The sequence below is a fragment of the Erwinia sp. PPS120 genome (assembly GCF_047918655.1).
GTDB lineage: Bacteria > Pseudomonadota > Gammaproteobacteria > Enterobacterales > Enterobacteriaceae > Erwinia > Erwinia tasmaniensis_A.
Genome location: NZ_JBLREF010000034.1, coordinates 55976 through 112209 on the forward strand (window position 1 = coordinate 55976; position 56234 = coordinate 112209).

56 protein-coding genes, 1 other RNA gene and 1 other annotated feature (2 of these 58 running past the window's edge) are annotated in these 56234 nt (G+C 54.1%); of the genes, 23 read left to right on the forward strand and 34 right to left on the reverse strand.

Features of this window, described 5'->3' with window-relative positions; all coding sequences use genetic code 11:
* The 3 genes from copA to ybaK form a co-directional block, all read left to right on the forward strand.
* A protein-coding gene (gene copA, locus ACLRGG_RS16105; protein ID WP_416250727.1) for a copper-exporting P-type ATPase CopA crosses the window boundary here: on the forward strand, positions 1 to 532 show its 3' end. Its footprint begins 1979 nt before the window's first position; only the last 532 of its 2511 coding nucleotides appear in the window; its start codon lies beyond the left edge, outside the window; the stop codon is at positions 530 to 532.
* A gap of 94 nt (positions 533 to 626) precedes the next feature.
* On the forward strand, positions 627 to 1427 hold the full coding sequence (locus tag ACLRGG_RS16110) for a TraB/GumN family protein (protein ID WP_416250728.1): 801 nt from the start codon (positions 627 to 629) through the stop codon (positions 1425 to 1427).
* Positions 1428 to 1599: 172 nt separating this feature from the next.
* Entirely contained in the window at positions 1600 to 2082 is a 483-nt protein-coding gene (gene ybaK / locus ACLRGG_RS16115) for a Cys-tRNA(Pro)/Cys-tRNA(Cys) deacylase YbaK (protein ID WP_416250729.1), read from the forward strand.
* Between the two features lie 91 nt (positions 2083 to 2173).
* Here the strand turns inward: ybaK and ACLRGG_RS16120 are convergent, their stop codons facing one another.
* The gene (locus ACLRGG_RS16120) at positions 2174 to 3040 is read right to left on the reverse strand and encodes a LysR family transcriptional regulator (RefSeq protein WP_416250916.1); all 867 of its coding nucleotides are present in this window, start codon (positions 3038 to 3040) and stop codon (positions 2174 to 2176) included.
* Between the two features lie 88 nt (positions 3041 to 3128).
* Between ACLRGG_RS16120 and ACLRGG_RS16125 the strand changes: the two genes are divergently transcribed.
* The gene (locus tag ACLRGG_RS16125) at positions 3129 to 3560 is read left to right on the forward strand and encodes a multidrug/biocide efflux PACE transporter (protein WP_416250730.1); all 432 of its coding nucleotides are present in this window, start codon (positions 3129 to 3131) and stop codon (positions 3558 to 3560) included.
* Here the strand turns inward: ACLRGG_RS16125 and ushA are convergent.
* Positions 3557 to 5296: a bifunctional UDP-sugar hydrolase/5'-nucleotidase UshA gene (ushA, locus tag ACLRGG_RS16130; protein ID WP_416250917.1), complete on the reverse strand. Its 1740-nt coding sequence runs from the start codon at positions 5294 to 5296 to the stop codon at positions 3557 to 3559. The two genes, ACLRGG_RS16125 and ushA, sit on opposite strands and share 4 nt — an antisense overlap.
* Before the next feature lie 533 nt (positions 5297 to 5829).
* Here ushA and ybaL point away from each other — a divergent pair.
* The gene (gene ybaL, locus ACLRGG_RS16135; RefSeq protein WP_416250731.1) at positions 5830 to 7500 is read left to right on the forward strand and encodes a YbaL family putative K(+) efflux transporter; all 1671 of its coding nucleotides are present in this window, start codon (positions 5830 to 5832) and stop codon (positions 7498 to 7500) included.
* Positions 7501 to 7535: 35 nt separating this feature from the next.
* On the opposite strand, the gene ACLRGG_RS16140 is transcribed toward ybaL, so the two are convergent.
* The 7 genes from ACLRGG_RS16140 to ACLRGG_RS16170 all read right to left on the reverse strand — a co-directional run bounded on the left by ACLRGG_RS16140 (position 7536) and on the right by ACLRGG_RS16170 (position 13673).
* Entirely contained in the window at positions 7536 to 8840 is a 1305-nt protein-coding gene (locus ACLRGG_RS16140) for an inosine/guanosine kinase (RefSeq protein ID WP_416250732.1), read from the reverse strand.
* A gap of 84 nt (positions 8841 to 8924) precedes the next feature.
* Complete coding sequence (hemH, locus tag ACLRGG_RS16145) at positions 8925 to 9884, reverse strand: ferrochelatase (protein WP_416250733.1); 960 nt, start codon at positions 9882 to 9884, stop codon at positions 8925 to 8927.
* Between the two features lie 116 nt (positions 9885 to 10000).
* Entirely contained in the window at positions 10001 to 10645 is a 645-nt protein-coding gene (gene adk / locus ACLRGG_RS16150; protein WP_416250734.1) for an adenylate kinase, read from the reverse strand.
* 92 nt (positions 10646 to 10737) lie between these two features.
* Positions 10738 to 11640: a DMT family transporter gene (locus ACLRGG_RS16155; RefSeq protein ID WP_416250735.1), complete on the reverse strand. Its 903-nt coding sequence runs from the start codon at positions 11638 to 11640 to the stop codon at positions 10738 to 10740.
* Positions 11637 to 12512: a DUF6024 family protein gene (locus ACLRGG_RS16160; RefSeq protein WP_416250736.1), complete on the reverse strand. Its 876-nt coding sequence runs from the start codon at positions 12510 to 12512 to the stop codon at positions 11637 to 11639. The genes ACLRGG_RS16155 and ACLRGG_RS16160 overlap by 4 nt, the downstream gene beginning before the upstream one ends.
* Positions 12512 to 12910 (reverse strand): NUDIX hydrolase, encoded by a 399-nt coding sequence (locus ACLRGG_RS16165; protein WP_416250737.1) that lies wholly within the window; start codon positions 12908 to 12910, stop codon positions 12512 to 12514. The genes ACLRGG_RS16160 and ACLRGG_RS16165 overlap by 1 nt, the downstream gene beginning before the upstream one ends.
* A gap of 55 nt (positions 12911 to 12965) precedes the next feature.
* Entirely contained in the window at positions 12966 to 13673 is a 708-nt protein-coding gene (locus tag ACLRGG_RS16170; RefSeq protein WP_416250738.1) for a hypothetical protein, read from the reverse strand.
* Positions 13674 to 13876: 203 nt separating this feature from the next.
* On the opposite strand from ACLRGG_RS16170, the gene ACLRGG_RS16175 reads away from it, so the two are divergent.
* Positions 13877 to 14752 carry a LysR family transcriptional regulator gene (locus ACLRGG_RS16175; protein WP_416250739.1) on the forward strand — a complete coding sequence of 292 codons (876 nt, stop codon included), beginning with the start codon at positions 13877 to 13879 and terminating at the stop codon, positions 14750 to 14752.
* 82 nt (positions 14753 to 14834) lie between these two features.
* On the opposite strand, the gene htpG is transcribed toward ACLRGG_RS16175, so the two are convergent.
* The 5 genes from htpG to apt form a co-directional block, all read right to left on the reverse strand.
* The gene (gene htpG, locus ACLRGG_RS16180; protein ID WP_416250740.1) at positions 14835 to 16703 is read right to left on the reverse strand and encodes a molecular chaperone HtpG; all 1869 of its coding nucleotides are present in this window, start codon (positions 16701 to 16703) and stop codon (positions 14835 to 14837) included.
* A 104-nt stretch (positions 16704 to 16807) separates the two neighbouring features.
* The gene (recR, locus tag ACLRGG_RS16185) at positions 16808 to 17413 is read right to left on the reverse strand and encodes a recombination mediator RecR (RefSeq protein ID WP_416250741.1); all 606 of its coding nucleotides are present in this window, start codon (positions 17411 to 17413) and stop codon (positions 16808 to 16810) included.
* Complete coding sequence (locus ACLRGG_RS16190) at positions 17413 to 17742, reverse strand: YbaB/EbfC family nucleoid-associated protein (RefSeq protein ID WP_067705305.1); 330 nt, start codon at positions 17740 to 17742, stop codon at positions 17413 to 17415. The genes recR and ACLRGG_RS16190 overlap by 1 nt, the downstream gene beginning before the upstream one ends.
* 53 nt (positions 17743 to 17795) lie before the next feature.
* Positions 17796 to 19823 carry a DNA polymerase III subunit gamma/tau gene (gene dnaX / locus ACLRGG_RS16195; RefSeq protein WP_416250918.1) on the reverse strand — a complete coding sequence of 676 codons (2028 nt, stop codon included), beginning with the start codon at positions 19821 to 19823 and terminating at the stop codon, positions 17796 to 17798.
* Positions 18393 to 18454: a sequence feature (DnaX frameshifting element), on the reverse strand. (Overlaps the previous gene by 62 nt.)
* A gap of 82 nt (positions 19824 to 19905) precedes the next feature.
* A complete protein-coding gene (apt, locus tag ACLRGG_RS16200; protein ID WP_416250742.1) occupies positions 19906 to 20457 on the reverse strand; it encodes an adenine phosphoribosyltransferase in 552 nt (183 codons plus the stop codon).
* 331 nt (positions 20458 to 20788) lie between these two features.
* Here apt and priC point away from each other — a divergent pair, with 331 nt between their 5' ends.
* The 3 genes from priC to rsmS are packed head-to-tail and all read left to right on the forward strand — an operon-like array spanning position 20789 to position 21801.
* Positions 20789 to 21319 carry a primosomal replication protein PriC gene (priC, locus tag ACLRGG_RS16205; RefSeq protein WP_416250743.1) on the forward strand — a complete coding sequence of 177 codons (531 nt, stop codon included), beginning with the start codon at positions 20789 to 20791 and terminating at the stop codon, positions 21317 to 21319.
* 60 nt (positions 21320 to 21379) lie between these two features.
* Positions 21380 to 21625 (forward strand): GlsB/YeaQ/YmgE family stress response membrane protein, encoded by a 246-nt coding sequence (locus tag ACLRGG_RS16210; protein ID WP_416250744.1) that lies wholly within the window; start codon positions 21380 to 21382, stop codon positions 21623 to 21625.
* Between the two features lie 26 nt (positions 21626 to 21651).
* A complete protein-coding gene (rsmS, locus tag ACLRGG_RS16215; protein WP_416250745.1) occupies positions 21652 to 21801 on the forward strand; it encodes a pleiotropic regulatory protein RsmS in 150 nt (49 codons plus the stop codon).
* Here rsmS and acrR read toward each other — a convergent pair.
* Positions 21798 to 22448, reverse strand: coding sequence for a multidrug efflux transporter transcriptional repressor AcrR (gene acrR / locus ACLRGG_RS16220; protein WP_416250746.1), 651 nt, complete (start codon positions 22446 to 22448; stop codon positions 21798 to 21800). The genes rsmS and acrR overlap by 4 nt on opposite strands.
* A gap of 140 nt (positions 22449 to 22588) precedes the next feature.
* On the opposite strand from acrR, the gene ACLRGG_RS16225 reads away from it, so the two are divergent.
* The 4 genes from ACLRGG_RS16225 to ykgO all read left to right on the forward strand — a co-directional run bounded on the left by ACLRGG_RS16225 (position 22589) and on the right by ykgO (position 27633).
* The gene (locus tag ACLRGG_RS16225) at positions 22589 to 23770 is read left to right on the forward strand and encodes an efflux RND transporter periplasmic adaptor subunit (protein ID WP_416250747.1); all 1182 of its coding nucleotides are present in this window, start codon (positions 22589 to 22591) and stop codon (positions 23768 to 23770) included.
* A gap of 17 nt (positions 23771 to 23787) precedes the next feature.
* On the forward strand, positions 23788 to 26940 hold the full coding sequence (locus ACLRGG_RS16230) for an efflux RND transporter permease subunit (RefSeq protein ID WP_416250748.1): 3153 nt from the start codon (positions 23788 to 23790) through the stop codon (positions 26938 to 26940).
* A gap of 285 nt (positions 26941 to 27225) precedes the next feature.
* Positions 27226 to 27483 (forward strand): type B 50S ribosomal protein L31, encoded by a 258-nt coding sequence (locus tag ACLRGG_RS16235; protein ID WP_416250749.1) that lies wholly within the window; start codon positions 27226 to 27228, stop codon positions 27481 to 27483.
* Between the two features lie 9 nt (positions 27484 to 27492).
* Positions 27493 to 27633 carry a type B 50S ribosomal protein L36 gene (gene ykgO / locus ACLRGG_RS16240; RefSeq protein ID WP_073980990.1) on the forward strand — a complete coding sequence of 47 codons (141 nt, stop codon included), beginning with the start codon at positions 27493 to 27495 and terminating at the stop codon, positions 27631 to 27633.
* Between the two features lie 82 nt (positions 27634 to 27715).
* Here the strand turns inward: ykgO and ACLRGG_RS16245 are convergent, their stop codons facing one another.
* From ACLRGG_RS16245 to ACLRGG_RS16255, 3 genes are read right to left on the reverse strand one after another with little or no spacing between them, the layout of a single operon-like run.
* Positions 27716 to 28594 (reverse strand): metal ABC transporter substrate-binding protein, encoded by an 879-nt coding sequence (locus ACLRGG_RS16245; RefSeq protein WP_416250750.1) that lies wholly within the window; start codon positions 28592 to 28594, stop codon positions 27716 to 27718.
* The gene (locus ACLRGG_RS16250) at positions 28591 to 29466 is read right to left on the reverse strand and encodes a metal ABC transporter permease (protein WP_416250751.1); all 876 of its coding nucleotides are present in this window, start codon (positions 29464 to 29466) and stop codon (positions 28591 to 28593) included. Before ACLRGG_RS16250 ends, ACLRGG_RS16245 begins: the two co-directional genes overlap by 4 nt.
* Positions 29466 to 30149, reverse strand: a complete 684-nt coding sequence (locus tag ACLRGG_RS16255) for a metal ABC transporter ATP-binding protein (RefSeq protein ID WP_416250752.1) — start codon at positions 30147 to 30149, stop codon at positions 29466 to 29468. Before ACLRGG_RS16255 ends, ACLRGG_RS16250 begins: the two co-directional genes overlap by 1 nt.
* A 410-nt stretch (positions 30150 to 30559) precedes the next feature.
* Between ACLRGG_RS16255 and ACLRGG_RS16260 the strand changes: the two genes are divergently transcribed.
* The 3 genes from ACLRGG_RS16260 to hha all read left to right on the forward strand — a co-directional run bounded on the left by ACLRGG_RS16260 (position 30560) and on the right by hha (position 31690).
* Positions 30560 to 30913 (forward strand): hypothetical protein, encoded by a 354-nt coding sequence (locus ACLRGG_RS16260; RefSeq protein WP_416250753.1) that lies wholly within the window; start codon positions 30560 to 30562, stop codon positions 30911 to 30913.
* Between the two features lie 148 nt (positions 30914 to 31061).
* A complete protein-coding gene (tomB, locus tag ACLRGG_RS16265) occupies positions 31062 to 31442 on the forward strand; it encodes an Hha toxicity modulator TomB (protein WP_416250754.1) in 381 nt (126 codons plus the stop codon).
* Positions 31443 to 31471: 29 nt separating this feature from the next.
* The gene (gene hha, locus ACLRGG_RS16270) at positions 31472 to 31690 is read left to right on the forward strand and encodes a hemolysin expression-modulating protein Hha (RefSeq protein WP_067705285.1); all 219 of its coding nucleotides are present in this window, start codon (positions 31472 to 31474) and stop codon (positions 31688 to 31690) included.
* 63 nt (positions 31691 to 31753) lie between these two features.
* Here hha and ffs read toward each other — a convergent pair.
* Positions 31754 to 31850: signal recognition particle sRNA small type (ffs, locus tag ACLRGG_RS16275), an RNA gene on the reverse strand.
* Between the two features lie 155 nt (positions 31851 to 32005).
* On the opposite strand from ffs, the gene ACLRGG_RS16280 reads away from it, so the two are divergent.
* Entirely contained in the window at positions 32006 to 32317 is a 312-nt protein-coding gene (locus ACLRGG_RS16280; protein WP_416250755.1) for an MGMT family protein, read from the forward strand.
* 26 nt (positions 32318 to 32343) lie between these two features.
* On the opposite strand, the gene ACLRGG_RS16285 is transcribed toward ACLRGG_RS16280, so the two are convergent.
* Positions 32344 to 32901, reverse strand: coding sequence for a YbaY family lipoprotein (locus tag ACLRGG_RS16285; RefSeq protein ID WP_416250756.1), 558 nt, complete (start codon positions 32899 to 32901; stop codon positions 32344 to 32346).
* A gap of 211 nt (positions 32902 to 33112) precedes the next feature.
* Here ACLRGG_RS16285 and tesB point away from each other — a divergent pair, with 211 nt between their 5' ends.
* Positions 33113 to 33976, forward strand: a complete 864-nt coding sequence (gene tesB / locus ACLRGG_RS16290) for an acyl-CoA thioesterase II (protein WP_416250757.1) — start codon at positions 33113 to 33115, stop codon at positions 33974 to 33976.
* A 74-nt stretch (positions 33977 to 34050) separates the two neighbouring features.
* Here the strand turns inward: tesB and amtB are convergent, their stop codons facing one another.
* The 5 genes from amtB to ACLRGG_RS16315 form a co-directional block, all read right to left on the reverse strand.
* A complete protein-coding gene (amtB, locus tag ACLRGG_RS16295; protein ID WP_416250758.1) occupies positions 34051 to 35340 on the reverse strand; it encodes an ammonium transporter AmtB in 1290 nt (429 codons plus the stop codon).
* Between the two features lie 35 nt (positions 35341 to 35375).
* Positions 35376 to 35714, reverse strand: coding sequence for a P-II family nitrogen regulator (gene glnK, locus ACLRGG_RS16300; RefSeq protein WP_067705278.1), 339 nt, complete (start codon positions 35712 to 35714; stop codon positions 35376 to 35378).
* A gap of 348 nt (positions 35715 to 36062) precedes the next feature.
* On the reverse strand, positions 36063 to 37832 hold the full coding sequence (locus tag ACLRGG_RS16305; protein WP_416250759.1) for a SmdB family multidrug efflux ABC transporter permease/ATP-binding protein: 1770 nt from the start codon (positions 37830 to 37832) through the stop codon (positions 36063 to 36065).
* Positions 37825 to 39594, reverse strand: a complete 1770-nt coding sequence (locus tag ACLRGG_RS16310) for a SmdA family multidrug ABC transporter permease/ATP-binding protein (protein ID WP_416250760.1) — start codon at positions 39592 to 39594, stop codon at positions 37825 to 37827. Before ACLRGG_RS16310 ends, ACLRGG_RS16305 begins: the two co-directional genes overlap by 8 nt.
* A 48-nt stretch (positions 39595 to 39642) precedes the next feature.
* Positions 39643 to 40113, reverse strand: a complete 471-nt coding sequence (locus ACLRGG_RS16315; protein WP_416250761.1) for an Lrp/AsnC family transcriptional regulator — start codon at positions 40111 to 40113, stop codon at positions 39643 to 39645.
* Positions 40114 to 40208: 95 nt separating this feature from the next.
* Here ACLRGG_RS16315 and ACLRGG_RS16320 point away from each other — a divergent pair, with 95 nt between their 5' ends.
* Positions 40209 to 41153, forward strand: a complete 945-nt coding sequence (locus ACLRGG_RS16320) for a DMT family transporter (RefSeq protein ID WP_416250762.1) — start codon at positions 40209 to 40211, stop codon at positions 41151 to 41153.
* 109 nt (positions 41154 to 41262) lie between these two features.
* Positions 41263 to 41958, forward strand: a complete 696-nt coding sequence (gene queC, locus ACLRGG_RS16325; protein ID WP_416250763.1) for a 7-cyano-7-deazaguanine synthase QueC — start codon at positions 41263 to 41265, stop codon at positions 41956 to 41958.
* 36 nt (positions 41959 to 41994) lie between these two features.
* Here queC and ACLRGG_RS16330 read toward each other — a convergent pair whose 3' ends face one another.
* From ACLRGG_RS16330 to bolA, 9 genes are all read right to left on the reverse strand, one after another.
* Positions 41995 to 42411 carry an acyl-CoA thioesterase gene (locus tag ACLRGG_RS16330; RefSeq protein ID WP_416250764.1) on the reverse strand — a complete coding sequence of 139 codons (417 nt, stop codon included), beginning with the start codon at positions 42409 to 42411 and terminating at the stop codon, positions 41995 to 41997.
* 104 nt (positions 42412 to 42515) lie between these two features.
* Entirely contained in the window at positions 42516 to 42851 is a 336-nt protein-coding gene (locus ACLRGG_RS16335) for a helix-hairpin-helix domain-containing protein (protein ID WP_416250765.1), read from the reverse strand.
* Positions 42852 to 42990: 139 nt separating this feature from the next.
* Positions 42991 to 44862, reverse strand: a complete 1872-nt coding sequence (gene ppiD, locus ACLRGG_RS16340; RefSeq protein WP_416250766.1) for a peptidylprolyl isomerase — start codon at positions 44860 to 44862, stop codon at positions 42991 to 42993.
* Positions 44863 to 45111: 249 nt separating this feature from the next.
* Entirely contained in the window at positions 45112 to 45384 is a 273-nt protein-coding gene (gene hupB / locus ACLRGG_RS16345; protein WP_067705265.1) for a nucleoid-associated protein HU-beta, read from the reverse strand.
* A 221-nt stretch (positions 45385 to 45605) separates the two neighbouring features.
* Complete coding sequence (gene lon, locus ACLRGG_RS16350) at positions 45606 to 47960, reverse strand: endopeptidase La (RefSeq protein ID WP_416250767.1); 2355 nt, start codon at positions 47958 to 47960, stop codon at positions 45606 to 45608.
* Positions 47961 to 48151: 191 nt separating this feature from the next.
* On the reverse strand, positions 48152 to 49426 hold the full coding sequence (gene clpX / locus ACLRGG_RS16355; protein ID WP_416250768.1) for an ATP-dependent protease ATP-binding subunit ClpX: 1275 nt from the start codon (positions 49424 to 49426) through the stop codon (positions 48152 to 48154).
* A gap of 116 nt (positions 49427 to 49542) precedes the next feature.
* A complete protein-coding gene (gene clpP, locus ACLRGG_RS16360; RefSeq protein ID WP_067705260.1) occupies positions 49543 to 50166 on the reverse strand; it encodes an ATP-dependent Clp endopeptidase proteolytic subunit ClpP in 624 nt (207 codons plus the stop codon).
* 340 nt (positions 50167 to 50506) lie between these two features.
* Positions 50507 to 51811, reverse strand: a complete 1305-nt coding sequence (gene tig, locus ACLRGG_RS16365; RefSeq protein WP_416250769.1) for a trigger factor — start codon at positions 51809 to 51811, stop codon at positions 50507 to 50509.
* A gap of 321 nt (positions 51812 to 52132) precedes the next feature.
* A complete protein-coding gene (gene bolA, locus ACLRGG_RS16370; protein ID WP_416250770.1) occupies positions 52133 to 52447 on the reverse strand; it encodes a transcriptional regulator BolA in 315 nt (104 codons plus the stop codon).
* A gap of 311 nt (positions 52448 to 52758) precedes the next feature.
* On the opposite strand from bolA, the gene ACLRGG_RS16375 reads away from it, so the two are divergent.
* The 3 genes from ACLRGG_RS16375 to cyoA all read left to right on the forward strand — a co-directional run.
* Positions 52759 to 53337 carry a lipoprotein gene (locus ACLRGG_RS16375; protein ID WP_416250771.1) on the forward strand — a complete coding sequence of 193 codons (579 nt, stop codon included), beginning with the start codon at positions 52759 to 52761 and terminating at the stop codon, positions 53335 to 53337.
* 47 nt (positions 53338 to 53384) lie between these two features.
* The gene (gene ampG, locus ACLRGG_RS16380) at positions 53385 to 54866 is read left to right on the forward strand and encodes a muropeptide MFS transporter AmpG (protein WP_416250772.1); all 1482 of its coding nucleotides are present in this window, start codon (positions 53385 to 53387) and stop codon (positions 54864 to 54866) included.
* Positions 54867 to 55377: 511 nt separating this feature from the next.
* Positions 55378 to 56234 carry the 5' portion of a cytochrome o ubiquinol oxidase subunit II gene (cyoA, locus tag ACLRGG_RS16385; RefSeq protein WP_416250773.1) on the forward strand. Its footprint extends 70 nt past the window's final position, so only the first 857 of its 927 coding nucleotides appear in the window; the start codon lies at positions 55378 to 55380; the stop codon falls past the right edge of the window.

Here is a 56234-nt window from a genome sequence, read left to right on the forward strand (position 1 = left end):
GAAACGCCTGCGTCAGAAGGGTTATCAGTTAATGATGCTAACCGGCGATAATGAAATCACCGCCCAGGCGGTGGCTCGTGAAGCGGGCATTGATCGGGCGATCGCGGGCGTACTGCCGGAGGGGAAAGCGGAGGCTATTCAGCGCCTGCAGCAACTGGGGCAGCGGGTGGCGATGATTGGCGATGGTATTAATGACGCACCGGCACTGGCACAGGCTGACGTGGGCATTGCCATGGGCAGCGGCAGCGATGTGGCGATTGAAACAGCGGCCATCACGCTGATGCGTCAGGATTTGAATGCTGTAGCGGATGCGCTGGCTATCGCTAAAGCCACCCTGAGAAATATGCAGCAGAATCTGCTGGGGGCCTTTGTTTACAACGCTATTGGTATTCCTGTCGCGGCGGGTGTTCTGTACCCGCTAACCGGCACCCTGCTCAGCCCGGTGGTCGCCAGCGTAGCCATGGCGCTCTCTTCCATAACCGTCGTCAGCAATGCGAATCGCCTGATCCGCTATCGGCTACCCTCCGCATAATCTCCCTCGGTGCAGTCTGGAAGTGCCCCTTTCCTCTGTCGCCCGATACGCTAAACCGTTAGCATAGAAAGATAACGGGCAGGAGACAGAGAGCATGGGAAAATTATTGCACCTGATAAGCACATTCTGGCAGGTGCTGTCGCCGCGCCGCTATGCCTATCCGGCACAGGACATCACTCTGGGTGACAGACAGCTGCACCTGGTGGGCAGTATTCACATGGGAACGCAGGGTATGCTGCCGCTGCCTGCCATATTACAGTCGCGGCTTGCGCAGGCGGACGCATTAATCGTGGAAGCGGATATTACCGCCGGTGCCTCCCCGTTTACGGAAAGTGAGCCTTGTTCTCCCCTGTCAGAACGTCTGACCGGTGTGGAATACGTTCAGTTCTGTCGCCTGTGTGACGAAGTCGCCATTGCCCCAGAGGCTGCGGACAGGCTGCCAGCCTGGCAAATTGCCCTGATGCTGCAGGCCCAGCAGGCGCAGCTTCTTGGCCTGCGGGCCGACTACGGCATTGATTTCCAGCTGCTTAATGCGGCGAAAAAGCAGCAAAAGCGGGTGATTGAGCTGGAAGGGCCGGAAACCCAGCTGGCCCTGCTGCGTGCGCTACCCGATAATGGCCTGTCGCTGTTACAGGACACGCTAATACACTGGCAGACTAACGCCCGCCTGCTGCAAACAATGATCGGCTGGTGGCTTGAATCACCGCCGCGAACCGGCCAGCCCCAGCTTCCGGGTACCTTTAACAGCGCGTTGAATGATGTCCTGATGTTGCAACGTAATCAGCGCTGGAATGAGGCGCTGAAAGCGCTGCCTGCCGGAAAGTATGTCGTTGCGGTGGGTGCCCTGCATCTCTATGGTGAGGGAAACCTGCCCGACTTACTGAATCAGAGATAAAAAAAGGGCCAATATTGCTATCGGCCCGTCAATAAGAACGTTTTTATGATTTTAGTTATCCACGGACAATCAGGTTGCCAGTGAGGGGCGAATTGTCGCTTAAAGCCTGGTTTTTCGCCACTGTTATTATGTTTTAATTAGCCGCGACGGGCATGCCTTAAGGAGGGATTCAATGACGCCTGCAATAAAACTTCTCGAAAAACAGAAGGTCACTTTTTTTCTGCACGCTTATGAGCATGATGCGGATGAATCACACTTTGGTGATGAAGCGGTACGTAAACTTAATCTTGATGCTAACCAGGTTTATAAAACGCTGCTGGTTGCGCTGAATGGGGATAACAAAACGCTGGCGGTAGCGGTTACGCCAGTGGCGGGAAAACTGGACTTAAAGCTGGTCGCCAGGGCATTTGGCGCAAAAAAAGTGGAGATGGCCGATCCCCGGATAGCCCAGCGTACCACCGGCTATTTGCCAGGGGGCATCAGCCCGCTGGGCCAGAAGAAGCGCCTGCCTACCGTGATTGACGCACCTGCGCAGCAGTTTGCCACCATTTTTGTTTCCGGCGGCAAGCGCGGATTAGATATTGAGCTTGCCCCGGAGGATCTGGCGGGTCAGCTCGACGCCCGCTTCGCCGATATTTCCCGACGCGATGAGTAGCCGGGTGCCGGGTGCGAGGCGCGTTGTATCTGCATTGTGCCGGATGTAACCGAACTACAGCCTAAACTGGCGCGGTACTAAGCGCAGTGGTTTAGCCCGCCTGCTGGGCCATGAGCTGGTCGAGCATCCAGCGTCCTGCTGGTCCCGGCGGCGTGCGACGAGACCAGCAGGCGTCTACCGAAATCTTTCGTGGCCAGCCTTTAATCGGTAGCTCTCGCAGTAGATGATGCCCAAACTGCGCTACCATCCAGCGCGGCAAAATGCTCCACCCAAACCCCTGCTCGGCCATCTCCAGCAGCAGCAGGTAAGATGGCGCGGTCCAGACTTTACCAGGCTGATAATGCGCCTTCTCAATCCAGGTATTCAGACTGAGCTGACGCATCCCCCTCAGTTCCTCTTCACTGACCAACGACTGTTGTGCCAGCGGATTGTCCTGATGCAGAAAGATGCCCATTTCCGCCTCCACCTGCAGGCGGGAGGTGGCGATCTCCGGCGGATATTCTGGCTGCACGCGGATCACGCCAATATGAGCCCTGCCCGTTTGCAGCAGATCTATCACATCGTCATCTTCAGCGATCGTGCATTCAAATTCGATATCAGGGTAGCGAGCGGCAAAGCGCTTTAGCAGTGACTCATGATAGTCCGCCTGCCAGAAATCAGAGATAGCCATACTGAGGCAGGGCTCCACCTCCCCTGCCAGCCTGACGGCGAGCTCATCCAGCTGCGCGCTGGCAGAGAGAATTTCCCGAACCTGCGCCAGTGCCCGCTTGCCGTTATCGGTGAGAACCGGCGAACGGGCTTCGCGACTGAACAGCGCAAATCCTAAGTCGACCTCGAGATTGGCCACGGCGGTGCTAATGGTTGACTGGCTTTTGCGCAGCGCGCGCGCGGCGGCTGAAAAGGATCCGCTCTCCACGGTCTGCACAAAAGCTTCCAATGATTCCGGTGAATAACGCATTAATGTATCGCTTTTATCGATGGTTACTGACTTCATCTTACCAGACGGACAGTGGAAAATAGCGCTCATATCAAATAAGGAGCAACTTATGCGTCAATGGACGTTGAAAGAACGTATTTTTCATGCTGTAGGGTATGAAGGTCTGGCACTGATGCTGGTCGCCCCGGTGGCAGCGTGGGCACTGGACAAGCCCCTGTTTCAGATGGGGGCGCTGGCAATTGTGCTTTCGACCCTGGCGATGGCCTGGAACATGGTTTATAACGCCGTTTTCGACAGGCTGTTCCCGCGTGACAGCGTTAAAAGGGGCCTGCCGCTGCGCATCGTGCAGGCCGTGGGCTTTGAAGGCGGGTTTATCGCCATTGGCCTGCCGGTTGCCGCCTTTATGCTGGAGACAAGCCTGAAGCAGGCCTTTATGATTGAAATCGCCTTTTTCCTGTTTTATCTGCCCTATACCCTGCTCTACAACTGGCTATACGATACGCTGCGTAAGCGCTGGGTCGGGCGCAGAGCCTGCTATTAAACCCGGGCCTGCTCCAGCATCGCGGTCAGAAAGGTCGGCAGTCGCCACTTTTTCGGCTTATCTGCCGGCTGTGCAGGGGGCGAATTTTCTGCTTTGTGGACAATCTCGCCTTTTGGTTCATACGCCGCGGCGTCAAGCGGTGAATGGCTCTGGATATACTCCTTGAGTACCTCGGCGTCGATAAAACCGCTGTTCACGTAGCCGGGAAGTTTATCTATAGCCGGATAGCCATCCCCGCCCGAGGCGTTAAAACTCAGGGTCGCCATACGATAGGTTTTATCGGCTTCCAGCGGCTGGCCTTTGATTTTAATCTGGCTCACGCCCGTGCCGTCGGCGACCAGGCTCACGTTGGCAAACTGCGCGTAGCCGCCCGAATCCGGTTTGATATTCGCCACCACCGCCAGATATTTCTCAACGTCACGCCCTTTCATATCTACCCAGGTCAGCGTGTTGCCAAACGGCTGTACCTTTAGCACATCCTTATAGGTCAGGGTGCCCGACTCGATAGAGTCACGCACGCCGCCGCCGCTCATCACGGCAAAATCGGCGCCGGTGCGGGCTATCTGCGAGGCCAGCATCAGCCTGGCAAGGTTGGTTTGTACAAAGCGAACTTTGCTACGATCCCCCTCGAAATGCCCGTTTGCGCTGCCAATTTTTACTCCCAGCTGCGCTTCGCCCTTTTTCTGGAAGGGGGTAAGCAGCTTCATCATGGCAGGATTTTTTGCAATCTCCGGGGTGTAATTAATCCAGCTGATGCTGCCGTCGGCATTGGTGACCTTGTGCTTAAGGTTAATCGGCACCAGCTCATAGTGTTCGAGCGTCAGCGTGCCGTTAAGAAAGCTAAAGTCTGCGCGACCAATGTATTTTCCCCATTCGTGCGCCTGTACAATCCAGGTGCCGTTTTGCTTATCGGGCTGACAGGGGGTACCCGGCACGTAATCGACCTGCCTGACGTTGGGCTTCGCCATACACACCGGATTCTGTGAGTGACCGCCCACAATCAGGTCCAGATAGCCTGCCGGAAGCGCCCTCGCCATTTCCACATCGCCTGGCGCGTTGGAACCGTGCTGCCCGTTGTCATAATGCCCCATATGGGTGGCGGCAATAATCACGTCCGGCTTCTCTTTATTCCGCAGCGTCTCAACCACATTTTTGGCCTCGGTAGCGGGTGGGCGAAATTCCATGTCAGTGAAATACGCCGGGTTACCGATTTTGGCAGTGTCGTCGGTGGTCAGCCCAATGACGGCGATTTTCAGCCCCATGCGGTTAAACAGGGCATAGGGCTGGAAAAGGCGTGTTCCGGTACTTTTTTGATAGATATTGGCGGAAAGGAGTGGGAACTTTGCCCACTTTTGCTGCTGGCGCAGGACAGAGAGCGGGTTATCGAATTCATGATTGCCTATCGCCATCGCATCATAGCCAATCAGGTTCATGCCGCGGAAATCGGGCTCGGCATCCTGAAGATCGGATTCCGGCACCCCGGTGTTGATGTCGCCGCCGGAGAGGATCAGCACCTGCCCGCCGTGGGCCTGCACATCGTAGCGGATCTGATCCATCATGGTTTTCTGCGCAGCCAGCCCGTACTGATCGTGCTCGTCGGGCCAGAAATGTCCATGGTGATCGTTGGTGTGGAGGACGGTGAACTTATAGACGCGATCTTTCACCCAGGCCTGTGCCGGAAGCGATACGCAAAGAATCGTTAGCGTTAGCGCTAACGGCGTCAGCGTTGTTATCAATCTTGAAGGCACAGTAAGTTCTCCTTGTTAAATAACGTTAAAGGCAGTGCAGCGCCCTGCCTGTAAATAGTGCCGCTGTATTACATTCCCCTGAGCAGCGAGGGCGCTGAATGCGCCGCACTATCGGCTAAAATACAGGCTTTTTTGCCGTCAGCGAACATCATTTTGACGTTTTCAGCGCAACTCATGCATCCACAGGGTCAGCTTAAGAAATTGGACCTTGCTGATTATTGTCCATCACGCCCCATGCATACCGGCCTCTGGCCCACAAAACCTTAATGACGCGAATTTTGGGTGGCTAACTCCCCTCTCTTTCTCTTTACAGGGAGGAATGATTGCCCACCCCGGGCGAAATCCCAATGAGAAATCAGCTGGATAACCATTAAAAGAGTAAAAAAACGCTTTATGCGATTTTTCTGGCCGGTGAGCGATTTTTTCCCTAATGAAAACCGATTAAACCGGGATAAAAATGTCATTATACCTTACAATCATTAATTACAACTGGATACATTTGCATACATAAGGAGGAGAGCATGCACCACACCACCCCGCTTATCACCACCCTTGTGGGAGGCCTGGTTCTGGCCTTCATTTTCGGTATGCTGGCCAATCGGCTAAGAATCTCTCCGCTGGTCGGCTATCTGCTGGCGGGCGTGTGCGCCGGTCCCTTTACGCCTGGCTACGTAGCGGACCAAAATCTGGCCCCCGAACTGGCTGAACTGGGCGTCATACTGCTGATGTTTGGCGTCGGGCTGCACTTCTCTCTGAAAGATCTGATGGCGGTTAAAGCCATCGCCATTCCCGGCGCGGTTGCGCAGATCGCCGTTGCAACGCTGCTCGGCATGGGGCTGTCATCGGTGATGGGCTGGCCCTGGCTAACCGGACTGGTCTTTGGACTCTGCCTCTCCACGGCCAGTACGGTGGTGCTGCTGCGCGCGCTGGAAGACAGACAGATGATTGACAGTCAGCGCGGGCAAATTGCTATTGGCTGGCTGATTGTTGAAGACCTGGTGATGGTGCTGGCGCTGGTACTCCTGCCCGCTATCGCAGGAATGTTTGAAAAAGGCAGCGCCAGCCTGAGTCTGGTGCTGCTTGATCTGCTGATCGCCGTTGGCAAGGTCGCGGCCTTTATGGTGCTGATGATGGTGGTAGGCCGGCGCGTGGTGCCGTGGATCCTGGCGCGCAGCGCAGCCACCGGCTCGCGGGAGCTTTTCACCCTTTCGGTGCTGGCGCTGGCGCTGGGAATTGCCTTTGGCGCCGTTGAATTTTTCGACGTCTCATTCGCGCTGGGGGCGTTCTTCGCCGGTATGGTGCTTAATGAGTCAGAGCTCAGCCATCGCGCAGCGCACGATACCCTGCCGCTGCGGGACGCCTTTGCCGTGCTGTTCTTTGTTTCCGTCGGTATGCTGTTCGACCCAACGATTCTGCTGAAGGAGCCGCTCGCCGTTCTGGGCGTGCTGGCGATTATAGTGCTGGGTAAATCCGTAGCTGCACTGGTGCTGGTGCGGTTGTTTGGCCATTCGCTGCGCACCGCCCTGACGATCTCGGTCAGTCTGGCGCAGATCGGGGAGTTCGCCTTTATCCTTGCCGGGCTGGGGATTTCACTCAACCTGCTGCCGGAAGCGGGCCGCAATCTGGTGCTGGCCGGGGCGATCCTCTCGATCATGCTTAACCCGATCCTTTTTGCCCTGCTGCAGCGTTACCTGGATAAAGCGGACGCCAGGCCGCAGCAGGAAGCGGCGGCAGAAGAGGAGCAGCTGCCGCTGGATATCTGCCATCATGCCATCGTGGTAGGCTTTGGCCGGGTTGGCAGCCTGCTGGGTCGGCGACTGATTGAACAGGGCATCCCCATTGTGGTGGTTGAGAACAGCCGCAGCCGGGTGGAAGCGCTCAGGGAGCAGGGCATTCTGGCGGTATCAGGCAATGCCGCGCGCGCAGAAACGATGGATCTGGCGTCTCTGGGCTGCGCGCGCTGGCTACTGCTAACCATACCCAATGGCTATGAGGCGGGTGAAATTGTTACGGCGGCGCGGCAGAAACACCCCAGCATTGAGATTATCGCCCGCGCTCACTACGACGATGAGGTGGATTATATCACCGAGCGCGGGGCGAACGAGGTGGTGATGGGAGAAAGAGAAATCGCCAGCAGCATGCTCAATCTGATGCAGATCGCACCCGCCATCCCTCCATCCTGCCCGGTATAACCATTTGGGCTCCCCCTGGTGGGGCAGCCCACGTATTACCTGTCCCAGTAGGACTCTTCCAGACTGTCTTCCCGCTCAGGAAGACCCCGCGTCAGACGCGGTGAATGCTGATTCAGTACCTGATAGCTGACACGATTAGCATATTTGCAAACCTGCGCCAGCGAGGAGTAGGTCAGATATTCCCGCCCGTGCTTACTGGAGTTGGGGACGTTTGAACGGTGATAGTTATTGGCGCTGATGTCGTGCAGCAGCGCCGCAAGTGCGCCATCTCCCGCACCGTTGGTGTTCATGATTTTTTCCGGCCCGCCCATATAGGGGGCGATATGGGAAAATATTCTGGCGGGCTGCTGGCAGTCCTGATGCCGCATCGCGCGGCTGAACTCATACTGGTTAAACTCCGGGATCGCCCCCGGCAGAAGAGGATGCTGCGTTTTACGTTTCCCTTCGTCTTCGGTAAAGCCGGCCATATACAGCCCGTGCGGCCCGGCGGTGCAGAGAACCAGATCCACCCAGTCCAGCGCCATATTAGCCGCCTGAAGCGGATCGCTGAGGCCGGTCAGCGCCTCGGCTTCCTCTTCATTCATTGCGACGATGGAGACATGCTCACGCAGGAATGTCCGCCAGAACTCAGGATTATCACCAATTACGTACCTGGTGCCCAGCGTCAGCACCACCGGCACATTATGCTTTTTCGCAAAGGCAATGGCCTGCATGGTGGCATCCGGCATCGGCTCGCCCGGCTTACAGCGGATCAGATAGGAGGTCAGCACCAGCGCGGATGCTCCGGCAATCACCTCTTCGGGTATACTTTCCCGCTTTAGCTGGTTCATCATGCCCGGGCTGATCGCAAAGGTTCGCTCACCGCGATCGCCAATCAGCGTAAAGCAGCGCCCAATCGCGCCTTCCACGCCCTGTAGGTAGTTCAGGTCGGTACGGCTGGAGGTATTGCACAAATAGCGATAGGCGTAGCCACCAATCTGCACGTTGCTGCACATCACGCCCAGCAGCACCGAACGGTCGTCTGCCAGCACCGAGTAATTGTGCAGCGTGTTGCCAATGGTTCCCCCGGCAAACTGATGGGTAATCAGGTTTTCTTCTGTCAGTTCGCGATAAAGCGCTTCGGCTACGCCATCCTCAATCACCAGCGAGTGCCCGCTACTCAGCCCGAAACGGCTGATAAAGTCATCATCGACTTTGGCTTCAATATCCACCAGCGTCTGATCTATGCCGACGATCCAGCTGGTGGCAACCTCGCTTTCGGGCAGGGTTTGCTGGAGTAAAGGATCACGGGCACTGACGGGAAAATAGTGTTTGGATTTACGCTTGCCGGGAAATTTCATCGTTCTGGCTTCAGAAAGGGGTCAGGCGGGAAAGGATAACACAGGGATACCCGACAGCGCGCGCATCCCTGTTACTCAAATCGGTTACAGGTGTTCGTTAACCAGTTCAACCATCATATCAATATGGAGGGCGTCAGCGTTTAGCGCGGGAATATAGTTAAAGCTGCTGCCGCCTGCGTGTAAAAAGATTTCGCAGTTCTCCCCACTGATCTCTTCCAGCGTTTCCAGGCAGTCGGAGGAAAAGCCCGGACTCATCACCTGCACGGATTTAATGCCCTTGCCCGGCAGTGACTTCATGGTTTCATCAGTATAAGGCGTCAGCCACGGCTCCCGGCCAAAACGCGACTGAAAGGTCAGCATCGCATTTTTATCGGTCAGCCCCAGCGCGGTCTTAAGCGCCTCAAAGGTGGCGTAACAGCGCTGAGGATAGTCGTCGCCCTGATCGGCAAAGCGTTGCGGGATACCGTGGAAAGAGGCCACCAGCAGATCCGGCTGACCGTGGGTGGCAAAGGACTTCTCAACGGAGGCCTTCAGCGCGGCAATATAGGCCGGATGTTCGGCGTAATCACGGATAAAGTGTACCGATGGCAGGCTGCGGTAGCCGGCAAAAACCTCAGTGATACCGTCCCACACGGCGGCTACCGTTGAACAGGAGAATTGCGGATAGAGCGGCAGCACAATCAGCCGGGTCACGCCCTGCGCCATCAGGCTGTCGAGCGCGGTTTTCAGGCTCGGGCTGCCGTAGCTCATACCCAGTTCTACCGGCATATCCACCCGCGCGGCCAGCGCCTCGCGCTGTCGCTTGCTGTAAACCAGCAGCGGCGAGCCTTCATCCATCCACACTGAAGCGTAGAGTTTGGCGACGCGTGGCGATCTGATCGGCAAAATAGCGCCGTTGAGAATCGGCCACCACAGCCACCGTGGGGTGTCCACGACGCGTTTATCACTGAGGAACTGCTTCAGGTAGCGTTTAACGGCGGGCGTGGTGGGCGCATCGGGTGTGCCCAGGTTCACCAGCAGCACGCCGGGTTTTTCTTGCCTCATTGTTATTCCTTATCGGGGCAGCTGTGGAGAAGAAAACAAGGCTTATTCTAGCGGAAAAATGCGGGGGGAGAACCAATTGCTGTAACAGGGGCCAGGAAGACCTGGCCCTGAGGGGATTAGCCGAGGATGTCAGCCAGCTCGTCACGCACTTCAGCCACCTTACGGGTGCCATCAATTTTGTGATAAGAGGTATTACCCGCTGCGGCCTCTTTGCTGTAATAAGCAATCAGCGGAGCAGTAAGCTGATGGTATTCAACCAGACGCTTACGCACGGTCTCTTCCTGATCGTCTTTACGGGTAGTCAGCTCTTCGCCGGTCACATCATCTTTACCTTCGACCTTCGGCGGGTTGAAGTTAACGTGATAAACACGACCAGAAGGCGCATGGACCCGGCGGCCCACGATGCGTTCGACGATCAGTTCGTCCGGCACCGCGAATTCCAGCACGTAGTCTACCGCGATCCCGGCATCCTTCATCGCATCCGCCTGAGGAATGGTACGCGGGAAGCCGTCCAGCAGAAAACCATTGCGGCAGTCTTCCTGAGCGATACGCTCTTTGACCAGCGCAATAACCAGCTCATCGGTCACCAGCTTACCGGCATCCATGATCGCTTTGGCTTGTTTGCCCAGTTCACTCCCTGCTTTAACGGCAGCACGCAGCATGTCGCCCGTAGAGATCTGCGGAATACCGTATTTCTCCATAATAAACTGAGCCTGAGTTCCCTTACCTGCACCCGGTGCACCGAGCAGAATAATACGCATTGCGTAAATCCCCTTGCGAATCGCTTAAATTTTAAATTTGTCCAGCCTGAAACCATACCATTATGGCTCTTTCTCCACAAGGAACGCGGTGGTTAACCTGCGTCTGCATAGCGTGCAGGCGAGACCTGTCGCCGTGCGTACAGCGTTTGCGAGATGACCGCAACCACGATAATCACCCCGCCCGTCACCGCATGGGGGGTTGGCATTTCAGCAAGAAAGATCGCCATCCACAGCGGGGCCAGTGCCGTTTCAAGTAGCAGAAACAGCCCGGCATTGGCCGGTGATACGTAGCGGGTCGATAATGTGATGAATCCCATCGCCAGCGGCATAACCAGCATCCCTTCGGCCAGCGACCAGCCATACTGCGTCAGGCTCAGCTCTCTGAGCGTCGTGAACATATCTTCCCCTGACCAGAGCAGGATCGCGACCGATGCCATGACCCCACCCAGCGACGGCAGCGCGAGAGTTCCCCCCTCCACCCGGGCGGTAAAGATAAACGCCAGCGCCATTGATACCGCCGTGCCCAGCGCATAGAGGTTGGCCACGGCGGAGTCACCTGCCGAACGCCCTGACATGACGATGACGACCCCGACAATCCCCATCAGGGCAGCAACCATTACGCTGCGATCGCACTTAACCTTGAAGAATAAGCGGGAAATCAGCGCGGAAATAAACGGCGTGGAGGAGATAATCACCAGCACCGTCGCCACGTTCCCGCGATTCAGCCCGTTCACAAAACAGGCGGAAGCAATGGCAAAAAACAACGTTGGCAGCGCATTCTCCCGGGTCAGCCAGGGTTTACCCAGCGTGAGGCGACTCTGCCGCCACAGCGCCCACACCAGCAGACAGACTGCCCACATAAAAAAGCCGCGCAGCATGACAATCGTCCAGGAGTCATGGATGCCCATCAGCCGAATGAACACTGAGTCAAAACTCAGGATCACGCCACCCAGAATGCCAATCAGGCTGCCGTTAACCGGTTTGGTCTGTTTCATTGCTGCTCCCATAACGCAATCAGGTTCTGTTTTATCTGCCCGGTCACATCAACCCACTTTCTGCCGTCCCCCCTGGCCCAGCCGGAGATACGCAGCGTGTTAACATGGGGAAAGTAGCTCGCGCCTGCGGCCCTGGCCTGCTTTTGCAGCGCCTCACTCAGGGGTGGCACCTCAAAACAGCTGAACGGCAACCGGGTATCGCTCATTGAGGTGAAATGCCTGCCCGCGACATCCTTCAGGGTAATGCTATTTACCTTTGCCACGTTATAGGGCTGCCAGTCACTGCTGCGGATGTGATGCAATGCTTCTTCCAGGGGTTTTGCTGAGGCCGTCGTTTCTTCAAACAGCCGTAGCTCACTGCGCAGCAGGGTACTGAAGTGTTCAGGGCGCAGCGCGATAACCGCCAGCCCGATGGTCAGTGAGGCATGCTTATGCAGGGGGGCGACAAAGATAGAGCTCGACGCAATCAGTTCATCGTGCAGATTCGTTGCGAAACTGTGTGAGGCATCCACCACCCCCTTACCTTTACAGTCGTTCAGCGGTTTGACCTCACCGATATAGGGGCTGACATGGGTGATGATGGGCACGTTGCCCGGCCCGGTACAGAGCGATGCAGGACGCTGGAAAAGCTCGCTGACCGGCTGATAGTGCGCCTGCTTAGCCAGACAGAGCGTCGTCTCCTGCTTATAGAAAAGATGCGACAGGATCACCAGGCCAACCCGCACGGACTGGACGAAGTAAAGCTCATAATCCTGCAGATGGTAGACGCGGGTTAGTTCATCCCGTAATTCATCTCGCTGCATAAGCGCTCGCTTATAAAATTGATCGCCGTGGCGTTTTTGTAGATCGGGAGATAACGATGAAGCATCCATTAATTGATTAACTCTTGCTGATAAAGCAGTGGCATAACGTTGTCGCGAAAGATGGACCCTACCGCGATTTCACAGGGCGGCTGGCGATAGTTAACCCAGGCAATTTCCTCTATCTCTGCGCCCGCGCGGGGCTGACCGACGATTTCGACGTGATACACGTGATTCTCAATTGCCATGGATTCAAACTCCGCCCTGCCGTGAAAAAGACCAAAGGGCCGGAAGGCCTTGACCTGCACGCCCAGTTCTTCCTGTAGCTCCCGTTTCAGGCAGCTCAGATGGTCTTCCCCTCGTTCGGGTTTGCCGCCGGGCGAAATAAAGATCCGCGTGCCGCGTTTTCGCGTCAGCAGCAGTGAACGCTGATGAATGATCACCGCCGAGCACTTGACGATAACGTTCATAACAGGCTCCCGGGAAGAACGTAGCCCCTCGGCTACGTCGGGGGTACATGTACGATCAGGCTGCGGCACTGGCTGTTTTCTCCACGGGTGTCATCAGGGTTTCTCCGGCCAGGAAGCGCACGATATTCAGGGCCAGGGGCGTTTTATCTTTCAGGTAGGAAAGAATGGTTTCATCGCCCGGCGTTGAGAAGCTGTCCGCAAAAATACTGATACCCTCCAGCGATTTGGTTGAGATGCCCAGCTGTAGCAGGCGATATTTAACGTCATCTGCCGACTGCGCAAATTCATAGATGGGTGACTGATAGTTGATGTCAAACTGCGCCATCATCTCCATCAGGAAGGTTTTGGCGACCGGACGCTGTTCGGGGAACTCCATCTGGTAATGGGTAATGCCATCGTTAATGGTGCTAATGTCATTGCGGCGGCAGAAATCGACCAGATGCGCGTGGATAGCCAGCTTCTCGCCCAGCAAAACCAGATTTTTGCGGTATTTCAGAATGTCAGCCTCAAGGTGTTCGATGGCAATAGAGCGGAATGCACCACTGATATCTGCCACGGTATGACCGACAACCAGTTCGCCAAAGCGGGATTTCAGCTCTTCAACGCGGTGCGACAAAATGCCGCGGTGCAGCGAACAGCCGCTGTTGCCTGACCAGAGGTGAACGGGGATGCCCTGTAACATTAGATAACATGCTGCCAGCGTGCTGTCCCGGCCACCGGTAAACATGACGAGCTGTGTTTTTGCTGTATGCTGAATGGTCATTTTCCTGTCCTTTACATGGCTGATAGTCGTCATCGCTGACTGAATAAGGAGGATCCGCTCTGTAATGCGTCTTCCCTGAAGGGGCGCTTAGCGCTGATGAGCCTGTGCCGTTTCGCCTCTGAAATCAGATTATGGAAAACGCGCTGGACATTAAAATGATATAAACAGACACTAGCTGTTAGTTTTACTAACAGAGTAAACTTATGACTGGTCTCCCTTCCCTGCGCGCTTTACGCTATTTTCATTCTGCTGCACTGCATCAGAGCTTCAGCCAGGCTGCACAGTCGCTTAACGTGACCCACAGCGCGGTAAGCCATCAGATTAAGCTGCTGGAGGAGTGGCTGGGGAAACCGCTGTTTAATCGCGCTAACGGGAGGGTGCATCTCACCTCAGATGGCGAACGGCTAAAGGTTTGCTGTATGCAAACCTTCCGCGAAATTGAGACCACCTGTGAGAAAATTCGCGCCCGCAATATTAACAGCCTGACCGTCTCCTGCGCTCCCAGCTTTCTGGCCCAGTGGCTTATCCCACGCATCAGCCGTTTCTCGGCGATACATAGCGATATAGCCCTGACTTTTCAGACGCATGTCGATATTGAGCGCGTCAGAAACGAGCAGTCTGACGTGCTGATCCTGAGTCATGAACAGCCGGTGCAGGATGACATCGCCGCGACGCTGATTACCGTTGATTACATTGGCCCGGTTTGCGCGCCCGAGGTCGCCCGGCATTTAACCTACGAAACGGACTTTTCCTCCCTTACCCTGCTGCACGCCGATACCAAGCTGCACGCCTGGGCAGAGTGGGCTAAAAAAACGGGCGCAAAGGGGGATTTCTGGGCGGGAAGGCATTTTGATAATTTGACGCTGGCCATTCAGGCGGCGCGAAACGGGCTGGGGATTATTATGACGCCGCAGATTCTGGTGCGTAAAGAGATCCGGGAAGGCACGCTGATAGCGCCACTGGGGTTCGCAGAAGTCGACCGGGCGACCTGGATGATGGTCAAGGCGTCGCGTATTGAGGAGCGGGAGATAAAACTTTTTCGTAGCTGGCTGCTGGAGGAAGCGGCCAGCGCAGGATGATGATAAGGCAGCTCACAGACAACAAAGGCCCCGCCAGCGAATGCCGACGGGGCCTGTAAGCAGGATGCTGAAGCGCTAAGGTTTACGCCAGCAGCAGCTGGTTCATACGGCGGATAAACTGGTTCGGGTCGTCCAGCGTACCGCGCTCGGCAAACATCGCCTGATCCAGCAGCAGCTCAACCCATTCGCCAAAGCGGGCCTCATCCGTGGTATCGGCCGCACGCTTAACCAGGGCGTGATCCGGGTTCAGCTCAAACAGATACTTCACTTCCGGTACCGCCTGCCCTGCCGCCGCAAACAGTTTCGCCATCTGGGTACTCATGTCATTGGCTTCGGTGGTGACAATGGCTGGCGTATCGGTCAGGCGATGCGTCAGACGCACTTCCTTCACGCGGTCGCCCAGCAGCGTCTTCACGCGTTCAACGAAGGGTTCCAGCGCCTTTTCGGCTTCTTTCTGCTCTTCGCTCTCTTCGTCGGCCAGCTTGCTTAGCGCATCATCTGCCTTACTGACGGACTGGAACGCTTTACCATCAAATTCAGTCAGGTAGCTCATCATCCACTCATCAATACGGTCAGAGAGGAGCAGAACTTCGATACCTTTCTTACGGAACAGCTCAAGGTGCGGGCTGCTTTTCGCTGCGGCGTAGCTGTCAGCGGTGATGTAGTAAATTTTTTCCTGCCCTTCGACCATGCGGCTAACGTAGTCTTCCAGCGACACGGTCTGCGCCGGGCCCTCGCTGCTGGTGGAGGCGAAACGCAGCAGTTTAGCGATGGTTTCCGCGTTCGCGTTATCCTCTGCCGGCCCCTCTTTCAGGGCCAGTCCGAACTGCTGCCAGAACTGCTGGTATTTCTCTTCATCATCCTTCGCGACTTTTTCCAGCATCTGGAGCGCTCGTTTGCTCAGTGCATTCCGCAGGTTCTGAGTGATGCGGCTGTCCTGCAAAATTTCACGGGAGACGTTAAGCGGCAGATCGCTGGAATCTATCAGACCGCGCACAAAGCGCAGGTAGTTCGGCATAAACTGCTCAGCGTCGTCCATGATAAATACGCGCTGGACGTACAGCTTCAGGCCATGCTTGTGGTCACGATTCCACATATCCCACGGGGCCTGAGTCGGGATATACAGCAGGCTGGTATACTCCTGCTTGCCCTCAACGCGGTTATGGCTCCAGGTCAGCGGGTCGGCAAAGTCATGCGAGACGTGCTTATAGAACTCTTTGTACTCTTCGTCGCTGATGTCGGCCTTATTGCGCGTCCACAGCGCCTGCGCCTTGTTGATCTTTTCCCAGGCGGTGGTGTTCTCTTCCTCGTTATGAGTTTCGATCTCCACGGGCAGTGCAATATGATCGGAATACTTGCTGATGATGCTGCGTACACGCCAGGCATCCAGGAACTCATCTTCACCTTCGCGCAGATGCAGGGTGATCTCCGTACCCCGATCCGCTTTGGTGATATCCGCAAGGGTATATTCGCCCTCACCCGCGGATTCCCAGAATACGCCCTGATCGGCGCTGGCGCCGGCGGCACGCGTGCGAACCGTCACCTTATCGGCAACGATAAAGGCCGAGTAAAACCCAACGCCGAACTGACCGATTAGCTGGCTGTCTTTTGCCTGATCGGATCCCAGCGACTCGAGGAAGGATTTGGTACCGGATTTGGCAATCGTCCCCAGGTTCTCAATGACTTCGTCCCGGCTCATACCGATGCCGTTATCACTTAGCGTCAGCGTCCGGTTTTCCTTATCAACAGAAACCCGTACGCGAAGTTCACCGTCGCCTTCATAGAGATCCGGCACGGACAGCGCCCGAAAGCGCAGCTTGTCGGCGGCGTCAGAGGCGTTGGAAATCAGCTCCCGCAGGAAAATTTCTTTATTTGAATAGAGGGAATGGATCATCAGGTGCAGAAGCTGTTTTACCTCTGACTGGAAGCCACGCGTCTCTTGTCCTTTCATGGTCATGTCTACCTCAACTGATTCAGGTTGATCTATGTTGAGAAGTAAGGTGGGGGCAATGCTGGGGATTTCAAGACGGCACAAACGATCGTGCCGTTGAATGGTCAGAATCTAATCTTATGGCGTCCGGCAAGGGAGTGTGACAGCGTGGTGCCATCCACCATTTCCAGTTCGCCACCCACCGGCACACCGTGGGCGATACGGCTGGCGTCAACGCCATACTGTCCGCACAGTTCGGCGATATAGTTAGCGGTCGCCTCACCTTCTACCGTCGGATTGGTGGCCAGAATGACTTCCTGTATCGTCTCTTTTTCCAGCCGCTGTTCCAGCCGATCCAGCCCGATATCGTTCGGGCCAATGCCGTCCAGCGGAGAAAGATGGCCCATCAGCACAAAGTAGCGTCCGGCGAACTGCCCGGTTTGCTCAATGGCGTGAATGTCGGCCGGGCTTTCAACCACACAGATCAGGCCATTTTGCTGACGGCGGGTGTTTGCACAGATGGTACACACATCCTGCTCGGTAAAGGTCCGGCAGTCCGCGCAGTGCCCAATCTCGGACATGGCGCGTGTCAGGGCCTGGGCCAGGCGCATGCCGCCGCTACGGTCCCGCTGTAGCAGCTGAAACGCCATGCGTTGGGCCGACTTTGGCCCAACGCCCGGCAGGCAGCGCAGCGACTCCATCAGGCTTTCGAGGAGCGGGCTGGTCTGCATCAGAACGGCATCTTGAAGCCAGGTGGCAGCTGCATACCACTGGAAACGGCCGCCATTTTTTCCTTCTGCGCTTCGGCAACGCGGCGTGCCGCATCGTTAAAGGCGGCCGCGACCAGATCTTCCAGCATATCTTTGTCATCTTCCAGCAGGCTTGGATCAACCTCAACGCGACGACAGTTATGCGCCCCGTTGATGGTGACTTTCACCAGGCCAGCACCCGACTCACCGGTTACTTCCATGGCAGCAATCTCTTCCTGCACATGAGCCATTTTATCCTGCATTTGCTGGGCCTGTTTCATCAGGTTACCCAGTCCGGCTTTTCCAAACATAGTTTTCTCTCTCGGATCGGGCCGCAATCATGCCAGAGCAGTGATGCAGCGTTTCAAAGGGGGCGAATACTCTCTTCATCCACGTCGGCGTCAAAAAACTGACGCAGGGTCTGAATATGATTATCCGTGCTTATCGACTGACGCGCCTGCGCCAGCTTCTCTTCATAAATCGCCTGACGCCATTCCAGCGGCGTTAACACCGCAGGATTATCGTCTTCTACGAGTGTAAGTTCAACCGGCTGACCGGCAGCCTGACTTAACGCCTCACTCAGCACCTGCTGCGCTGAGGGCGAATTCAGATGGCGCTGGCTGGACCGCAGATGCAGGCAGATGCCGCTTTCGCTGACCTCTTTCCAGGCATTCAGCGCCAGCTGCTGCACCAGCTTCGGCAGGGTCAGGGTCGCCACCTCTGCCGCCCACGCATCGCGCAGCAGCGATTCAGCCGTCAGCCTGGCCATCAGTTCGGGCGTTTTCTCATGCTCCAGCGCCGTACGCAGCGCTTTTGGCGTGGCGACCGGGACGGGTTTGGCCTCGTCAGGTTTTTGCGTCTTCCAGCGATAGGCCTCTTTTTTTACCGGGGCGGACGGCGCTGCGGCGGCTGACCGCTTCTGACTCCGCTCGGTAACGGAAGCCAGTCGCTCCAGCGCTGAAGCTGCCGGCCGCGCACGTTGCGCCGCCGGCTCACTCTTTTTTAGTTTGGTCACTCCCTGCTGACGCATCAGCTGAGTGCGCGCCTGTAGCAGCTGACTGGTGCTTTCAGGCAGCGAGGCGGAAGGGGCATCCTGCTGCATCGGCGCGGGTGGGCTACCCGGCGCGGATGCCGCGTCCTGCGCCTCATTTTGCTGCGGCGTTGGCGACCCGCTGGCGGCTTTACCCGGCTGCACCGTATGCGGTGGTGCAATACCACCAGGCGCCCGTACCGGATCGGGCTGGACAGCCGCAGGCTGGGCCTGTGGCGTCATTACCGGGCGCGCGACCGGCTCGGCAATGACCTCCCGGGGGTGGAATGCCAGCGCTCTGAGCAGCGCCATCTCAACGCCCATCCGACGATCCGGCGCCAGCGGCAGCTCTTTGCGCCCAACCAGCAGCGTCTGGTAATAAAGCTGAACCTCCGCCGGGGGGATAACGCGTGCCAGCTCTCTCAAACGCTGTTCGACAGCGGCAAAATCGTCGCCCAGCGCCGAGGGCAGAAGCTGAATCATCGCAATGCGATGCAGCAGCGTCAGCATTTCCACCAGTAGCGCTTCCCACTCCACGCCACGCGATGCCGCCTGGTTGAGCAGCGACATCATCTGCTCACCCTGCGCATCCACCAGGGCTTCAATCAGCGCCAGCGGCTGCTCATCGTCCAGCGTACCCAACATGGCGCTGACGGTGGCGGTCGTCACCTGTCCCTGGCCCATAGCGATGGCCTGGTCGGTCAGACTCAGGGCATCACGCATGCTGCCGTCAGCCGCGCGGGCAATAAGCTGGAGCGAACGCGCTTCCGCGTCAATCTGCTCCTCATGCAGCACATGCGCTAACTGCCCACGGATCTGCTCCACATCCAGCGCTTTCAGATGGAACTGAAGGCAGCGGGAGAGAATGGTCACCGGCAGCTTTTGCGGATCGGTGGTCGCCAGCAAAAATTTCACGTGGCCCGGCGGCTCTTCCAGCGTCTTCAACAGCGCGTTAAAGCTGTGCCGGGAGAGCATGTGGACTTCGTCAATCAGATAGACTTTGAAACGACCGCGCGCCGGTGCGTACTGCACGTTGTCCAGCAGATCGCGCGTATCCTCGACTTTGGTACGCGAGGCGGCATCAATTTCGATCAGATCGACAAAGCGGCCCTGCTCGATTTCACGGCAGTTATCGCACTGCCCACAAGGCGTGGCAGTGATGCCGGTTTCGCAGTTAAGCCCCTTGGCGAGCAAACGGGCGATGGTGGTCTTTCCGACCCCGCGGGTGCCGGAAAAAAGATAAGCGTGGTGGATGCGGCCGAGCGACAGGCCATTCGCCAGCGCTGTCAGGACATGCTCCTGACCGACAACATCAGTAAACGCTTGTGGACGCCACTTGCGGGCCAGTACCTGATAGCTCATTAATTCGCAGAATGTGTTGGATGGACCGGAGGGTAATGCTATCACAGCCCCACCCTGACGGCGAGGCTGAACGCAGAAGGGATCAGTGTCCCGGGAACGTCACGAGGCTAAAAGATTCGATGCCCTGCGCTTTCAGGCGCTCTTCACCGCTCAGGTCAAACAGGTTGATCACAAATGCGGCCTGATTAACCGTGCCGCCCGCACGGCGGATCAGCTTAACCGTCGCCTCAATGGTGCCGCCGGTTGCCAGCAGATCGTCCACCACCAGCACGGTATCGCCGGGCTGAATCGCATCGCAGTGCAGTTCCAGCCGATCGCTGCCGTATTCCAGCTCGTAGGTTTCTGAAAAGGTTTTCCGTGGCAGCTTGCCGGGTTTACGCACCGGAACAAAGCCAACGCCCAGCCCTAAGGCCACCGGCGCGCCGAACAGGAAACCCCGGGCTTCCGTACCCACGACTTTGGTAATACCCGCTTCACGATAGCGTTCAACGAACAGTTCAATACTGAGTGCGAACGCTTTAGGATCTTCCAGCAGGCTGGTTACGTCACGAAACAGGATGCCCGGCTTAGGGTAATCCGGGATGCTTTTGATACTGTTTTTAAGAAATTCAAGCTGCTGCGCAGTCGCGGTCATAGTGTTATGCCTGGTAAATACAAATCTGACTCGCGCAGCTTCGGCTGCTCTTGCGAAGACCTTCGCAGAGCAAAACGTTAACGTCAGGGGGAAGCCGCGCACGAAAACGACCAAATCTATGCAAACTCCCGGACAAATGCAACCATGGTAAGAAAAATCACGGCATTTGTTGCGCGGACTCAACCGCCGCTGCGCGTCGCAGCAGGGAGAAAGCGATGCCATCCTGCGAAGTACCAGCCCTGGACGACAATGTTCGGTAGAATAGGAGGCTGAAGCAGGAAGCCCTTTAAATGAGGGTATCATAACGATGCGCTCACCGGAGAGAATCAAGATGAAAAGTGCCCTTCTGCTGCAACAGCTGGAAGAAAAACTCGACCTTCTGGCCCGGGCCGTGGCACCCCATGCGAATAAACGCACCCCAGGCGCCCGTTTTGACCATCAGCTTTTCTATTGCCACACCACCCGGCTGGGTGATTATCTGCTGGAAGTCCAACAGAACCTCGCCCACCTCAGGCAGAGCGTTGATGACCAGCGCACCGACAGCGTTGCCTGGATGGCCGAGCGGATTGTACTGCAAATGGGCGCGCTCCAGCGTGAGCTGGCTACCCAGCGCCTGCGCAAGGGGGAAGCGCAAAAGGAACCCGTCAGCGTAAACCTTTATGAAAAGCTGGCGGAGCACCAGGACTATGAGCGCCGCCTGCGCGCCATGGTAGCGGATCGCGAAAGCCAGCTTGCAACGCGTGAAACCCTGGCCCAGCAGCAGATCCTGCAGCGCGAGATCGCCGCGCTGGAAGGCAGATTGCAGCGCTGCCTGCAGGCACTGAAGCGGATCGAGCGGGCGATTGAGTATCGGGAACGCTAAGCGGCTACCGGTTCGTCTGTGTCGTATATACTGTGTTAAATGCCTGACTGGAGGGTAATAATGGGGTTTCTCTGCTGGTGTATTATCGGACTGCTGACCGGCCTTGCCTCACGCGTCATTTTGCATGGCCGCCCCGGAGGCCTGGTCCCCACCCTGGTGCTTGCCATCGTTGGCGCGCTGATTGGCGGCTATATTAGCGCTTTCTTAAACGATGCGACGCTGGCGGAGCTCTCGCCTGAGGGTCTGCTTGCGGCGCTGGCTGGCGCACTTGTCATGCTGCAGGTAGTGAGAAAGCTGCGTATATAACGCGAAGAGAGATTAAGGAGATAACGATGTCGCTGGAAACCGCTCCCGAAGAGGTCAGACTGGCCGTGGATTTAATTATGCTGCTGGAAGAGAACAATATTGCGCCGCAGACGGTGCTGGCCGCGCTGGCTATTGTCCAGCAGGATTTTGAAAAAAAGCTGGCCCCAGGGGACTAAACGGGTTGCATCTGCGCCACACGAAGCGTCTGGCCGTGCTGCATCATATCAATCAGGACGTCGATCAGCTGTGGCGCATCGGCCGCCATATCAAAGCTGTCAGGCATAAACAGCCAGTTCTCCATGATCCCCGTCATATACCCGCGCAGCACAATCGCGGTGCGGCGGGTATCCAGATTCTCCGGCAGCTGCCCCGCGGTCATACACTCCCGCAGGACGTCTTCGATTTTATCGTAGCATTCCAGAAACAGCGTCTGTTGCATAAATTGCAAAGTCGCCATTTCGCCGACAAATTCGCACTTGTGGAAAATTATTTCCATAAGCGAACGTCTACGCCTGTCCCGGGCTGTGGCTTCAAGGACATACGTTAGCATCGCTTTCATAACGGATAGTGGATCAGAAGGGTATTTTAACTGATACTCATGTTCTAAGTCTTTCAGGCCTGATTCGGACTGAGCCCAAATCTCATTCAGCAAATCGCTTTTGTTTTTGAAATGCCAGTAAATTGCACCACGCGTCACCCCCGCTGTATTCGCAATATCAGCCAGTGACGTTTTCGCCACACCATGCTCGGAAAATCTTTCTATAGCTGCATCAAGGATGTGATTTCGCGTTTCTAACGCCTGCTGTTTGGTTTTTCGTGCCATAGGGAGTTTTTTACAAAAAGGTGGACTTACATACATTTGCGAATGTATGTACCATAGCACGACCATAATTTAAACGCAGCAATGGGTTTATGGGTTTGTGATCCATTGAACAATCGATATCGGACACTCGAGGTTTATTTATGAACAAAAACAGAGGGTTAACGCCTCTGGCGGCCGTTCTGATGCTTTCAGGCAGCTTAGTGCTAACAGGATGTGATAATAAAGAGCAGCAGACTGGACAACAAAAACCACCTGAAGTCGGTGTGGTGACGCTGAAAAGTTCCCCGCTCACCATTACTACCGACCTTCCCGGTCGTACCTCGTCGTTCCGTGTTGCTGAAGTTCGCCCACAGGTTTCAGGCATCATTTTGAAGCGCAACTTTGCTGAAGGTACGGATATCAAGGCGGGAGAATCTCTCTACCAGATTGATCCTGCGCCTTATAAAGCCGCATGGGATAGTGCGAAAGGCGATCTGGCTCAGGCTCAGGCCAATGCGAATATTGCCGCAGTGACGGTGAAACGCTATAAGCCTTTGCTTGGCACCAAATACATCAGCCAGCAGGATTACGATCAGGCCATGGCCACCCAGGGTCAAACATCGGCAGCCGTTCAGGCGGCACAGGCGAATGTCGAAACCGCGCGGATTAACCTGGCGTATACGCGTGTTACCTCTCCTATCAGCGGGCGCATTGGTAAATCTTCCGTAACGGAAGGTGCGCTGGTGCAGAGTGGACAAACGACCGCGCTGGCAACGGTGCAGCAGCTCGATCCCATCTATGTCGATGTCACCCAGTCCAGTGAAGACTTTATGCGCCTGCGTAATGAGCTGAGATCGGGCACATTGAAGCAGGTAGACGGTAAGGCTAAAGTCAAACTGTTAACGCAGGATGGTAAAGAGTATCCACAGAGCGGAACATTAGAATTTTCTGAGGTTACCGTGGATGAAAGCACCGGTTCCATTACGCTGCGCGCGGTTTTCCCGAATCCTGATGAGACCCTACTGCCGGGTATGTTCGTTCGCGCGCGTCTGGAAGAAGGCACCAATCCTGATGCACTGTTAGTGCCGCAGCAGGCCGTAACCCGTACGCCGACTGGTGAAGCCTCTGCACTGGTCGTCGGGGCAGATAATAAAGTCGAATCCCGTACGATCACAGCCGATCAGGCGATCGGTGATAAGTGGCTGGTGACTGCCGGACTGAAACCTGGCGATAAAGTCATTACGACTGGCGTTCAGCGTGCGAAACCTGGCGCTCAGGTTACGCCTCAGGAAGTCAGTACAGATGATGCCGAGAAGGCGAAGTCTGAACAACCTAAGTCTTAAACAGGAGCCGCTGATACATGGCTAAGTTCTTTATCGATCGCCCCATTTTTGCGTGGGTCATCGCCATCATTATTATGTTGGCGGGTGTGCTGTCGATTCTAAAACTGCCGATTGAGCAATATCCCAATGTTGCGCCGCCGTCAGTTCAGATTCGAGCGACTTATCCGGGTGCGGATGCTAAAACGCTACAGGACTCAGTTACCCAGGTAATTGAACAAAATATGAACGGCATTGATGGCCTGATGTATATGTCATCAAACAGCGATTCATCCGGTACGTTGCAGCTTACGCTGACTTTCCAGTCAGGTACCGATCCCGATATCGCACAGGTTCAGGTGCAGAACAAACTGCAGCTGGCCACGCCTCTGCTCCCGCAGGAAGTACAGCAGCAGGGGATTCAGGTTCAAAAATCCTCCAGCAGCTTCCTGATGGTTGCCGGCTTCGTGAGCCAGGACGGCAGTATGACGCAGAACGATATTTCGGACTACGTTGCCTCCAACATCAAAGACCCCATCAGTCGTACGCTGGGCGTGGGTGACACCCAGATATTCGGTGCGCAGTATGCAATGCGTATCTGGATGGATCCGCACAAGCTGAACAACTATCAGCTGACGCCGGTGGACGTGATTAGCGCCATTACCGCGCAAAACGCCCAGGTGGCAGCCGGCCAGTTAGGCGGTTCACCACCGGTTCCGGGCCAGCAGCTTAACGCCTCAATCATCGCGCAAACGCGTCTGACCTCAACCGATGAATTCGGCAAAATTCTGCTGAAGGTAAATACGGATGGATCGCGCGTTCTGCTCAGGGACGTGGCGAAAATTGAGCTGGGGGGTGAAAACTACGAGATCATCGCACGCTATAACGGTAAACCGGCTTCCGGTATCGGTATCAAGCTGGCGACTGGCGCTAACGCGCTGGATACCGCCGCCGCGGTAAAAGCAGAGCTGGGCAAACTGGAGCCTTTCTTCCCGGCTGGGATGAAGGTGGTTTACCCTTACGATACAACGCCGTTTGTTAAAATTTCCATCAATGAAGTGGTGAAAACCCTGATTGAGGCGATTGTGCTGGTGTTTATCGTTATGTATCTGTTCCTGCAAAATTTCCGCGCAACGCTGATCCCGACGATCGCGGTGCCGGTCGTTCTGCTGGGAACCTTCGCTATCATCAATGCTTTTGGCTATTCCATAAACACGCTAACGATGTTTGGGATGGTGCTGGCGATAGGCCTGCTGGTCGATGATGCCATCGTGGTGGTAGAGAACGTCGAACGCGTTATGGCCGAAGAGGGTCTGCCGCCGAAGGAGGCGACCCGTAAGTCGATGGAGCAGATCCAGGGCGCGCTGGTGGGTATCGCCATGGTTCTGTCGGCGGTATTTATTCCGATGGCGTTCTTTGGCGGTTCTACCGGCGTTATCTATCGTCAGTTCTCTATCACCATCGTATCGGCAATGGTGCTGTCAGTTATTGTTGCACTGGTACTGACGCCAGCACTCTGCGCCACCATGCTTAAACCGATCAAAAAGGGCGATCACGGTATCACGACCGGCTTCTTTGGTTGGTTTAACCGCATGTTTGAAAAGAGCACCGATCACTATACCAACAGCGTGGGCCATATCATTCGCAGCACGGGCCGCTATCTGCTGATTTATCTGGCGATTGTGGCTCTGATGGCGGTGATCTTCGTGAAACTACCGACCTCCTTCCTGCCGGAAGAGGATCAGGGTCTGCTGCTGGCGCAGGCACAGCTACCTGCTGGCGCAACCCAGGAACGTACGCAAAAAGTGCTCGATCAGGTGACCGACTACTTCCTGACCAAAGAGAAGGCTAACGTTAATTCGGTCTTTACCGTTAACGGCTTCGGCTTTGCCGGTCGCGGACAGAATACCGGTATTGCCTTCGTCAGTCTCAAACCCTGGGACGATCGTAGCGGTGCGGCAAACAAAGTTGATGGTATCGCGGGCCGTGCGATGCAGGCCTTCGGCGCTATCAAAGATGCCATGGTCATTCCGTTCAACCTGCCGGCGATTATCGAACTGGGTAACGCAACAGGCTTTGACTTTGAGCTTATCGATCAGGCTAACCTTGGACACGATGCACTGACCAAGGCCCGTAATGAGCTGTTAGGCATGGTTGCCCAGCATCCGGATACGCTGGTGGGCGTTCGTCCAAACGGTCTGGAAGATACACCCCAGTACAAGCTGATGATCGATCAGGAGAAAGCCGAAGCCCTTGGCGTCTCTATTTCTGATATCAACACCACCATCGGTGCCTCCTGGGGCGGTTCCTACGTCAATGACTTTATTGACCGTGGCCGCGTGAAGAAAGTGTATGTGATGGGCCAGGCCGATTCACGTATGCTTCCGGATGATATCAATAAGTGGTACGTCCGCGGCTCTAACGGCCAGATGGTGCCGTTCTCAGCCTTCGCCAGCGCAAAATGGCAGTATGGTTCACCGCGTCTGGAACGTTATAACGGGCTGCCGTCAATGGAGATCCTCGGCCAGGCAGCAGAAGGTAAAAGTTCAGGTGAAGCGATGAACCTGATGGAACAGCTGGCCTCGAAGCTGCCGCAGGGCATTGGCTTTGACTGGACCGGTATGTCCTATCAGGAACGCCTATCTGGTAACCAGGCACCCGCACTCTACGCTATCTCGCTGATTGTGGTATTCCTCTGTCTGGCAGCGCTGTATGAGAGCTGGTCTATTCCGTTCTCCGTGATGCTGGTGGTGCCGTTAGGTGTTATCGGGGCGCTGCTTTTCACCGCGCTGCGCGGACTCAGTAACGACGTTTACTTCGTGGTCGGACTCTTGACAACCATTGGTCTGTCAGCGAAGAACGCCATACTGATCGTTGAGTTTGCTAAGGACCTGATGGAAAAAGAGGGCAAAGGGCTGGTGGAATCAACGCTTGAGGCGGTACGTATGCGTCTTCGTCCGATTCTGATGACCTCTCTGGCCTTTATTCTCGGCGTACTGCCGCTGGCTATCAGTACCGGTGCAGGCTCCGGTGCGCAGAATGCGGTAGGGACTGGCGTGATGGGCGGAATGGTGACCGCAACTATTCTCGCGATATTCTTTGTTCCGGTATTCTTTGTGGTGGTCCGCCGCCGTTTCGGTAAAAACAAAGAAGAGCTTGAGCACGGTCATCCAGACGACCAGCATCAGCACTAATCCTTCCTGAACGAAATATATAAGAGGCCGCTCGCGGCCTCTTTTTTTTTTGCAATGACTTCCCCACTACTTCTACTGCCTGCCACTTTCTCCTGCTATCTTCCCCTCGTCATCCCCCGCCGAATTTCTCCCCTGGGGCGTCCTCGCCGTATCCTCTTTGTTACAGCGCTCTGAGTGCTGACGTCCCTTCTCCCGTTCGTTTGCTCTTCCGGCTGCTCTTGCAATTACGATAAAGCGCGGGCATAATTAATGCTATGTTATAACATAACACTTAAGGTGCGCACTATGAAATCGAACATTCATCCGGCCTATCGTACTGTCGCGTTCCATGACACCAGCGCCGATGCCTGGTTTATGGTCGGCTCAACAATTAAAACTGACCGTACCGTTGAGCTTGATGGCAAAACCTGGCCTTTTGTCCCGCTGGACACCTCTTCAGCTTCTCATCCGCACTATACCGGCAAGCAGAAAGATTTTGCCAAAGAGGGCAGCGCGCATCGGTTTAATGAGCGTTTTGGCCGTTTCTTCTCTAAAACCAGGTAAGGTTGCATCATGCAGGTTCTGAGTTCACTGGCTTCAGCTAAAAAACGCCACAAGGATTGCCGCGTGGTACGTCGTAAGGGACGGATTTACGTGATCTGTAAAAGTAATCCTCGCTTTAAAGCAGTACAGGGAAGAAAAAAGAAACGCTAAATTTTGCTTCAAAAAAGGGCCATTAATTGATGGCCCTTTTTTTTTACGCTGACGCTTGCTCCGCTCAGCGCCCTTCTCTTCGTTATTTCATGCTGGCGACCATAGCCTTAACATTATGCGTAAATGCCGCGGTATAGCTTGCTGCAGCTCCCTCTTTGCGGGTTAGCGCTTCCGGGTAGAGTTCCCCGCCAGGCTGGGCATTCGAGGAGGCAGCGATCTGCTTCACCAGGCGAGGATCCGTTTGGTTTTCGATAAAATACGTATGGATATGCTCGCTTTTAAGCTGGGTAATGAGTGCGGCGACATCAGATGCGCTGGCTTCGGACTCGGTGGAGAAACCGACAGATGACATAAAGATCACACCATAGCGCTGGCCGAAATAACCAAAGGCATCGTGACTGGTAAGGACCTTGCGTTTTTCCAGCGGAATGGCCGCAAAACTGGATTGCGCCCAGCGATCCAGCTTCTTAAGCTGCGCAATATAGGCCGAGCCCTGCTGACGGAAATAATCTGCATCATCAGGGTCGGCCTTAATCAGCGCATTCATGACGTTAGTGGCATAAATCATACCATTCATCATGCTGTTCCATGCATGGGGATCGGTTATCGCTTTCCCGTCCTCCTCCATTGAACGCGTTGCGATCCCCGCAGAGCTGACTATCACCTCGCCTTTATAGCCTGATGCCTTAATAAGGCGCTCCATCCACCCTTCCAGGCCCAGGCCGCTGACGAACACAACATCGGCTTTCGCCAGCGCCAGGCTGTCCTGGGGCGTGGGTTCAAAACTATGCGGATCACCATCTGGTCCCACCAGACTTTTAACGTTGACGTGAGAGCCTCCAACCTGCTTAACGATATCAGCCAGTACCGAAAAACTGGCCACCGTGTTGACGGTTTTCGCCATAGCCACGGGCGCGGCCAGTAATGATGCCAGCGCCAGCGCGACGGGTAACTCTTTCATGCTTTCTCCTTACCACCAGAAAAACGACCGCGCGAACGGAAGAGGCCGCCGCAGGGTCCGAAAAGAATTGAGATAAAAAACAACACGGCAGCGCTGAGCACAACCGCCGGCCCGGCTGGCAGAGAGAGGTAAAATGACCCCATCAGGCCGCTAAAACTTGCCACAACGGCCAAAACCATCGCAGCAGCAAGGGTGCCCGGTAGCCTTATGCTCCAGAAACGGGCGGCGGCGGCAGGCAGCATCATTAGCCCCACGCACATCAGCGTGCCCAGCACCTGAAATCCCGCGACCAGATTGATAACGACCAGTATCAGAAAAATGCCGTGTACCAGCGGAGCGGTCCAGCGGTTCTGAGCACGCAAAAAAGTGGGATCAAAGGCGTCAATGACCAGCGGGCGGTAAATTACTGCGAGTATCAGCAATGACCCGGCGGCGATACCGCTCACCAATATAATGGAGGGATTATCTACGGCCAGCAGGGAGCCAAAGAGGACATGCAGCAGATCCACGCTGGATCCGCGCAGCGAAACGAGGGTGACGCCCAGCGCCAGCGAACCAAGGTAAAATCCGGCAAAGCTGGCATCTTCGCGCAGCGGCGTGCAGCGGCTTACCGCCCCTGACAGCAGCGCAACGGATAAACCGGCAATGACCCCGCCGGTTCCCATTGCGACCAGAGACAACCCGGAAATCAGATAGCCCGCTGCTGCACCGGGTAACACAGCGTGGGAAAGAGCGTCGCCAACCAGGCTCATCCGGCGTAACAGAAGAAATATACCCAGCGGCGTCGCACTGAGCGAGAGCGCGATGCAGGCCACCAGCGCACGACGCATAAAACCAAATTCAATAAAGGGATGCATTACGGACAGGATCATTACGCCCCCAAAGAACGCAGTGAATGCTGCCGGGACAGCACGCTATCGGAAACGGACCACTCGGCACGATGCGCCTGCAGGCGTAAACGCTGCGGGAAATAGTTCTCGACCGTTGCCATATCGTGGAGAACGACAACCAGCGTACAACCCACATCATGGCGCTCTTTGAGCAGGGTGAGTAGCAGTTGGGTGGTCTGGCTATCCACACCGGCAAAGGGTTCGTCCAGCAGCAGAAGGCTGGCCTCCTGCACTAATAAACGCGCAAAAAGCACGCGTTGCAGCTGCCCACCCGAGAGCGTTCCTGGCCGGGCAGAAGCAAAGTCGAGCATGTCGACCTTATCCAGCGCCGACATAACGCTTCGCCGCATGGCCTTATCAATGCCGCCAAACCAGCCGCTTTTTTTCCAGCACCCCATCGCCACCATATCGAACAGGCTTAGGGGAAAGGTACGGTCAATTTCAGACTGCTGCGGGAGCCAGGCGATATTAACGGATGATCGAGGCAGAATGAGAGCCCCACTGACAGGGCGCAATAAACCGGCCAGGGTTTTCAACAAGGTTGATTTTCCGGATCCGTTAGCCCCTACCAGTGCGGTCATTGAGCCTGTCAACAAAGTGCCGTCCAGTGCCGGAGTGACGGCCCTGCCCTGATAGCCTACGGTGAGCTGATTGAAAGTAATCATCAGGCCAACGCCCACCAGGTAAGCAGCAGCAGCGCTAATCCCGGCCCCGCGGCAAATAGAAGGCGCTGCCAGGCCGGGCGGCAAAACAACGACGCGTGTTGTGGCGCGGTAAAGTGTTTGCTCATTATCATGCCTATTGATATGTTATAACATAACAATGTACCGGAGTTTTTATTTTAGAAGATAGCAGCAAAGTGTATCTAATTATTTCCAAAACAGGACAACGCCTTAGGCGCTTATATAAAAAAAACTCAACTTCCGACTTTTATCTATCGCAGTAAATGGTTTTATCTACTAAGATAAATAATAACCAAATCATCAAGATACTTAACAGCACTGTTTAGGGGCTTGATTAATCGCCTCTTACGACTAATTATCTCTATAAGCATTAATTAACTCATGGGGGAAAAGTGCGCAAATCCATCTCATGTAATTTAGATAAAACTGTGGGTAACACGGCGGCTCTGGCTGAGATTATTCAGCGGATTATTCCCAAAATAGCGGATGAACTTACAGGATCACTGATTTGGTATTCACAAAATGCCCAATATGTTCCCGAGAGTATCAAAATTATTTCTATAGAATATTTAGGTGAATCACGTTATAAAATGGCCTATAGTTTCCGTTGGACCCTGTTCAACGCCTGCCTCGATATTGATGCTGAGGAAACCCTAAGCGAAACGGTCAATTTTCAACACACAGGCGATGCACTCATTTTTGATTTTATTGATACTGAGCCAGCAACTGCCGCAGATGAATTGTGATTTACACGGCTGGCATTAAAGATACCTATTATCCACGTTATATTTCAACGAGGGTTAATAACGAGATAACCCTTATCACTTCCTGGCACACCAATCGTTGAAAAGCCCGTACATGCGGCATCTTTCACTAGCTATGGAGGGGAAAAAGATGGACGAATACTCACCAAAAAGGCATGATATCGCTCAGCTTAAATTCTTGTGTGAAAACTTGTATGATGAAAGCATGGCTACATTAGGTGATAGCCATCATGGATGGATTAATGATCCTACTTCGGCAATCAATTTGCAGCTTAACGATCTGATCGAGCATATTGCCGGATTTACCATGAATTACAAAATTAAACATATTGAAGATGATGAACTCATTAGTCAGATAGATGAATACCTGGATGATACGTTCATGCTCTTTAGTAATTATGGCATCAACGTCCAGGATTTACAGCGCTGGCAAAAAACATCAAAGCGCTTGTTTAATATTTTCATAGAGGAATGTGCTCAGGTCATCTCACAGGCAAGCCATTCATTTTAGCAACCCTTTCTTTTTTCGATGGTTTAACAATGACAGACAAACTTCTGACCAAAACTGATTATTTGATGCGCCTCAGGCGCTGTCGGTCAATCGACACCCTGGAGCGTGTAATAGAAAAGAATAAATACGAATTATCCGAAAATGAGCTGGCCGTATTTTATTCCGCTGCCGATCATCGCCTTGCCGAACTGACAATGAATAAACTCTACGATAAAGTCCCGGTCGCAGTATGGAAATTCGTTCGTTAAATCAAAATTATACGATTATAAGTAAGCAGTTTAAGTAAGGCTGGAGGGGGAATTGGGTGGGGGCCCTGCCAGCTACATCCCGGCACACGCGTCACCTGCTGCGGCTGCTTCCTTCCGGATCTGACCGAGTTCACAAGTTAGCATTGCGGGAGAACCAACCGGGCCCCCATTGACAAGCTCCATGTTATGGAGCGAGGGCATTATCAATGAACCCCTCCCCAATTGCAACCTATCCCGCGGTGACCGTTGTTTTCTTGTTCGATCCCTTCATTTTTTGCCCAGTTTTTATTACAGTCCCGCTGAGAGGGCAAAAATATGCATGACCACGATTCATTCCAACAACGCATTTGGCAGATTGTTGCTGCAATCCCGACGGGTAAAGTCGCAACCTATGGTGATATCGCCCGCATGGCCGGTTCTCCGCGCGCTGCGCGTCAGGTGGGCGGCGTACTTAAACGCCTGCCGGAAGGCAGCACCCTGCCCTGGTTTCGCGTTATTAATAGCACGGGCGCGATTTCACTTACCGGTGATGATCTTGCCCGCCAGCGTGAAGCACTGCTACGAGACGGAATAGAAGTTAGTCAGGAAGGGAAAGTTTCGCTGCGGCGTTATCGCTGGACAGAATAACCCGCCCCGGAAGAGGCGGGAAAGCGTTACAGCGAGGTAGGCGCGGGAACGGAAGCAGAAGGGCTGACCTGGGTTGGTGAGGTCGACGGCAACGTTGTTGCGGCACCGCTCTGTGTTGGCAGAGCCATCGACGGAACCGGAACCAGGACCAGATCCTGTTTGTGACCACCGGTGTTAACCGCCTGCTTGACGCTATCAGTAATAAACACCATTTTGCCATCAACGGTAATGGCGGCGCTTAACAGGATACGTGCGTCAGGCTTAATATCAGACGGGTTGAAAGGCAGGATGAATTTGAACGGAGCCTGTTTTCCATCCGTGCGAACGACGCGCTGAGAAATAACCTTTGAAGGAGCATCCGCTACTGTCGCATCCGAGAGCGTTACCGTTAAAACGGCATCCGGCGGCAATGCAATGCGTTGGCGGATGTAGATGCTGCCGCTGACGTTGGGCTGGCGAAGCGTAGCCTGCTGACCTGCTACCTGTGATGCCAGCGTCGCAGTAGGTACATCGTGACCTTTTTGAGCGCATCCGGATAATGCGACAGCCAGTGCGGCGCCCGTTAATATTGGTAAAACTTTCATTGACTTATTCTCCTTATGATCAATGTTAATAGCGTGATCTCGGTGAGTCACGGGGAATAGTGGAACACTAACCCGTTGAGTTTATTCTGGCACAAGTTACTGATTTTTTCCTGTTACCGCCGTTTAACCGCTTTTTATGTTGATTGTTAACCTGCGTGCTGCGCTGATGACGCCGGATGAAAAACGAAAAAAACACCACAAAGAGGCCACAATGAGCCAGGCATTACAAAATTTATTAAATCTGCTTAATCTCGAAAAGCTCGAAGAAGGACTGTTTCGGGGACAGAGCGAAGATTTGGGGCTTCGTCAGGTATTTGGCGGACAGGTTGTGGGTCAGGCTCTCTGTGCCGCCAAGCAGACGGTTCCCGTCGAACGCGTTATCCACTCCTTCCACAGCTATTTTCTCAGACCGGGCGACAGCCAGAAAGCCATCGTCTATGAGGTCGAAACGCTGCGTGATGGGCAGAGTTTTAGCGCCCGCCGCGTCAGCGCCGTGCAAAACGGCCAGCCTATATTTTTTATGACCGCCTCTTTCCAGGCGCCTGAAACCGGATTTGAGCACCAGAAGACTATGCCTGATGTTCCGGGCCCGGAAAATTTAGTCAGTGAGAGTGAAATTGCAGTCCAGCTCGCACCTTATATTCCCGAAAAGGTGAGAGCGAAGTTTCTGGCGGAAAAACCCTTTGAATTCCGTCCGGTCAGCTTTCATAACCCTCTTAAGGGTCATGTAGAGGCCCCCCAGCGCTACGTCTGGATAAAAGCCAACGGCAGCGTACCGGAAGAGAAGCGCATCCATCAGTATCTGTTAGGGTACGCGTCCGACTTCAACTTTTTGCCGGTTGCTCTTCAGCCCCATGGGAAAGGTTTTCTTGAGCCGGGCATGCAGGTTGCCACCATCGACCATTCCATGTGGTTTCACCGCCCGTTCGATTTAAATCAGTGGCTGTTGTACAGCGTTGAAAGTACCTCGGCATCCGGAGCTCGGGGCTTTGTTCGCGGAGAGTTTTATAACCTTGACGGCTCGCTGGTAGCCTCGACCGTTCAGGAAGGGGTCATGCGACTTCGCCAGGAGTGAGTCTGATTTATTACCAAAAAAAAATGGCTCCCACTTTTGGGAGCCATTAGCCGTTGTTTTCTCGCGCTTTACGCTTACTGGTTGTAGGCGTTTTCACCATGGCTGTTAACGTCCAGCCCCTCACGCTCCTGATCTTCAGGTACGCGCAGCCCAACCGTCATATCCGCAACTTTGAAGGCGATAAAGGCGACTACGCCGGTCCAGACGATGGTCACGCCAACGCTGAATAGCTGTACGCCAATCTGATGCCCCATGGTCACGCCCTGGGCGTAACCCACCCCACCCAGTGAGGAGGAGGCAAATACGCCGGTCAGGATACAGCCCAGAATCCCGCAAACGCCATGGACGCCGAACACATCACAGGGATCATCGACGCGCAGCCATTTCTTCAGGATCGTTACGCCCCAAAGACCTGCCAGACCGCCCGCGATACCAATAATCAGAGCACCGCCGACGCCGACGTAACCACAGGCAGGCGTAATCGCGACCAGACCACCAATGGCACCGGAACAGACACCCAGTAAAGAAGGTTTGCCGCGAAGAGCCCACTCACCGAACGTCCAGCTAAGCATCGCACCCGCTGTCGCCATCACGGTGTTCAGGAATGCCAGACCTGCAATCTCGTTTGCCGCGCTGGCCGAGCCCGCATTAAAGCCGAACCAGCCCACATAAAGGATTGCCGTACCGGTGAAAACCATGGGCAGATTATGCGGTTTGAACGCCTCTTTCCCAAAACCCGCGCGTTTGCCCACCAGGTATGCACCGACCAGCCCCGCCACTGCGGCGTTAATATGCACTACGGTACCTCCCGCAAAGTCCAGTGCGCCATCCTGCGCCAGCAGACCACCGGACCAGACCATATGGGCGATAGGTAAATAAGATAAGGTCAGCCAGATAGCGACAAAAATCAGTACGGCCGAGAAGCGGATACGTTCTGCAATTGAACCGACTATGAGTCCTACGGTAATACAGGCGAACGAGGCCTGGAAAGAGACGTGGATATACTGATAGAAAGTACCCACCAGCGACGTCAGCTGAATATTTTTCAGCATCGCCATGCTGAAGCCGCCGAAAAAAGCGTTACCGTCACTAAACGCGAGCGAGTAGCCATAAATCATCCACAGTACGCAGACCATGGCGAAGGTGACAGAAACCTGTGTCAGCATGGAGAGCACATTTTTGGCGCGGATCAAACCACCGTAAAACAGCGCAATGCCGGGTAAGGTCATAAAAAGCACCAGCGCGGTGCAAATCATCATAAAGGCGTTGTCAGCTTTATCTGCGACCGGTGGCGCTGCTGCCATCGCCAGCGACGGTAACATTGCCAGGCCTGCGAGGCCCAATGTAGCAATTTTTTTATTCATTTTATCCCATCCCATCACAATTCTTAGCCCCGGGGTTACAGTGCCGCTTCGTCTGTTTCACCGGTACGGATTCGAATCACACGCTCCAGCTCAGCAACAAAAATTTTGCCGTCACCAATTTTGCCGGTGTAGGCGGCTTTACCAATGACATCAACCACTTCGTCAAGCTGATCGTCTGCAATCGCAATATCGATTTTTACTTTTGGCAGGAAATTTACGCTGTATTCAGCACCGCGATAGAGTTCTGCATGACCCTTCTGGCGACCAAACCCTTTTACTTCGGTTACGGTAAGCCCCTGAATACCAATAGAGGAGAGTGCTTCTCGCACATCTTCCAGTTTAAACGGTTTGATTACCACGGTAACCAGCTTCATACGATCCCCTCCAGGTATTGAAAATGGCTGATTCGCCCGACACCGGCTAATTAAAGCAAAGCCTGTGCCATAAATCTGAAAGTGGTGTTTTCAGACGCTGAATCAGGTTGAGATGGAGATTGTCTGCTTATCGGAATAACGGGATTTTTATACCTGCCTGTAGCGGGCAAAAAAAACGCACCGTTAAGGTGCGTGACGCTTCAGGTGAGTGCAGCCGGGGAGGATTTGCGGAATCCGACGCCAGAAAAGAGTGCAGCGAAGCGGTGAAGTGCTTCGCTGTCAGAATTTAGCACTTACCACTTACCACTTACCACTTGCCACTTAGCACTTACCACTCAGCACTATTATTCAACTGGTCAGGACATTACCGGCATCAAGGTCCTGCCCTACCTGCTGTAGCTGGTACATTTGCCAGTAGCGCCCTTTCTTCTCCTGGAGCTGTCGGTGAGTACCCTGTTCCACAATGCGACCACGGTGTAACACCAGGATTTCGTCCGCCTCGGTGATGGTGGATAACCGATGGGCAATGACCACCAGCGTGGTTTGCTGTCGCACGATCTCCAGCGCTTTCTGAACCGCCTGCTCCGTGCCTGAGTCGATATTAGCCGTGGCTTCATCGAGGATGAGAATCTGCGGAGAGGCCACCAGAACGCGCGCCATGGCCAGCAGCTGTTTCTGTCCAACCGATAAATTATTACCCTGCTCGCCAAGGCGGGTATAAATGCCATCTGAAAGGCTATGGGCGAGTTCAGCAAGCTGTACCGTTTCCAGCGCCTGCCAGACCTGCTCTTCGCTAATCTCACGCCCCAGCGTAACGTTGGCAAAAAAAGTATCAGCCAGCACTACCGGGTCCTGTTGAACCATTGCCACGCCCAGCCGCAGTGCACTGTGGCTTAAGGAATCCAGCGGTCGCCCATCAAGGCGAATCTCTCCCTGCTTCAGCGGGTAATACCCCATCATCAGGTTAACCAGCGTGCTTTTGCCGCTGCCGGTATGCCCCACCAGGGCAATAAAACGCCGGGAAGGAACCGTGATATTGATGTCGCTAAGCACGGGCCGATGGCTATTGTAAGCAAATGTCAGATCGGTAATCTCAATACTGCCCGCTATCAGCGGTCTTGCATCTGCGCCATAATGCTGGCGGGGCGCATCCATCAGTTCAAAAATGCGTTCGCCAGCCACAATGGCCTGTTGCAGCATCGACTGCTGGGTCGTCAGCTCTATCAGCGGTTCGTTAAGCCGTCCGAGATAATTGATAAAGGCATAAAGCACACCGACCTGAACGGAACCTACCGATGAAAAGCCAAACAGCATCATCAGGCCGCAAAGAATTATCGCGGAAAAGAGGCTTAGCAGCGGACGCAGCAGAAAACCGTCCAGCCTCAGCGTTTCCATACGGGCAAGGTAGTGCGATCGGCTGGCTTCCCCCATCCTCTCACCAAAGCGGGCCTGTTGACGGAACTGCTGGATAACGCTCATGCCGCCGATCACTTCGTTGAAGCCGTTATTGATATCGGCCAGGTAGCTTCGCACCCGCCGTACAATTGGCGTACTGTAGCGTTGATAGACAAGCATCACCGTCAGCACCGCTGGAAAGATGATGACGGCCACCAGCGCCATTCGCCAGTCCAGACTGAACATCGCCACCAGCATAGCTCCGATTAATGCCGCGCTGCGCAGGACGGTGGCAACCACCGTGACATAGAGATCCCTCACCACTTCGGTATCGTTTGTGACCCGGGAAATAATCTGCCCAACAGGCTGCGTATCAAAAGCAGTTAACGGCTGACGCAGGGCGGCATCCATTACGTCAGTACGCAGCTGCTGCACAACGCCTACCGCCGCCTGATTGAATAGCAGCGCCTGCCAGTAATGCAGCGCGGCAGCGAGTGCCTGTAATAACAGGAAGCTGACCGCCAGGCCGGTGACAATCCCCAGTGGCATGTTGCGCTTTGCCAGCAGATTATCAATAAAATAGCTCACCAGTATGGGTCCAATAACTTCGGCCCCTGCGGCTATCCATAACAGAAGCACCGCCAGCCCCAGTGATTTTCGCCACGGTGAACCATAAGCCAAAAGACGCTTCAGAGTCGGCCAGAGCTGTGCAAGATTATTCATTGCCTGTTTCCTTCCCGATTTCGTCTTCGTCAAGCGCCGCTTCAAGCTGCTGATAGCGGTACATCTCCTGATACCATCCCGGCATCGCTGCCAGCGACTCATGCTGTCCACGCTGGGCAACCGTCCCCTTCTGCATGACCAGTATTTCATTTGCCTCGCTGAGTGCAGACAGGCGATGGGCGGCAATGATAATGGTTCTCCCCTCACCCCAGCGCCGCAGGTTTTGCAATATCTGATGTTCGGTGCGGCCATCCACTGCGCTAAGCGCATCGTCCAGAATCAGGATTTCAGCATTCAGCAGCAGCGCACGGGCAATTGATATACGCTGCTTCTGACCACCGGAAAGCATAACGCCACGCTCACCGACCTCCGTGGAATAGCCCTGGGGCAGGCGAAGAATATCATCATGAACCCAGGCCAGCTTCGCCGCCTGCTCAATGTCGTGCTGACTGGCGCCGGGCCTGCCGAGCGCGATATTGTTGGCGACCGAATCAGAGAAGAGAAACGGCGTCTGGCTGACTACGGCCAGTCTGCTGCGCCAGCTATCCAGGCGTAGCTGCGTCAGTGGAATGCCATGAAAGCGAATATCCCCCTGCGCAATATCGAAATGTCGCTGAATAATACTGAGTAACGTGCTTTTTCCGGCGCCGGTGGGGCCACACAGCCCCAGCATCTGGCCCGGTCTCAGGCTGACGTTAATATGTTTAAGAGAGGGACGATTTGCGCCGGGGTAGCTAAACTCCCGCACGGAGATCTGCAACTGACCACGATCCGTCGGGGGAACTTTCGTACCATCCTCAACGCCCGGCATCTCCGCCAGCAGGGAGCGTATTCGGCTCCACGCTGCGCTTCCACGCTCGACGATATTGAACATCCACGCCAGGGCGAGCATTGGCCAAATCATCAGGCCAAGATACATCACAAAGCTGGTCAGCTGCCCCAGCGTCAGCTGTCCGTGCCAGACAAGCCAGCTGCCCCCGACGAACGTCAACAGATTCGACATGCCAATGGCAATATAGATGGTGGGATCAAAGCGGGCATCCACACGGGCGACGCGCAGATTTTTTTGCCCGGTATCGCGGGCGGCCGCGGCAAACTGCCCGGACTGATTATCTTCCAGTCCGAACGCCTTAATCATACGAATACTGGTCAGGCTCTGCTGCGTCTGATCGTTAAGGGAAGAGAATGCCGCCTGCGCCGCCTTGAACCGCTGATGCAGCTGGTCCCCATAACGCTTAATCACTACCGCCATCACTGGCATGGGCAGCAGCGCCAGCAGCGTAAGCTGCCAGCTAATCTGGGTACTCATGACAATCAGCACCGCCATGCCCATTACCAGCGAATCAACCAGCGTCAGCACGCCTTCGCCCGCCGCGAAAACCACCCGGTCAACGTCGTTAGTGGCACGGGCAATCAGATCGCCGGTGCGGTGTCGCAGATAGAATTCTGGTGGTTGACGGCTGAGCTGGCGGTAAAAATCCTGCCGCAGCTCAACCGCAAGCTGATAGGACGCGCCAAACAGCAGTACGCGCCAGACATAGCGGAGAAGATACACCACGACGGCGGTCAGCAGCATCACGCCAACCCACATGACAACGCCAGAAGCATGCATCCGCTGCGCTGTGGCACCATCAACAATGATGCCAACAATTTTAGGCGGCAACAGTTGCAGCAGAGCAATGATGATTAGCAGGAACACCGCGCCCAAATAGCGCCGCCATTCACGAATAAAATACCAGCTTAGTTGCTTAAACAATCGCACAAAAACCGTCCTGGATAGGGGGGGAGCCTTAACATCACTACGCAACCATCAGCTCAGTGGCAGTGCCGTGGTGTATTTTATCTCTTCCATGGCAAAGCTCGAAGTCACATCAAGTAAACCTGGAACACCGTTCACCAAACGTTTATAAAACGCGTCATAGGTTTTCATATCGGCGACCTGGACCCGCAGCAGATAGTCATATTCACCCGCCATACGGTAGCAGCCCATCACTTCCGGCATCGCCTTCACGACCTCAACAAATTGCTGATACCAGCTGCTGCTATGCTGCTGCGTTTTAATCAGCATAAAGGCCGTTAATGACAGCGCCAGTTTATCCGCATCAAGCAGCGCCACCCGCCCGCGAATATAGCCTTCATCTTCCAGACGTTTCAAGCGCTTCCAGCAGGGTGTCGTGGTCAGATGTACGGCATCCGCCAGCGCCTGCAGAGAGAGGGTACAATCCTGCTGGAGCAGTGAAAGGAGTATAAAATCCTTCTTATCCAGCGCTGAATCAGGCATTTTTTCTCCATATCCCCAAATTGACGCCATCAGTATAGCAAAAATTGCTCAGAAAATTCCGCTAACCTGTGCCAACGGTTACTGAGGAGTTGTCTATGCAAACGCGCACTTACAGGAAATTAATTATCGTCCTGCTGTTTATGATCGTTTCATTAACGTGGGGGACAACGTGGATGGCTATGAAGATCGCCGTCGGATCAGTGCCCCCGCTTTTCGCTACCGGGTTACGTTTTCTTTCCGCAGCCCCTTTTTTACTGTTGCTGTGCAGGTTCATGAAGGCACCGCTACTGTTTCCTCGCGGCAGTCGGCTGTTTCAGGCTGCCGTCACGATTTTCTACTTTGCGATCCCCTTTACCCTGATGATCTTTGGGGAGCGCTATACCTCTTCCAGCCTTGCCGCCATCATTTTTTCAACCATGCCTGCGGCGGTACTGGCCGCTTCCATTATCTTTCTCAAAGAGAGAACCTCACTGCAACAGGTCTGTGGGTTAACGATCAGTCTGATCGCGCTGGCCGCTATAATATGGCTGGAATCACACCAGCATGACGGTAGCCTGTTTACAGGCGTGCTGGCACTGATCGCTGCGGTCTGTCTGCATGCGATTATGTACGTGCAGTGTAAAAAGCGCTGCCATCAGGTATCCGTTATTACCTATAACGCCCTGCCCTGCCTGATGGCCGGAATGCTGCTTACCGCCACGGGATGGCTGGTTGAAAAACCCAGCGTGGCGGACTTTACACCGGGTGCATTAATGGCCATCGTCTACCTTGGCGTAGTGGCGGGCGTAGCCGGAATCCTGTGCTATTTTTTGCTGCAAAAGCTGGCAAGAGCCTTCCAGGCATCACTGGTCTTCCTTGTGTTCCCACTGATTGCCATCGCGCTGGAAGCCGCAATAAAGGGCAACCCCATTTCTCCGCAGTCGCTGTGGCTAATGCTGCCTTTTCTGAGTGGGATACTGCTGACGCTTTTTAAACGTTCGCCCGCAGCGGAAGAAACGGCGCGCGACGCTGAATCCGTTAAAAACGGGCAAAAGACGTAGCTCTTTTTGTCCGGCCTGCGCCGCTTCGCCAGATGACCTGCCGCTGAGGCTACCCTTCTGCCCCAGCAGGGATTACCATAGACCGCAATAGATGAAAAAGGTAAAAAAGATGAAACGTGCAGTTGTGGTCTTTAGTGGTGGTCAGGATTCAACCACCTGTCTGGTACAGGCATTAAAACAGTATGACGAAGTGCACTGTGTCACCTTTGATTACGGTCAGCGCCACCGGGAAGAAATTGAGGTGGCGGCAGCGCTCTCTCAATCACTCGGCGCACGGGCACATAAGGTACTGGACGTTACGCTGCTTAACGAGCTGGCAATCAGCAGCCTGACGCGTGACAGCATACCCGTTCCCGCCTGGAACCCGGAGGCCACCGGTCTCCCCAGCACCTTCGTTCCGGGCCGCAACATCCTTTTTTTAACTCTGGCAGCAATTTATGCTTATCAGGTAGAAGCGGAAGCCGTGATCACCGGGGTGTGTGAAACGGACTTTTCTGGCTACCCCGACTGTCGGGATGAATTTGTTAAGGCCCTCAATCACGCTGTCACACTCGGCATGGCTCGCAACGTTCGCTTTGAAACGCCGCTGATGTGGCTCAACAAGGCTGAAACCTGGGCGCTCGCCGACTACTGGCAGCGCTTGCCTTTGATACGCAGCGAAACCCTGACCTGTTATAACGGTATTAAAGGCACAGGTTGCACGGAGTGCGCTGCCTGCAACCTCAGGGCCCGTGGTTTGCAGGAATACCTTGAGCAAAAAGACGCCGTTATGCAGGAGATGAAGCGTAAAACTGGCCTGCGCTGAGAGCATCTGTTCCTGGTCGGCCCGGGATGAGAGCCTCTATTCCGTGTCGCTCCGGGCGGCAAGCATCGCTTCCAGCCTGCGCTTTAAATCTCCCTCCATCGGCTGCGCCTTTTGCGTGCGCAGATCGATGCATACGAAGGTCAGCATGGCGTCGGCAACGACCTCGCCGTTAGGTGCCAGCGTCACCGTCTGACCGATGACTCCACTCTTTCCACCCAGCTGAACAAGCTGACTCTCTATTCTTAGCACGTCCCCCATAACGGCAGACCGGCGATAGTTTATGTTGATGTTCACTACCACAAAAGCCAGATGGTTATCGTTAAGCCAGTGAAACGATTCCAGAGTCTCCAGCCATTGCCAGCGCGCTTCCTCCAGAAATTCCAGATAGCGAGCGTTGTTGACGTGTTGATAAATATCGAGGTGGTAACCGCGTACTTTTATTGTTGTGTGCATAATCACTCAGCCATTAAGAGGGCCATACCCACTGGTATGACCTCTTCAAGATTAGCAGGCAGTCAGAACACCTGACGTTAAAGCGGTGGATCCCGCGAAGCCGATCACAATTTAAGCCGCGACAGATTCCGCTCCACCAGGGCGTTACCCATACCGGGAACCTCCCTAAGCTGTTCGATTTGCGTAAAGGCCCCGTAGCGATCGCGATAGCTGACAATGGCCTCTGCCTTTTTCAGCCCAACTCCGTTAAGCGCCGCGGCAAACTCTTCCGCAGTAGCCTGATTAATACTGATTTGCCCGTCCGTGGCCGGTCGGCCTGATTCCATCGCCAGGCCCGGCTCAGCGCTTGTGCTGGTCGCGGTTTCTGCCTGTGCCACAGAAAGAGCCAGCGGGCTAAAGGCTAAAGCAAAAAATAGTGCAGACAGTGAAAGGTGTTTCATGCTGTATTCCTCCGTGTATTTGACAACACGTCTACCCTAAGCCAGAGGCGCGACCGGAACAAATGACGGATAGCAGAAATGGAAAAGACCGCGAACGCGGCCTTTTCTGTTTCAGTACATTGCAGAAAAACTGCGAGGCTTACTGAGCCTGTGCCGCTGCACCGTACTTAATTTTACCTTCTTTGCGCAGGTTACTCAGCAGTGCCTCAAACGCGATTTGCGCATTGTTCTGCGTGACGCCCTGAACCATGGCCTGCTTCTGCACATCCGGCATGGTGCCCGTTTTCACGCTGTCGAGCGCAATAAGGACGACATTGCCCTGACCATCTTCGCTAACGCCCCATGAAGGTTTATCCTTCGCGGGTGGCGTCATGGCAAAGACCGCCTGCGTGATAGCATCCTGACCATTACGGCTCAACGTTTGCGGTTGACCGAAGCTCAGGTTAGCTGCTTTCATCTCCTGCTCACCCTGACCTGCTTTAAGCGCGGCCAGCAGTTTGTCAGCCAGCGCCTTCGCTTCCTGCTGCGCCTTCCCGGTTTTCAGCGTATCGGTAATCTGTGCGGTCACTTCACTCAAAGGTTTTACCGCTTCAGCCTTATGCTCACTGACGCGCAGGACAAAAGCACGATCGCCATCAACGGTGATGATGTCAGAATTGCTTCCCGGCGCACCGTTGTCCCCTACCAGACCGCCATTAAAAATGGCCTGCTGAACGGGTTTGAAGTTAAGCTCAGCGGGCACGTTATCATGGCTGAACCACCCGGTTTCGACAGCTTTGACGCCCGCAACCTCTTCGGCACCCGCCAGGGATTCGTTATCGTTGCTGGCGGCATCGCTTACTTTCTGCTGTAACTTGTAGTAAGCATCGATGGCTTTTTCCTGCTTCACCTTCGCTGCGATATCGTCGTGAACGGCAGAGAATGGCTTAATTTGCTGCGGCTGGATATCGTCCAGACGAGCGATAATGAAACCGACGGAGGATTTAATGACGCCAGAAAGCTGGCCTTTCTCTTTCAGACCCGCGCTTTTCAGCTCATCTGGCGTGGTGTCCGGCTCAAGCCAGCCCATATCCCCGCCGTGACGGGCCGAAATAGGATCGCTGGATTTCGCTTTTGCCAGTTCGGCAAAATCACCGCCTTTTTTAAGCTCTGCCAGCAGCGCCTGCGCTTCCGCGTCGGTTTTGGTCTGGATAATGCTGTAGCGGGTGCGCTCAGGCTGGGTGTAGTCAGACTGATGCTGATCGTACCAGCTCTTAATTTCGTTCTCGCTGACGTTTTCGTGCAGCGAGGCCGCATCCAGCTTGATGTAGCTCACGCGATACCGCTCCGGCGACATAAAGCTATTTTTGTTTTGTTCGTAATAGTTTTTAATGTCTTCGTCAGTGACGGTCTGTTTCGCTACAAGCGCACTCACGTTGATTGTCGCCTCGCGAACCTGGCGCTGTTGAGCCACCAGCGCAGCCAGCGCATCCGTTTCGCCATTCAACATAAAGTCTGTGCCGGTCACGGAGGTAATCAGCTGCTGTGTGGTCAGCTGTTTGCGCAGTGCTTCTGCATACTGATCGGCAGAGAAGCCCATATTATTGATAAGACCGAGATATTTGGCATTATCAAATTTACCGTCAGTCTGGAAAGCGGGCTGAGAAAAAATAGCCTGCTTAATTTGATCGTCGCTGATAGCCAGCTTCAACGTTTTCGCATACTGATCCAGCAGCTTTTCATCAATCAGCTGGGAAAGCGCCTGCTGTCGAATCTGCTGCATATAGCCTGGATTGCTGGCCAGCGTTGAGAACTGTTCGCCCAGCATTTGCTGCTGACGTGAACGCTCGCTGGAAAATGCCCTTTCAAGCTGCGCCCGGCTGATCTCGTCGCCGTTGACCTTTGCAGCAAAATCACCGTTACCGCCGATCAGGTAGTTGCCCACCCCGGTCAGGACGAAAGAAAGGATGATCAAACCCAGTATAATTTTGAGCACGACATGGTTCGATGCCGCACGTAAATTGTCCATCATGGTGTGACAACACTCCGCTGTAGTGTGAATGTAAACCCTTAGCGCTACGACCCACATTCCCGGGGACGTTCCGCGCCACTGCGTGATTAAGCCCTGCTCCTTCACGCCTTGTTGACTAACGCGCTACGCGTTGGCCATTGAGACATAAAAAAGGCACATCAGAATGGTGATGTGCCCAGTATGGTACATGAGAACGCTATGACAATCCTCACTCCACCAAAGAAAATGCCCTGGTGGTGCATACCGCAGTTAGTTAACGGCGTCTTTCAGCGCTTTACCGGCACGGAAGCCGGGTACTTTACCCGCTGGAATAGTAATCTCTTTACCGGTCTGCGGATTACGGCCGGTGCGCTCTGCGCGATCGCGCACGGAGAAGGTACCAAAACCAACCAGCGCCACTTCATCGCCAGACTTCAGAGATTCTGATACAGATTCCATAAATGCATCTAATACACGTCCTGCTGCAGCTTTAGAAATATCAGCACCAGCAGCGATTTTGTCGATCAACTGTGACTTATTCACTCTATCATCCCCTCTATTATTATTTACATCGCGTTTGGGCTTCCCGCCGACAACAAACGCGCGTTAGTTATCAAGATAGCGTTAACCTGTCTCTGGCGCAGTCATCCAGTGGATTTTGCCAGCCCGAGTCAGACAGCTACCTAAATTAACGGCACAAAAAAAAGCTGGCAAGCCCAATTTGCCTGCCAGCCCTCGTTTCGTCCTGTTTTTGTCCTAAATCATCATTTAGCCGTGGCTACCTGCATGCCGTAGGGTGCATTGACAAGCGCCAGCGTTAAGACTTCTTCAATACGCTTAACCGGATGAATGTCGAGATCGGCGATAACGTTATCAGGGATCTCTTCCAGATCGCGCTTATTTTCGTCAGGGATCAGGACCGTTTTAATACCACCGCGATGAGCAGCCAGCAGTTTTTCCTTCAGACCGCCTATCGGCAGAACCTGACCGCGTAGGGTAATTTCCCCTGTCATCGCAACGTCCGCCCGAACCGGATTACCCGTCAGGCAGGACACCAGTGCGGTACACATCGCGATACCCGCGCTTGGACCATCCTTCGGCGTGGCACCTTCGGGTACGTGAACGTGAATATCACGTTTTTCGTAGAAGTCCCCGTTGATACCCAGCTTTTCGGCACGCGCGCGCACCACGGTCAGCGCAGCCTGAATCGACTCCTGCATCACCTCGCCCAGCGAACCGGTGTAGCTCAGCTTACCTTTACCGGGCACGCAGGCCGTTTCGATGGTCAACAGATCGCCGCCCACTTCCGTCCATGCCAGACCGGTCACCTGACCGACGCGATTTTCACTGTCGGCGCGGCCGTAATCGAAGCGCTGCACCCCAAGGAAATCCTTCAGGTTATCCGCGTTGATTTCGATATGCCTGACGGCTTTGTCCATCAGCAGCGTCTTCACCGCCTTGCGGCACAGTTTAGACAGTTCACGCTCAAGGCTACGCACGCCAGCTTCGCGAGTGTAGTAGCGGATAATGCTGACAATTGCGCTATCATCAACGGTGATTTCGCTGCTTTTCAGCGCGTTACGCTCAATTTGCTTTGACAGCAAATGCTGTTTAGCGATATTGAGCTTTTCGTCTTCGGTATAGCCGGAAAGACGAATCACTTCCATACGATCCAGCAGCGGTGCCGGGATATTCATCGAGTTGGACGTGGCCACGAACATCACATCTGACAGATCGTAGTCCACTTCGAGATAGTGATCGTTAAAGGCAATGTTCTGTTCCGGATCGAGCACTTCCAGCAGGGCAGATGCAGGATCGCCACGCATGTCTGAAGACATTTTGTCGATCTCATCCAGCAGGAACAGCGGGTTTTTCACCCCAACCTTGGCCATTTTTTGAATCAGCTTACCGGGCATGGAACCAATATAGGTCCGGCGATGACCGCGGATTTCTGCCTCATCGCGCACGCCGCCCAGCGCCATACGCACGTATTTGCGTCCGGTGGCTTTAGCAATGGACTGGCCCAGTGAGGTTTTACCCACCCCTGGCGGTCCAACCAGGCACAGAATCGGGCCTTTGATTTTGCTGACGCGGCTCTGTACCGCCAAATACTCAAGAATGCGATCTTTGACGCGCTCCAGACCGAAGTGGTCGGTATCCAGGGTTTCCTGAGCTTTAAGCAGGTCTTTTTTCACCTTACTACGGGCGTTCCACGGAACCTGGACCATCCAGTCGATATAGCCGCGTACCACGGTCGCCTCAGCCGACATCGGGGACATCATTTTCAGTTTTTGCAGCTCGGCTTCGGTTTTTTCGCGCGCTTCTTTCGGCATTTTAGCCGCGTCGATTTTACGCTTCAGCGCTTCATTTTCATCTGGCGCATCATCCATTTCGCCCAGTTCTTTCTGAATAGCCTTCATCTGCTCGTTCAGATAGTACTCGCGCTGGCTCTTCTCCATCTGTTTTTTGACGCGATTACGAATCCGTTTTTCAACCTGCAGCAGGTCGATTTCCGACTCCATCATCGCCATCAGATATTCCAGACGTTCATTCACGTCGGACATTTCCAGCACGGACTGCTTATCCGCAAGCTTAAGTGGCATATGCGCTGCCACCGTGTCTGCCAGGCGCGCAGCATCTTCAATGCTGTTTAACGAGGTCAGAACTTCCGGTGGGATTTTCTTATTCAGCTTGATATAGCCTTCAAACTGGCTGATCGCTGTACGCACCAGCACTTCCTGTTCACGCTCATCAATCTCGGGTGAAGCAAGATATTCAGCCTGGGCCGTAAAATGATCGCCGTTATCGCCCAGCGTCGTAATGTGCGCACGCTGCAGCCCTTCAACCAGCACTTTAACGGTGCCGTCAGGCAGCTTCAGCATTTGCAGAATAGAGGCGACGGTCCCTACTGAGAAGAGATCGTTAATGTCAGGTTCATCCGTTGAAGCTTCTTTCTGAGCGACCAGCATGATTTTTTTATCATGATCCATAGCGGCTTCAAGGCAGCGGATCGATTTCTCACGACCAACAAACAACGGAATTACCATGTGCGGATAAACCACTACGTCACGCAACGGCAACACAGGGATTTCAATGCGTTCAGAACGCTCAGGATTCATAGAGCTCTCTCTTAGTTTAATTTCCGCCAGGGTGATGGGAACCGCAACAGACCATTAAAGTGCAGTTTTACCCACAGGTAGTTGAGTATATGGGGATGAATACGGGACATTCAATGATATGTGCAAGAGAAAAGCAAAAGGGGGAATAATTCCCCCTTTTTTGAAGTAACTCGCTGGAAAGATGCGGTTATTTATTCACCGGAAGCCTGCTGAGCTTCGGGTTTAACATAGATGAGCATCGGGTCAGTTTGATTTTCAATTACCGAATCATCCACCACGACTTTTTCCACATCATCCAGTGAAGGCAGGTCGTACATCGTGTTGAGTAACGCGCCCTCAACAATGGAACGCAGACCACGTGCGCCCGTTTTGCGCGACATCGCTTTTTTGGCGATGGCCGTCAGCGCTTCATCCCGGAATTCCAGCTCTACGCCTTCCAGATTGAACAACGCCTGATACTGTTTAGTCAGCGCGTTTTTCGGTTCACGCAGGATCTGAATCAGCGCCTCTTCACTCAGCTCATTCAGCGTTGCCACCACGGGCAGACGACCGATGAACTCCGGGATCAGACCAAATTTGATCAAATCTTCGGGTTCAACCTGCGCCAGCAGCTCCCCTTCGGTCGCCTTCTGCGCCTTGCCTTTCACCGTTGCGCCAAAACCAATACCTGACCCGGTTTCAACACGCTGGGAAATGACCTTATCCAGGCCGGCAAATGCACCGCCGCAGATAAACAGGATTTTAGAGGTATCAACCTGCAAGAATTCCTGCTGAGGATGCTTACGTCCCCCCTGAGGCGGGACGGCCGCAACGGTGCCTTCAATCAGCTTAAGCAGCGCCTGCTGCACGCCTTCACCCGACACATCGCGCGTGATGGAAGGGTTATCCGATTTGCGGGAAATTTTATCAATTTCATCGATGTAAACGATCCCGCGCTGCGCTTTCTGCACGTCGTAGTCACATTTTTGCAGTAGCTTCTGAATGATGTTCTCAACGTCTTCACCCACATAACCCGCTTCGGTTAGCGTGGTGGCATCCGCCATAGTGAAGGGAACGTCCAGCAGACGAGCAAGCGTTTCCGCCAGCAGCGTTTTACCGCTACCCGTTGGACCAATCAAAAGGATGTTACTTTTGCCCAGCTCGACACCGTTGCTGGTGTCGCCATTTCGCAGGCGCTTATAGTGGTTGTAGACCGCGACGGCCAACACTTTTTTCGCCCGTTCCTGACCGATAACGTAATCGTCAAGGTGATGGCGAATTTCATGTGGTGTGGGGAGCGCGCTGCGCTCGCGATGCGGTGATACTTCTTTAATCTCTTCGCGGATGATGTCGTTGCATAAATCGACACACTCATCGCAGACATACACTGACGGGCCGGCAATCAGCTTACGCACTTCATGCTGGCTTTTGCCACAGAAAGAGCAGTACAGCAGCTTTCCTGAACCGTCTTTGCGCTTATCTGTCATCAGTTACCTCTTCTATTATCTTCGCCCGCACTCTGTTGCGGTAAAGGCGCCGCCCGGCGGCGCCCTGATATATCACTCATACCCTTCTCTAACTATAGACGACGCGGGCGCTGAGCTTAAGTACGATGCGTCAGGATGGAATCAACAAGGCCATACTCTACAGCTTCACTCGCGGAGAGGAAACGATCGCGCTCGGTGTCTCTCTCTATTTCTTCAAGAGTTTTACCCGTATGTTCGGCCATCAGCTCATTCATACGCTGCTTCACCTTAAGAATTTCACGCGCGTGTATCTCAATGTCCGACGCCTGTCCCTGGTAACCGCCCAGAGGCTGGTGGATCATTACCCGTGAATTAGGCAGACAGTAACGTTTGCCTTTCGCACCCGCGGTAAGCAGGAAAGCCCCCATCGAGCATGCCTGCCCCATACAGATAGTACTGACGTCAGGCTTGATGAATTTCATTGTGTCGTAAATGGACATCCCTGCGGTAATCACGCCACCTGGAGAGTTGATATAAAGATGAATGTCTTTTTCCGGATTTTCAGCCTCCAGGAAAAGCATTTGTGCGACGATCAGGTTCGCCATATGGTCCTCAACCTGCCCCGTCAGGAAGATAATACGTTCCTTGAGCAGACGAGAAAAAATGTCGTAAGAACGCTCTCCGCGAGAGGTTTGTTCGACCACCATCGGCACCAAAGCCATATGAGGTGCCGTTTGTTCACGTTCGCCACTGTAGGACATTACCGTCTCCTGATAAATTTCATTTGGCAATACTTTGTACCAATTCTACTTGAGAGTGGTTCGGAACACTACGTCTCCAACCCTTCTCCCGCTATCCTTCGGGACTCACCCTGCCACGCGCAAATATTGCTATAACTTTCTATTTGGGGATCATGCCCCGCTGATTCAAGCATAACAACGTTTTTATCAACTGCTAACCTGGAAAAATAGCTTAGTCGATAATTTACCGCTTCAACGGCTGAATAAACCCATTAAGGCACATCGGCCCGGGGGATAAAAAAGCAAAAAGCCCGCGGTCACAGTGACCGCGGGCTTTGATAACTCTGCAGAATCAGATCAATCAGGCCGGTTGGGTCTGGTTCATCAGTTCCTGGAAGTTAGTGGCTTTCTCGGTCACTTTGGCTTTTTCCAGCACGGCTTCCACCGCCTGCTCTTCCAGTGCAACGTTACGCATGTTGTTCATCAGCTCGTTGTTTTTGCTGTAGAACTCAACGACTTCGGAGGGATCTTCGTAGGCAGAAGCCATCTCTTCAATCAGGGCTTTAACGCGGTCTTCGTCTGCTTTCAGCTCATGAGTACGGATGACTTCACCCAGCAGCAGTCCGACGACAACGCGACGTTTTGCCTGCTCTTCAAACAGTTCGCGAGGCAGTTCAAGCGCTTGCTTCTCATCACCGCCAAAACGCTGTGCAGCCTGACGCTTAAGCACATCAATTTCACCGTCGACCAGTGCAGCCGGTACATCGATGTCGTTAGCGCTCACCAGGCCATCAATAGCCTGATTTTTCACACGGTTACGCACTGCGCCTTTCAGCTCACGCTCCATGTTTTTACGCACTTCAGCACGCAGGCCGTCTACGCTGCCATCTTCCACGCCAAAGCGTTTGATGAATTCTTCAGTGAATTCTGGCAGTTCGCTCTCTTCCACTTTCTTCAACACGATTTCAAACTTCGCGGCTTTCCCTTTCAGGGTTTCAGCGTGGTAATCTTCCGGGAAGTTTACGTCGATAGTGAAGGTTTCACCCGCTTTGTGGCCTACAACGCCCTCTTCAAAGCCTGGGATCATCCGGCCCTGACCCATGGCCAGAACGAAGTCAGAGGCTTTGCCGCCTTCAAACTCTTCACCGTCAACGGAGCCGCTAAAGTCGATCGTGGCGCGGTCGTTAGCTTCAGCAGCGCGGTCAGTCTCTTTCCATGTTGCCTGCTGCTTGCGCAGGGTATCCAGCATGGTATCAACGTCTGCGTCAGTGACTTCAACAACCGGTTTTTCAACTTCGATTGCGTCCAGTCCTTTCAGCTCAACTTCCGGATAGACTTCAAACTCTACGGTGAACGTGAAGTCTTCGCCCATTTTATACTCGCCCGGCACGTAGTCAGGTGCGCCGGCCGGATTGATCTTCTCTTTGATGATGGCGTCAACAAAGTTACGCTGCATCAGATCGCCCAGAACGTCCTGGCGAACGGAAGCACCGTAACGCTGTGCAACCACAGTCATTGGCACTTTCCCTTTGCGGAAACCGTCAATGCGTACTTTTTTAGCGACGCTCAGCAGTTCGCTTTTTACCGCATTCTCGATCACATCTTTATCTACGGTAATCGTTACGCGACGGCCCAGGCCCTGAGTTGTTTCTACTGAAACTTGCATCTTGTTACCTCAAAAAATCACGTGCTCGGTCAACTTCAGCCTACCCCGCTCCGCAAGAAACGAGGAGAGCTCTAAGAACCGGGACGGCCTCTGATGGCAGAACCGCATTCCCTTTCGCCAGAAGCGTCCCGAAGACATTCAGGAAAAATAGACGCAGCATTATAGCGGCAACATTAAAGCGAGTCGAGGCTACACCGCGTTGCCAACCCCTTAACTTATGCCCTTTTTGCCAGTAATTAGCCAAAAGCGTCGTCCGGTTCACTGTTTTACGCCATAAACAATAAAGCGGCCCGCAGGCCGCTCAAATAAAACAGGTTACAATCAGGCCAGCGTACCCGCCCCCCGACAATTGGGGGAGGACGGAACGGCATCCTGTAACCCTTCCCACTCTTTAATCGTGTAGGTGTGTAGCGCCAGGGCATGAACGCTACCCGCCAGCTCATCAGCCAGCTCGCTGTAGATGGCACGATGACGCGCCAGGAAGCGCTGACTGACAAAGCTGTCGCTGACGATCACAACTTTAAAGTGGCTTTCTGCACCGGCAGGCACGTTATGACGATAGCTTTCGTCATGAACGTCCAGATGTACGGGTGTAAACGCCGCTCTTAATTTTGCTTCTATCTGTTCACGGATCATAACCACGCTCCTCGACCGCCTGTTCGCCCCATCTGTTTAAATATTAGCTGGTTTTTTTCCATGCCGATAAGGGGAAATAAATTATCACGGCGCCTGCCGGGGCTACTTTGCATTTTCTGCTGGGGGACTGCAACCGCGGGCAACTAAAAAGGTCATAATCGGTAAGCGGAAAAATAAGAGTGACTGTCAGGACGACAAAACTGCAACACGATGAATTTACGCGCTATCAGCACTTCCTCTTGCCACAGGCGATGTTATGATGAGCGCACTTTTGTCGGCACTACACCCCCCACGTTAACGAGATAATAAGCATGTTAAAAAAATTAATTTTACCTCTCATGGCCGTGCTGATTCTGGCTGGCTGTGCGACGACCAGTACGACGCTTGACGTTTCTCCAAAAATTCAACTGCCGCAGCAGGATCCCAGCCTGACCGGCATCACCCTCAGCATAAATGGTGCAGACCAGCGGACCGATCAGGCGCTGGCAAAGGTTAACCGCGATGGCCAGCTGGTCACGCTGACACCGTCCCGCGACCTGCGATTCCTGCTGCAGGAAGTGCTGGAAAAACAGATGGGCGCCCGCGGCTATATGATTGGTCCAAACGGTGCGGTTGACCTGCAAATTGTTGTTAACAACCTTTATGCCGATGTCACGCAGGGTAGCGTGCGCTACAGCATTACCACTAAAGCGGATATCTCTATTATCGCCACCGCGAAAAATGGCAGCAAACAGGTGAAAAATTATCGCCAGACCTACAGCGTTGAAGGCGCATTCAACGCCACCAATGACAAAATTACAAAAGCGGTCAATGCAACGCTAAGCGATGTTATTAGCGATATGGCTCAGGACACCAGCATCCACGAGTTTATCAAGCAGAACGCTCATTAATTTGCCTCAGCCCGTCGGTTACCGGCGGGCGTCGTTTTAAGGTTCGTATGTCCAGCCAATATCTGCAAATTTTCACTCAGCGTAACGCGGCGCTTCTTCTGCTACTGGGCTTTTCATCCGGCCTGCCGCTGGCGCTCACCTCCGGTACGCTTCAGGCCTGGATGGCCGTTGAGAACGTCGATATCAAAACCATCGGTTTCTTTTCGCTGGTGGGACAGGCTTACGTTTTTAAATTCCTCTGGTCCCCGCTGATGGACCGCTATACCCCCTCTTTTTTAGGCCGCCGTCGCGGCTGGCTGCTGCTCACGCAGCTGCTGTTGATCCTGGGCATTGCGCTAATGGGATTTATGCAGCCGTCGCGCGACCTCACCCTGCTTGCCGCCCTGGCGGTGGTGGTGGCTTTTTGCTCCGCGTCCCAGGATATCGTATTTGATGCGTGGAAAACGGACGTGCTGCCTCCCGCGGAGCGCGGCAGCGGCGCGGCCATTAGCGTGCTGGGTTACCGGCTGGCAATGTTGGTTTCGGGCGGGCTGGCCCTATGGCTGGCAGACAGATTTCTGGGATGGCAGGCAATCTGGTGGCTGATGGCGGCGATGATGATCCCGGGCGTTATCGCCACGCTGTTAGCAAAAGAGCCAACGGATATCATTGCCAGGCCGCATACGCTTGAGGAAGCGGTAGTGGCCCCGCTGCGCGACTTTTTTAACCGGAACAACGCCTGGCTTATCCTCTCGCTGATCGTGCTTTATAAGCTTGGCGATGCCTTTGCCGCCAGCCTGACCACTATTTTCCTTATTCGCGGCGTTGGGTTCGACGCAGGCGACGTTGGGCTGGTCAATAAAACGCTCGGTTTGCTCGCCACCATTATTGGCGCACTCTATGGCGGCATTCTGATGCAGCGTCTGAGCCTTTTCCGTGCTCTGATGCTGTTTGGTATCCTTCAGGCCGTTTCCAATCTCGCCTACTGGGCGCTGTCGGTAACCGATAAACACCTCTATAGCATGGCCGCCGCCGTCTTTGTTGAGAACATCTGCGGGGGAATGGGCACTGCTGCATTTGTGGCGCTGCTGATGACGCTGTGCAATAAATCTTTTTCGGCTACCCAGTTTGCCCTGCTTTCCGCACTGTCTGCCGTGGGTCGGGTGTACGTCGGCCCGGTTGCGGGTTGGTTTGTTGAAGCCTGGGGATGGCCTGCCTTTTACGCTTTTTCGGTCGTTGCCGGCTTGCCAGGGCTGCTGCTGCTGGCGGGCTGCCGTAAAACGCTGGAGCATGCGCAGAACGGTCAGACGTTTTTGCCTCGCGTACGGTTCAGAGACGGTTACCGCTGGGCGCTAAGAGGTTTGATAGTTGGATCAGCGATGCTGGCCGTCTGGCTGCTGCTGCTGGCGTTAAGATCGACGGGCCTCGCTGATGCGGGGACGCTTATCAGTGCGCTGTTTAACACCGGGCTGGCTTTCGCGCTGCTGGGCATCGTTGTCGGAAGTCTGCTGGACTTTATCGCTATGCGTAAAAGCTATCCACAGTGCTAAAAACTGGCCAAAAAATCACCGCTGCGATTTGCGGTGAAAAATGTTAAAATTGCCGAAATTTGTGATGCCGTTATATCCTGTAGGCTTCGCCAGAAGCCTCCTTTTTTTATCCCCCCGGCTGCAACGATTTGCGCACGCTTTAATAAGTTTCATAAAATATTCTCATCGATAAGCGCCTTTATTGTCCGATATTAAAAAACGGTGCGTAATTATTATTGCCCGGACAATATCAACAAAATGATACCGAAATGTTAAATACTTGAGACATAAACTCGCCATTTATAGCAATGGGCTTTCTCCTTACAAATTTTCCACCTATTTTTGTTATATTAGCGGCAAACCCCTGCTATCCTTAATATTTTGTCACCCTTGGCAACATATGTGACAGTCTTTGCAAATGGTGTCAACACGGCGCTGACACAACATGTTGCTGGTTTACAGTACTGAAACCTTCCCGTAAAATGCCGCCACACTTAAACGACAATAGAGCCCTTGTCATTGAGGTCGTTAAATGAGACTCAGGAAATACAATAAAAGTTTGGGGATTTTGTCACTGTTTGCAGGCACTTTATTGTTAAGTGGCTGTGATAGTGCATTGTTAAATCCCAAAGGACAGATTGCAATGGACCAGCGTTCGCTGATTCTGACAGCTTTCGGCTTGATGATGATCGTCGTTATCCCTGCAGTCTTAATGGCCGTGGTGTTCGCCTGGAAATATCGGGCATCCAATACCAATGCAAAATACAGCCCTAACTGGTCACACTCTAACAAAGTGGAAGCCGTGGTCTGGACTATTCCCATTTTGATTATCGTCTTCCTTGGCGTGCTGACATGGAAATCCACCCATGCGCTGGACCCAAGTAAGCCGCTGGTTTCTGACGTGAAGCCTGTGGAGATCGATGTGGTTGCATTGGACTGGAAATGGCTGTTTATTTACCCGGAACAGGGTATTGCAACAGTTAACCAGATTGCCTTCCCGGCAAACACCCCTGTGAGCTTTAAGATTACATCTAACTCCGTTATGAACTCCTTCTTCATTCCTACCCTCGGTAGCCAGATTTACGCTATGGCGGGCATGCAGACTAAATTACATCTGATTGCGAATGAACCCGGCACGTTTGACGGTATCTCCTCTAACTTCAGTGGTCGCGGCTTCTCTGGTATGAAGTTCAAAGCGATCGCCACCCCTGACAATGCAACATTTGACCAGTGGGTAGCGAAAGCCAAACAGTCGCCAAACACCCTGATGACGATGGACGATTTCGACAAACTGGCTGCGCCAAGCGAAAATCATCCGGTTGAGTTCTTCTCGACGGCGAATCCTGAATTGTTCAAGCAGGTTATTGGCAAATTCAAGATGAACCACGG

Coding starts and splice junctions, on each gene's coding strand:
- ACLRGG_RS16110 (WP_416250728.1), top strand. CDS start 627: ATGGGAAAATTATTGCACCTGATAAGCACATTCTGGCAGGTGCTGTCG.
- ybaK (WP_416250729.1), top strand. CDS start 1,600: ATGACGCCTGCAATAAAACTTCTCGAAAAACAGAAGGTCACTTTTTTT.
- ACLRGG_RS16120 (WP_416250916.1), bottom strand. CDS start 3,040: ATGCGTTATTCACCGGAATCATTGGAAGCTTTTGTGCAGACCGTGGAG.
- ACLRGG_RS16125 (WP_416250730.1), top strand. CDS start 3,129: ATGCGTCAATGGACGTTGAAAGAACGTATTTTTCATGCTGTAGGGTAT.
- ybaL (WP_416250731.1), top strand. CDS start 5,830: ATGCACCACACCACCCCGCTTATCACCACCCTTGTGGGAGGCCTGGTT.
- ACLRGG_RS16140 (WP_416250732.1), bottom strand. CDS start 8,840: ATGAAATTTCCCGGCAAGCGTAAATCCAAACACTATTTTCCCGTCAGT.
- hemH (WP_416250733.1), bottom strand. CDS start 9,884: ATGAGGCAAGAAAAACCCGGCGTGCTGCTGGTGAACCTGGGCACACCC.
- adk (WP_416250734.1), bottom strand. CDS start 10,645: ATGCGTATTATTCTGCTCGGTGCACCGGGTGCAGGTAAGGGAACTCAG.
- ACLRGG_RS16155 (WP_416250735.1), bottom strand. CDS start 11,640: ATGAAACAGACCAAACCGGTTAACGGCAGCCTGATTGGCATTCTGGGT.
- ACLRGG_RS16160 (WP_416250736.1), bottom strand. CDS start 12,512: ATGGATGCTTCATCGTTATCTCCCGATCTACAAAAACGCCACGGCGAT.
- ACLRGG_RS16165 (WP_416250737.1), bottom strand. CDS start 12,910: ATGAACGTTATCGTCAAGTGCTCGGCGGTGATCATTCATCAGCGTTCA.
- ACLRGG_RS16170 (WP_416250738.1), bottom strand. CDS start 13,673: ATGACCATTCAGCATACAGCAAAAACACAGCTCGTCATGTTTACCGGT.
- ACLRGG_RS16175 (WP_416250739.1), top strand. CDS start 13,877: ATGACTGGTCTCCCTTCCCTGCGCGCTTTACGCTATTTTCATTCTGCT.
- htpG (WP_416250740.1), bottom strand. CDS start 16,703: ATGAAAGGACAAGAGACGCGTGGCTTCCAGTCAGAGGTAAAACAGCTT.
- recR (WP_416250741.1), bottom strand. CDS start 17,413: ATGCAGACCAGCCCGCTCCTCGAAAGCCTGATGGAGTCGCTGCGCTGC.
- ACLRGG_RS16190 (WP_067705305.1), bottom strand. CDS start 17,742: ATGTTTGGAAAAGCCGGACTGGGTAACCTGATGAAACAGGCCCAGCAA.
- dnaX (WP_416250918.1), bottom strand. CDS start 19,823: ATGAGCTATCAGGTACTGGCCCGCAAGTGGCGTCCACAAGCGTTTACT.
- apt (WP_416250742.1), bottom strand. CDS start 20,457: ATGACCGCGACTGCGCAGCAGCTTGAATTTCTTAAAAACAGTATCAAA.
- priC (WP_416250743.1), top strand. CDS start 20,789: ATGAAAAGTGCCCTTCTGCTGCAACAGCTGGAAGAAAAACTCGACCTT.
- ACLRGG_RS16210 (WP_416250744.1), top strand. CDS start 21,380: ATGGGGTTTCTCTGCTGGTGTATTATCGGACTGCTGACCGGCCTTGCC.
- rsmS (WP_416250745.1), top strand. CDS start 21,652: ATGTCGCTGGAAACCGCTCCCGAAGAGGTCAGACTGGCCGTGGATTTA.
- acrR (WP_416250746.1), bottom strand. CDS start 22,448: ATGGCACGAAAAACCAAACAGCAGGCGTTAGAAACGCGAAATCACATC.
- ACLRGG_RS16225 (WP_416250747.1), top strand. CDS start 22,589: ATGAACAAAAACAGAGGGTTAACGCCTCTGGCGGCCGTTCTGATGCTT.
- ACLRGG_RS16230 (WP_416250748.1), top strand. CDS start 23,788: ATGGCTAAGTTCTTTATCGATCGCCCCATTTTTGCGTGGGTCATCGCC.
- ACLRGG_RS16235 (WP_416250749.1), top strand. CDS start 27,226: ATGAAATCGAACATTCATCCGGCCTATCGTACTGTCGCGTTCCATGAC.
- ykgO (WP_073980990.1), top strand. CDS start 27,493: ATGCAGGTTCTGAGTTCACTGGCTTCAGCTAAAAAACGCCACAAGGAT.
- ACLRGG_RS16245 (WP_416250750.1), bottom strand. CDS start 28,594: ATGAAAGAGTTACCCGTCGCGCTGGCGCTGGCATCATTACTGGCCGCG.
- ACLRGG_RS16250 (WP_416250751.1), bottom strand. CDS start 29,466: ATGATCCTGTCCGTAATGCATCCCTTTATTGAATTTGGTTTTATGCGT.
- ACLRGG_RS16255 (WP_416250752.1), bottom strand. CDS start 30,149: ATGATTACTTTCAATCAGCTCACCGTAGGCTATCAGGGCAGGGCCGTC.
- tomB (WP_416250754.1), top strand. CDS start 31,062: ATGGACGAATACTCACCAAAAAGGCATGATATCGCTCAGCTTAAATTC.
- hha (WP_067705285.1), top strand. CDS start 31,472: ATGACAGACAAACTTCTGACCAAAACTGATTATTTGATGCGCCTCAGG.
- ACLRGG_RS16280 (WP_416250755.1), top strand. CDS start 32,006: ATGCATGACCACGATTCATTCCAACAACGCATTTGGCAGATTGTTGCT.
- ACLRGG_RS16285 (WP_416250756.1), bottom strand. CDS start 32,901: ATGAAAGTTTTACCAATATTAACGGGCGCCGCACTGGCTGTCGCATTA.
- tesB (WP_416250757.1), top strand. CDS start 33,113: ATGAGCCAGGCATTACAAAATTTATTAAATCTGCTTAATCTCGAAAAG.
- amtB (WP_416250758.1), bottom strand. CDS start 35,340: ATGAATAAAAAAATTGCTACATTGGGCCTCGCAGGCCTGGCAATGTTA.
- glnK (WP_067705278.1), bottom strand. CDS start 35,714: ATGAAGCTGGTTACCGTGGTAATCAAACCGTTTAAACTGGAAGATGTG.
- ACLRGG_RS16305 (WP_416250759.1), bottom strand. CDS start 37,832: ATGAATAATCTTGCACAGCTCTGGCCGACTCTGAAGCGTCTTTTGGCT.
- ACLRGG_RS16315 (WP_416250761.1), bottom strand. CDS start 40,113: ATGCCTGATTCAGCGCTGGATAAGAAGGATTTTATACTCCTTTCACTG.
- ACLRGG_RS16320 (WP_416250762.1), top strand. CDS start 40,209: ATGCAAACGCGCACTTACAGGAAATTAATTATCGTCCTGCTGTTTATG.
- queC (WP_416250763.1), top strand. CDS start 41,263: ATGAAACGTGCAGTTGTGGTCTTTAGTGGTGGTCAGGATTCAACCACC.
- ACLRGG_RS16330 (WP_416250764.1), bottom strand. CDS start 42,411: ATGCACACAACAATAAAAGTACGCGGTTACCACCTCGATATTTATCAA.
- ACLRGG_RS16335 (WP_416250765.1), bottom strand. CDS start 42,851: ATGAAACACCTTTCACTGTCTGCACTATTTTTTGCTTTAGCCTTTAGC.
- ppiD (WP_416250766.1), bottom strand. CDS start 44,862: ATGATGGACAATTTACGTGCGGCATCGAACCATGTCGTGCTCAAAATT.
- lon (WP_416250767.1), bottom strand. CDS start 47,960: ATGAATCCTGAGCGTTCTGAACGCATTGAAATCCCTGTGTTGCCGTTG.
- clpX (WP_416250768.1), bottom strand. CDS start 49,426: ATGACAGATAAGCGCAAAGACGGTTCAGGAAAGCTGCTGTACTGCTCT.
- clpP (WP_067705260.1), bottom strand. CDS start 50,166: ATGTCCTACAGTGGCGAACGTGAACAAACGGCACCTCATATGGCTTTG.
- tig (WP_416250769.1), bottom strand. CDS start 51,811: ATGCAAGTTTCAGTAGAAACAACTCAGGGCCTGGGCCGTCGCGTAACG.
- bolA (WP_416250770.1), bottom strand. CDS start 52,447: ATGATCCGTGAACAGATAGAAGCAAAATTAAGAGCGGCGTTTACACCC.
- ACLRGG_RS16375 (WP_416250771.1), top strand. CDS start 52,759: ATGTTAAAAAAATTAATTTTACCTCTCATGGCCGTGCTGATTCTGGCT.
- ampG (WP_416250772.1), top strand. CDS start 53,385: ATGTCCAGCCAATATCTGCAAATTTTCACTCAGCGTAACGCGGCGCTT.